General features: G+C 75.8%; 56 protein-coding genes (2 of these 56 cut by a window edge). 13 read left to right on the forward strand and 43 right to left on the reverse strand.

All coding sequences use genetic code 11. The features are described from left to right. The 8 genes from WCD58_RS17635 to menD all read right to left on the reverse strand — a co-directional run. Positions 1–52 carry the start of a DUF3592 domain-containing protein gene (locus WCD58_RS17635; RefSeq protein ID WP_337704359.1) on the reverse strand. It extends 590 nt beyond the left edge of the window, so only the first 52 of its 642 coding nucleotides appear in the window; it begins with the start codon at positions 50–52; the stop codon falls past the left edge of the window. A 23-nt stretch (positions 53–75) separates the two neighbouring features. Beyond that, a complete protein-coding gene (gene mnhG / locus WCD58_RS17640) occupies positions 76–519 on the reverse strand; it encodes a monovalent cation/H(+) antiporter subunit G (protein WP_337704360.1) in 444 nt (147 codons plus the stop codon). After that, entirely contained in the window at positions 516–800 is a 285-nt protein-coding gene (locus tag WCD58_RS17645) for a monovalent cation/H+ antiporter complex subunit F (protein WP_337704361.1), read from the reverse strand. Before WCD58_RS17645 ends, mnhG begins: the two co-directional genes overlap by 4 nt. After that, positions 797–1,381, reverse strand: coding sequence for a Na+/H+ antiporter subunit E (locus WCD58_RS17650; RefSeq protein ID WP_337704362.1), 585 nt, complete (start codon positions 1,379–1,381; stop codon positions 797–799). Before WCD58_RS17650 ends, WCD58_RS17645 begins: the two co-directional genes overlap by 4 nt. Then, a complete protein-coding gene (locus WCD58_RS17655) occupies positions 1,378–3,210 on the reverse strand; it encodes a Na+/H+ antiporter subunit D (protein ID WP_337704363.1) in 1,833 nt (610 codons plus the stop codon). Before WCD58_RS17655 ends, WCD58_RS17650 begins: the two co-directional genes overlap by 4 nt. Further along, positions 3,207–3,710, reverse strand: a complete 504-nt coding sequence (locus WCD58_RS17660; RefSeq protein WP_337704364.1) for a Na(+)/H(+) antiporter subunit C — start codon at positions 3,708–3,710, stop codon at positions 3,207–3,209. Before WCD58_RS17660 ends, WCD58_RS17655 begins: the two co-directional genes overlap by 4 nt. Then, positions 3,707–6,559: a Na+/H+ antiporter subunit A gene (locus WCD58_RS17665; protein WP_337704365.1), complete on the reverse strand. Its 2,853-nt coding sequence runs from the start codon at positions 6,557–6,559 to the stop codon at positions 3,707–3,709. Before WCD58_RS17665 ends, WCD58_RS17660 begins: the two co-directional genes overlap by 4 nt. A 144-nt stretch (positions 6,560–6,703) precedes the next feature. Next, the gene (gene menD, locus WCD58_RS17670) at positions 6,704–8,431 is read right to left on the reverse strand and encodes a 2-succinyl-5-enolpyruvyl-6-hydroxy-3-cyclohexene-1-carboxylic-acid synthase (protein WP_337704366.1); all 1,728 of its coding nucleotides are present in this window, start codon (positions 8,429–8,431) and stop codon (positions 6,704–6,706) included. Between the two features lie 283 nt (positions 8,432–8,714). Between menD and WCD58_RS17675 the strand changes: the two genes are divergently transcribed. The 3 genes from WCD58_RS17675 to WCD58_RS17685 all read left to right on the forward strand — a co-directional run bounded on the left by WCD58_RS17675 (position 8,715) and on the right by WCD58_RS17685 (position 12,428). Next, positions 8,715–9,992 (forward strand): efflux RND transporter periplasmic adaptor subunit, encoded by a 1,278-nt coding sequence (locus WCD58_RS17675; protein ID WP_337704367.1) that lies wholly within the window; start codon positions 8,715–8,717, stop codon positions 9,990–9,992. A 5-nt stretch (positions 9,993–9,997) separates the two neighbouring features. Continuing rightward, positions 9,998–10,756: an HlyD family secretion protein gene (locus WCD58_RS17680; RefSeq protein ID WP_337704368.1), complete on the forward strand. Its 759-nt coding sequence runs from the start codon at positions 9,998–10,000 to the stop codon at positions 10,754–10,756. A gap of 61 nt (positions 10,757–10,817) precedes the next feature. After that, on the forward strand, positions 10,818–12,428 hold the full coding sequence (locus tag WCD58_RS17685) for a DHA2 family efflux MFS transporter permease subunit (RefSeq protein ID WP_337704369.1): 1,611 nt from the start codon (positions 10,818–10,820) through the stop codon (positions 12,426–12,428). Here WCD58_RS17685 and WCD58_RS17690 read toward each other — a convergent pair whose 3' ends face one another. Together WCD58_RS17690 and WCD58_RS17695 are read right to left on the reverse strand one after the other, a co-directional pair. Beyond that, the gene (locus WCD58_RS17690) at positions 12,429–14,366 is read right to left on the reverse strand and encodes a sigma-70 family RNA polymerase sigma factor (protein WP_337704370.1); all 1,938 of its coding nucleotides are present in this window, start codon (positions 14,364–14,366) and stop codon (positions 12,429–12,431) included. It lies immediately after the preceding gene. Further along, the gene (locus WCD58_RS17695; protein ID WP_337704371.1) at positions 14,363–14,686 is read right to left on the reverse strand and encodes a YciI family protein; all 324 of its coding nucleotides are present in this window, start codon (positions 14,684–14,686) and stop codon (positions 14,363–14,365) included. The genes WCD58_RS17690 and WCD58_RS17695 overlap by 4 nt, the downstream gene beginning before the upstream one ends. A 144-nt stretch (positions 14,687–14,830) precedes the next feature. On the opposite strand from WCD58_RS17695, the gene WCD58_RS17700 reads away from it, so the two are divergent. The 3 genes from WCD58_RS17700 (at position 14,831) to WCD58_RS17710 (ending at position 17,909) form a co-directional block, all read left to right on the forward strand. Then, positions 14,831–15,475, forward strand: a complete 645-nt coding sequence (locus WCD58_RS17700) for a DUF998 domain-containing protein (RefSeq protein WP_337704372.1) — start codon at positions 14,831–14,833, stop codon at positions 15,473–15,475. Positions 15,476–15,746: 271 nt separating this feature from the next. Then, entirely contained in the window at positions 15,747–17,012 is a 1,266-nt protein-coding gene (locus WCD58_RS17705) for a DUF8814 domain-containing protein (protein ID WP_337704373.1), read from the forward strand. A 24-nt stretch (positions 17,013–17,036) separates the two neighbouring features. Then, positions 17,037–17,909, forward strand: a complete 873-nt coding sequence (locus WCD58_RS17710; RefSeq protein ID WP_337704374.1) for a 1,4-dihydroxy-2-naphthoate polyprenyltransferase — start codon at positions 17,037–17,039, stop codon at positions 17,907–17,909. Positions 17,910–17,986: 77 nt separating this feature from the next. Here WCD58_RS17710 and WCD58_RS17715 read toward each other — a convergent pair whose 3' ends face one another. After that, entirely contained in the window at positions 17,987–18,331 is a 345-nt protein-coding gene (locus tag WCD58_RS17715) for a DUF4229 domain-containing protein (RefSeq protein ID WP_337704375.1), read from the reverse strand. A gap of 230 nt (positions 18,332–18,561) precedes the next feature. Between WCD58_RS17715 and WCD58_RS17720 the strand changes: the two genes are divergently transcribed. Beyond that, positions 18,562–18,765: a BldC family transcriptional regulator gene (locus WCD58_RS17720; protein WP_337704376.1), complete on the forward strand. Its 204-nt coding sequence runs from the start codon at positions 18,562–18,564 to the stop codon at positions 18,763–18,765. A 251-nt stretch (positions 18,766–19,016) separates the two neighbouring features. Then, positions 19,017–19,277, forward strand: a complete 261-nt coding sequence (locus WCD58_RS17725) for a hypothetical protein (RefSeq protein WP_337704377.1) — start codon at positions 19,017–19,019, stop codon at positions 19,275–19,277. A 16-nt stretch (positions 19,278–19,293) separates the two neighbouring features. Here WCD58_RS17725 and WCD58_RS17730 read toward each other — a convergent pair whose 3' ends face one another. The 20 genes from WCD58_RS17730 to WCD58_RS33680 form a co-directional block, all read right to left on the reverse strand. Continuing rightward, positions 19,294–20,658, reverse strand: a complete 1,365-nt coding sequence (locus WCD58_RS17730; protein WP_337704378.1) for a MinD/ParA family ATP-binding protein — start codon at positions 20,656–20,658, stop codon at positions 19,294–19,296. 80 nt (positions 20,659–20,738) lie between these two features. After that, entirely contained in the window at positions 20,739–21,755 is a 1,017-nt protein-coding gene (ccsB, locus tag WCD58_RS17735; protein ID WP_337704379.1) for a c-type cytochrome biogenesis protein CcsB, read from the reverse strand. Beyond that, positions 21,745–23,472 (reverse strand): cytochrome c biogenesis protein ResB, encoded by a 1,728-nt coding sequence (resB, locus tag WCD58_RS17740; protein ID WP_337704380.1) that lies wholly within the window; start codon positions 23,470–23,472, stop codon positions 21,745–21,747. Before resB ends, ccsB begins: the two co-directional genes overlap by 11 nt. Positions 23,473–23,504: 32 nt before the next feature. After that, positions 23,505–24,344: a cytochrome c biogenesis CcdA family protein gene (locus tag WCD58_RS17745; protein WP_337704381.1), complete on the reverse strand. Its 840-nt coding sequence runs from the start codon at positions 24,342–24,344 to the stop codon at positions 23,505–23,507. A gap of 543 nt (positions 24,345–24,887) precedes the next feature. After that, entirely contained in the window at positions 24,888–25,286 is a 399-nt protein-coding gene (locus tag WCD58_RS17750; protein WP_337704382.1) for a zinc ribbon domain-containing protein, read from the reverse strand. 65 nt (positions 25,287–25,351) lie between these two features. Further along, the gene (locus WCD58_RS17755; RefSeq protein ID WP_337704383.1) at positions 25,352–25,927 is read right to left on the reverse strand and encodes a TlpA family protein disulfide reductase; all 576 of its coding nucleotides are present in this window, start codon (positions 25,925–25,927) and stop codon (positions 25,352–25,354) included. 1 nt (position 25,928) lies between these two features. Further along, positions 25,929–26,555 (reverse strand): histidine phosphatase family protein, encoded by a 627-nt coding sequence (locus WCD58_RS17760; RefSeq protein ID WP_337704596.1) that lies wholly within the window; start codon positions 26,553–26,555, stop codon positions 25,929–25,931. A 2-nt stretch (positions 26,556–26,557) separates the two neighbouring features. Continuing rightward, a complete protein-coding gene (hemL, locus tag WCD58_RS17765; RefSeq protein WP_337704597.1) occupies positions 26,558–27,874 on the reverse strand; it encodes a glutamate-1-semialdehyde 2,1-aminomutase in 1,317 nt (438 codons plus the stop codon). Between the two features lie 60 nt (positions 27,875–27,934). Next, positions 27,935–29,944 carry a serine/threonine-protein kinase gene (locus WCD58_RS17770; protein ID WP_337704384.1) on the reverse strand — a complete coding sequence of 670 codons (2,010 nt, stop codon included), beginning with the start codon at positions 29,942–29,944 and terminating at the stop codon, positions 27,935–27,937. A gap of 79 nt (positions 29,945–30,023) precedes the next feature. Continuing rightward, on the reverse strand, positions 30,024–30,368 hold the full coding sequence (locus tag WCD58_RS17775) for a hypothetical protein (RefSeq protein ID WP_337704385.1): 345 nt from the start codon (positions 30,366–30,368) through the stop codon (positions 30,024–30,026). Further along, a complete protein-coding gene (gene mce1N / locus WCD58_RS17780; RefSeq protein ID WP_337704386.1) occupies positions 30,365–30,817 on the reverse strand; it encodes a transport-regulating membrane protein Mce1N in 453 nt (150 codons plus the stop codon). Before mce1N ends, WCD58_RS17775 begins: the two co-directional genes overlap by 4 nt. Then, positions 30,814–31,254, reverse strand: coding sequence for a hypothetical protein (locus WCD58_RS17785; protein WP_337704387.1), 441 nt, complete (start codon positions 31,252–31,254; stop codon positions 30,814–30,816). Before WCD58_RS17785 ends, mce1N begins: the two co-directional genes overlap by 4 nt. Next, on the reverse strand, positions 31,251–32,225 hold the full coding sequence (gene hemB / locus WCD58_RS17790) for a porphobilinogen synthase (RefSeq protein ID WP_337704388.1): 975 nt from the start codon (positions 32,223–32,225) through the stop codon (positions 31,251–31,253). The genes WCD58_RS17785 and hemB overlap by 4 nt, the downstream gene beginning before the upstream one ends. 35 nt (positions 32,226–32,260) lie before the next feature. Continuing rightward, positions 32,261–33,907 carry a uroporphyrinogen-III synthase gene (locus tag WCD58_RS17795; protein WP_337704389.1) on the reverse strand — a complete coding sequence of 549 codons (1,647 nt, stop codon included), beginning with the start codon at positions 33,905–33,907 and terminating at the stop codon, positions 32,261–32,263. Between the two features lie 23 nt (positions 33,908–33,930). Then, entirely contained in the window at positions 33,931–34,950 is a 1,020-nt protein-coding gene (gene hemC, locus WCD58_RS17800) for a hydroxymethylbilane synthase (protein ID WP_337704390.1), read from the reverse strand. Then, positions 34,947–36,341, reverse strand: a complete 1,395-nt coding sequence (locus WCD58_RS17805; RefSeq protein WP_337704391.1) for a glutamyl-tRNA reductase — start codon at positions 36,339–36,341, stop codon at positions 34,947–34,949. Before WCD58_RS17805 ends, hemC begins: the two co-directional genes overlap by 4 nt. Next, positions 36,338–37,183 carry a redox-sensing transcriptional repressor Rex gene (locus WCD58_RS17810; protein WP_337704392.1) on the reverse strand — a complete coding sequence of 282 codons (846 nt, stop codon included), beginning with the start codon at positions 37,181–37,183 and terminating at the stop codon, positions 36,338–36,340. Before WCD58_RS17810 ends, WCD58_RS17805 begins: the two co-directional genes overlap by 4 nt. A gap of 378 nt (positions 37,184–37,561) precedes the next feature. Next, positions 37,562–38,209: a ferritin-like domain-containing protein gene (locus tag WCD58_RS17815; protein WP_337704393.1), complete on the reverse strand. Its 648-nt coding sequence runs from the start codon at positions 38,207–38,209 to the stop codon at positions 37,562–37,564. Further along, entirely contained in the window at positions 38,206–38,793 is a 588-nt protein-coding gene (locus tag WCD58_RS17820; RefSeq protein ID WP_337704394.1) for a hypothetical protein, read from the reverse strand. Before WCD58_RS17820 ends, WCD58_RS17815 begins: the two co-directional genes overlap by 4 nt. Beyond that, positions 38,790–39,152 carry a glutaredoxin family protein gene (locus tag WCD58_RS33680; protein ID WP_373696239.1) on the reverse strand — a complete coding sequence of 121 codons (363 nt, stop codon included), beginning with the start codon at positions 39,150–39,152 and terminating at the stop codon, positions 38,790–38,792. The genes WCD58_RS17820 and WCD58_RS33680 overlap by 4 nt, the downstream gene beginning before the upstream one ends. A gap of 827 nt (positions 39,153–39,979) precedes the next feature. Between WCD58_RS33680 and WCD58_RS17830 the strand changes: the two genes are divergently transcribed. From WCD58_RS17830 to WCD58_RS17840, 3 genes are all read left to right on the forward strand, one after another. After that, positions 39,980–40,684 (forward strand): sigma-70 family RNA polymerase sigma factor, encoded by a 705-nt coding sequence (locus tag WCD58_RS17830; RefSeq protein ID WP_373696246.1) that lies wholly within the window; start codon positions 39,980–39,982, stop codon positions 40,682–40,684. Between the two features lie 124 nt (positions 40,685–40,808). Beyond that, on the forward strand, positions 40,809–42,119 hold the full coding sequence (locus WCD58_RS17835; RefSeq protein WP_337704395.1) for a DUF5667 domain-containing protein: 1,311 nt from the start codon (positions 40,809–40,811) through the stop codon (positions 42,117–42,119). A 157-nt stretch (positions 42,120–42,276) separates the two neighbouring features. Further along, entirely contained in the window at positions 42,277–43,392 is a 1,116-nt protein-coding gene (locus WCD58_RS17840) for an HAD family hydrolase (protein ID WP_337704396.1), read from the forward strand. A gap of 283 nt (positions 43,393–43,675) precedes the next feature. Here WCD58_RS17840 and WCD58_RS17845 read toward each other — a convergent pair whose 3' ends face one another. The 12 genes from WCD58_RS17845 to WCD58_RS17900 form a co-directional block, all read right to left on the reverse strand. Further along, positions 43,676–45,652 (reverse strand): hypothetical protein, encoded by a 1,977-nt coding sequence (locus WCD58_RS17845; RefSeq protein WP_337704397.1) that lies wholly within the window; start codon positions 45,650–45,652, stop codon positions 43,676–43,678. 459 nt (positions 45,653–46,111) lie between these two features. Next, positions 46,112–47,176, reverse strand: a complete 1,065-nt coding sequence (locus WCD58_RS17850) for a lysophospholipid acyltransferase family protein (RefSeq protein WP_337704398.1) — start codon at positions 47,174–47,176, stop codon at positions 46,112–46,114. Positions 47,177–47,232: 56 nt separating this feature from the next. Continuing rightward, positions 47,233–48,285 (reverse strand): NAD-dependent epimerase/dehydratase family protein, encoded by a 1,053-nt coding sequence (locus tag WCD58_RS17855; RefSeq protein ID WP_337704399.1) that lies wholly within the window; start codon positions 48,283–48,285, stop codon positions 47,233–47,235. A gap of 66 nt (positions 48,286–48,351) precedes the next feature. Continuing rightward, positions 48,352–48,453: a 30S ribosomal protein bS22 gene (locus WCD58_RS17860; protein WP_010241351.1), complete on the reverse strand. Its 102-nt coding sequence runs from the start codon at positions 48,451–48,453 to the stop codon at positions 48,352–48,354. A 127-nt stretch (positions 48,454–48,580) separates the two neighbouring features. Then, on the reverse strand, positions 48,581–48,754 hold the full coding sequence (locus WCD58_RS17865; protein WP_274234950.1) for a helix-turn-helix domain-containing protein: 174 nt from the start codon (positions 48,752–48,754) through the stop codon (positions 48,581–48,583). Between the two features lie 295 nt (positions 48,755–49,049). Further along, a complete protein-coding gene (proC, locus tag WCD58_RS17870) occupies positions 49,050–49,901 on the reverse strand; it encodes a pyrroline-5-carboxylate reductase (RefSeq protein WP_337704400.1) in 852 nt (283 codons plus the stop codon). A gap of 22 nt (positions 49,902–49,923) precedes the next feature. Next, positions 49,924–50,676, reverse strand: a complete 753-nt coding sequence (locus tag WCD58_RS17875; protein WP_337704402.1) for a sugar phosphate isomerase/epimerase family protein — start codon at positions 50,674–50,676, stop codon at positions 49,924–49,926. A 75-nt stretch (positions 50,677–50,751) separates the two neighbouring features. Further along, entirely contained in the window at positions 50,752–51,996 is a 1,245-nt protein-coding gene (locus tag WCD58_RS17880) for an Rv0497 family membrane protein (protein ID WP_337704403.1), read from the reverse strand. A gap of 5 nt (positions 51,997–52,001) precedes the next feature. After that, positions 52,002–52,994: a Ppx/GppA phosphatase family protein gene (locus tag WCD58_RS17885; protein WP_337704404.1), complete on the reverse strand. Its 993-nt coding sequence runs from the start codon at positions 52,992–52,994 to the stop codon at positions 52,002–52,004. Between the two features lie 23 nt (positions 52,995–53,017). Then, positions 53,018–53,737, reverse strand: a complete 720-nt coding sequence (locus WCD58_RS17890; protein WP_337704405.1) for a response regulator — start codon at positions 53,735–53,737, stop codon at positions 53,018–53,020. Continuing rightward, positions 53,734–54,999, reverse strand: a complete 1,266-nt coding sequence (locus WCD58_RS17895) for a sensor histidine kinase (RefSeq protein ID WP_337704406.1) — start codon at positions 54,997–54,999, stop codon at positions 53,734–53,736. The genes WCD58_RS17890 and WCD58_RS17895 overlap by 4 nt, the downstream gene beginning before the upstream one ends. A gap of 115 nt (positions 55,000–55,114) precedes the next feature. Beyond that, positions 55,115–55,885, reverse strand: a complete 771-nt coding sequence (locus WCD58_RS17900; protein ID WP_337704407.1) for a phosphoglyceromutase — start codon at positions 55,883–55,885, stop codon at positions 55,115–55,117. 167 nt (positions 55,886–56,052) lie between these two features. Between WCD58_RS17900 and WCD58_RS17905 the strand changes: the two genes are divergently transcribed. Then, a complete protein-coding gene (locus WCD58_RS17905; RefSeq protein ID WP_337704408.1) occupies positions 56,053–56,409 on the forward strand; it encodes a hypothetical protein in 357 nt (118 codons plus the stop codon). 6 nt (positions 56,410–56,415) lie between these two features. After that, on the forward strand, positions 56,416–57,101 hold the 5' portion of the coding sequence (locus tag WCD58_RS17910) for a cupin domain-containing protein (protein WP_337704409.1). 592 nt of this gene lie beyond the right edge of the window; 686 of the gene's 1,278 nt are visible here — the first part of the coding sequence; its start codon is at positions 56,416–56,418; its stop codon lies beyond the right edge, outside the window.

Genomic DNA, 57,101 nt, shown 5'->3' on the forward strand with positions numbered 1-57,101 from the left:
ACGGCGCGACCCGCGCACGGGCCCGCCGCACGAGCTCGCGCAACCAGGTCACCGCGCCGATTCTAGGGACGCCCCTCACGACCCCTCCGTCCGCCCGCTCGGGGCGTCCGAGGGCAGGTCGGGGCCCTCCGGCTCGGGGCGGTCCGGGCCGGGGTCGGCGAGGTCCGGGGAGTCCCGGAGCTCGTCGACATGGAGCAGGTCGCGGCGCACCCCGTCGCCGCGGTGCGCGAGCCGGCCCACCACGTGCGCGGTGACCGGCGCGGTGACGAGCTGGAACGCCCCGACGAGCACGAGCATCCACACGTCGACGCTGTCGCGCAGGTGCAGCGCACCGCCGATCACCACGAGCAGCAGTCCCACGACCTGGGGCTTCGTGGCCGCGTGCATCCGGCTGAGCACGTCGGGCAGGGACAGCAGGCCGACCGAGGCGACGAGGGTCAGCAGCACCCCGAGCACGATCGACACCGTGCCGACGGCGTCGAGCGTGATCGCGAGGCCGTCCTCGCTGCCGGCGCTCACCGGTCGGTCCCCCGCCGCACGAACCGCGCGACCGTCGTCGAGCCGAGGAAGCCGACGAGGCTGATCGCCACCACCACGGGCACGAGCGCGGAGTTGCCGGTGAGCGCGGCGTAGGCGACCAGCCCGCAGAGGAACTCGGCGACCAGGACGTCGAGCGCGACGAGCCGGTCGAGCCCCGACGGCCCGCGCAGCAGCCGCACCACGACGAGCACCGCGGAGAGCCCGAGCAGGACGAGGGAGACGACGAGGACGCCGTCGAGCAGGGCGGGCAGGCCGGTCACGATCCCTCCTCCGCGGCTCGCGCGGCGGGGGCCGCGGGACGGCCCAGCGCGGCGACGAGGTCCGCCTCGAGCCGCGCGACCTGGGCCCGGAACGCCGCGACCGCCGCGTCGTCGTCGGCGCCGAGCACGTGCGCGTAGATCGTGCGCCGCTCGGGGCGGGCCTCGATCACCACGCTGCCCGGCACCAGCGAGAGCATCTCGACGATCATCGCCATGACGAACTCCGACGACGACGCGAGCTGCACCGCCACCACGGAGCTGCGGATCGGTCGGCCCGGGAGCACCGACTGCAGCGACTGCCACGCCACCTGCAGGCTCGAGACCACGATGTCGACGACGAACCGGCCGACCAGCCGCAGCGCCGCGCCGGGGTGCAGCCACCCGCGCCCGGGGGCCGCCGGCAGCGGGAACACCGCGAGCACCACGAGGGCCACCACGAGCCCGCCGAGCACGTTCGCCCACGAGAACGTGCCCCACAGCAGGACCCACACCAGCACGAGCCACACGACGGGCACGGCGCGGCGCAGCACGCCGGCGGTGTCGGGCGGGGTCGGGCGCGGCGCGCCGTCGGGGCCGCTCATCGCGCGACCCGGTCGTCCACGGTCTGGGCGAAGACGGCCTGCACGTAGGGGGTGCGGGCGACGAGGTCGTCGGCGGCCTGGTCGGCGACCGCGTACAGCGGGCCCGCGGCGAACGTCAGCACCAGCCCGAGCGCGACGAGCGCCCCGGTCGCGCCGGCCATCACCCGCGGCAGGCGCGAGGACACGTGGTCGTTCGGGTCGCCGAGGAACCGGCCGGTGAACACCGGGGCGCCCTCGGTCGGGGTCAGCCGGGCCACCGGCCAGTCGACCTCGGCGCCGGAGTTGGTCTCCTGGCGCGCGATGCCCCGCGCCGTCCCGGGCCGCACGCCGGTGAGCGTCCCCGAGCGCGGCGCCGGCACCCCGGCCAGGCCGCCCCCGGCGGACACGGTCGCGTGCTCGCGCACCTCGCCGACCTCGTGCGCGTCGCCGTCGGACTCCTCGTCCTCGTCCTCCACGTCGCGGTCCGACACGTCGGGGACGGGGATCTGGTCGGCCGGGCGCCAGAACGCCAGCACCCACACCTTCGTCACCGCGTACAGCGTGAGCAGGCTCGTCAGCACCGAGACGACGACGAGGGTCCACGCCAGCGCCGAGCCGTCGGCGACGCCGGCCTGCACGAGCCCCAGCTTGCCGATGAACCCCGACAGCGGCGGGATGCCGCCGAGGTTGATCGCGGGCACGAACCACAGGATCGCGAGCAGCGGCGACGCCTTCATCAGCCCGCCGAGCCGGGTGACCGACGTCGACCCCCCGACGCCCTCGATCAGCCCGACGACGCAGAACAGCGTGGCCTGCACGGTGATGTGGTGGACGACGTAGAACACCGCGCCGGCGACGCCGAGCGGTGTCGCGAGCGCCAGCCCGAAGATCATGTAGCCGATGTGGCTGACCAGGGTGAACGACAGGACACGTTTGATGTCGGCCTGCGCGATGGCACCGAGCGCGCCGACGATCATGGTCAGCCCGGCGGCCACGAGCAGGATCGTGTGGGTCACGTCGGAGCCGGGGAAGAGCAGCGTCTCGGTCCGGATGATCGAGTAGACGCCGACCTTGGTGAGCAGGCCGGCGAACACCGCGGTCACCGGCGCCGCGGCGGTCGGGTAGCTGTCGGGCAGCCAGGCCGACAGCGGGAACACCGCCGCCTTGATGCCGAACGCGGTGAGCAGCACGAGGTGGATCGCCAGCGCCGTGCCGCCCGGGACCTGCTCCATGCGCGTCGAGATCTGGGCGAGGTTCAGCGTCCCCACCGCGGCGTAGACCAGGGCGATGCCGACCAGGAAGATCAACGAGGACACCACGTTGACGACCATGTAGACGACGCCGGCGCGCACCCGCGAGCGGCTGCCGCCGAGGGTCAGCAGCACGTAGCTCGCCATCAGGAGGACCTCGAACCCCACGTAGAGGTTGAACAGGTCCCCCGAGAGGAAGGCGTTGGCCACGCCCGCGGCGAGCACCAGGTAGGTCGGGTGGAAGATCGTGATCGGGGTGGCCTCGTCGCGGTCGTAGACACCCTGGCCGATCGCGTAGACGAGCACCGCGAGCGTCACCGACATCGACGTCAACAGCATCAGCGCCGACAGCGGGTCGACGACCAGCGTGATGCCCAGCGGCACCGGCCACGACCCGACGGTGACGACGATCGGCCCGGTCTGCACCGCCGCGACGAGCAGGAACGCCGCGATGACCACCACGGCCGCGAGCACCGCGACGCTGATGGCGCGCTGCAGCGTCGGTCGCCGCGAGAGCACCAGCGTGAGGCCCGCCCCGAGCAGCGGCAGCAGCGCGGGCAGCGGGATCAGGGTCGCGAGCAGGCTGGACCCGGGGTTCACCGCGGCACCTCCCCGTGCCCGGAGCCGCTGCCCGCGGTGGCGGGCGCCGGGTCGGGCACCGACTCGGTGTCGTCGGGGTCGGTGTCCGAGGTGTTCTCGCACCCGGTGGTGTCGAGCTCCTCCTCGTCCTCCTGCTCGCCGCGCGCGAGGCGGCGCCGGATCGAGCGGTCCTCGACGTCCTCGGTGAGGTCGTCCTCGCGCTCGAGGGTCCAGGCGCGGTGGATGAGCGAGAGCAGGAACGCCGTGACGCCGAGCGTGATGACGATCGCGGTCAGCACGAGCGCCTGCACCAGCGCGTCGCTCATCGCCTCCTCGGGGAAGCTGCCGACCAGCGGCGGGTCGCCGGCGCGCCCGCCGGCCACGACGACGAGCACGTTGGTGGCGTTGCCGAGCACGAGGATGCCGAGCAGCACGCGGGTCAGGCTGCGCTCGAGGATCAGGTAGACGCCCGCGGTGTAGAGCACCCCGACGAGCGCGAGCAGGACGATGGGCGAGGTCACGAGGGGACCTCCTCACGTCGGAGGGCGGAGGTCCGGCGCCGGTCGAGCTCGGCGCCGAGGCTGCGCAGGACGTCGAGCACGAGCCCGACGACGATGAGGTAGACGCCGACGTCGAAGATCAGCGACGTCACGAACTTGACGGTGCCGAGCACCGGGACGTCGAACTCCAGCACGGCGGTCTGCAGGACCTCGCCGCCGAGGAGCAGGGCGCCGACACCGGTGCCGCCCGCACACAACAGGCCGAGCCCGAGCAGCAGGCCCGCGTCGACGGGCACCGCCTCCCCGAGCTCGTAGCGCCCGCCCGCGACGTACCGCACGACGAGCGCGAGGCCCGCCACGAGGCCGCCGGCGAACCCGCCGCCCGGCGCGTTGTGGCCGGCGAACAGGAAGTACAGCGAGACGACCATCATCGTCGGGAAGACGAGGCGGGTGATCACCTCGAGGAGCAGGACGCGGTCGCCGTCGCCGCTGCGGGCCGAGCGCAGCCAGCCCCCGGCGCGCGTCGACGGCGTGACCGCCGGCTGGGCGTCGGCCCGGGGCGGCGCGCCGGAGCGGCGCGAGAGGAAGACGAGGCTCGCGACCCCGGTGGCGGCGGCGACGATGACCGAGAGCTCGCCCATCGTGTCCCAGGCGCGGATGTCGACCAGGGTCACGTTGACGACGTTCTGGCCCTCGCCGAAGTCGTAGGCCTGCGCGGGGTAGGCCGCCGACACCGGCGGGGCACGGCGCGCGGCGAGCGCGACCGCGCCGAGCCCGGTCATGAGCAGCCCGACGGGCACCGCCACGAGCAGGCGGCGCACCCGCTGGCGCCCGGTGTTCCGGTCGGCGATGTCCCGGGGCAGCGTGCGCAGCACGAGCACGACGACGACGAGCGTGGCCGTCTCGACCAGCGCCTGGGTCAGCGCGACGTCGGGCGCCCCGGCCAGCGCGAAGATCAGGGCGATCGCGTAGCCGAGCCCGCCGACCACGAGCACCGCGCCGAGCCGGCGCCGCACGCGCGTGGCGGTGATCGCGCAGGCGGCGCCGATGACCGCCGCGAGCAGCTGGAACGGGGAGTCGACGAGGCGGTCGACGCGCACCTCGCCGAGGTCGGCGGCCAGGAGCAGCGCGAGCCCCGGGCCCAGCACGAGCACCGCGAAGACGGTCGTGAGGATCCAGGGCAGCGAGCCGCGCTGGGTGAGCGCCGTGACCCGCAGCGAGGTGTTCTCCAGCGCGTGCACCACGCCGCGCCAGGTGATCTCGGCGCGCACCCGGGCGAGCGGGTGGCGAGCGGTGAGCCGCGCGCTGACCGGCGGCAGGCCCACGAGGAAGCCGAGGACGACGGCGAGCACCGAGAGCCCGAGCGCCATCCCGATCGACGGGATCACGGTCAGCTCGAGCAGCGCGGGGTAGCTCGCCGGCAGCGTGTCGGCGTAGGCGACGAGCAGCGGGGCGAGCCCGGCCACGCCGAGACCCGCCACGAGGCCGCCGACGCCCAGCACCACCGGCGAGGCGGCGAAGAGCGGGCCCGGCGCCTGCCAGGCGACCTCGTCGACCCCCGGCTTGCGCCAGAACGCGCCCCACACGAACCGCGTGCTGTAGGCGACGGTGAGCACCGACCCCAGCACCACCAGCGCGAGCAGCGGCACGGCGGCGGGGCCGTAGGCGTCGTGCAGGAAGGCCTCGAAGGCGCCCTCCTTGGTGACGAAGCCCAGCAGCGGCGGGAGCCCGGCCATCGACGCGGCGCCGAGGATCCCCGCGGTGGCCAGCACCGGCGCGCGCCGGCCGAGCCCCGACAGCTCGCGCAGGTCCCGCGTCCCGGCGCGGCGGTCGATCACGCCGACCACGAGGAACAGGCAGGCCTTGAACATCGCGTGCCCGACCACCAGGCCCGCCGCGGCCAGGGCGGCGTCCCGGGTGCCGGCCCCGGCGAGCAGCACCATGAACCCGAGCTGGGAGACGGTGCCGTGCGCCAGCACCAGCTTGAGGTCGTGCTGGCGCAGCGCCTGGATGCCGCCGAGCAGCATCGTGGTGACCGCGAGGGCGGCGACGAGCGGGCGCCACGGCTCGACGTCGGCGAGCCCGGGCGCGAGGCGCATGACGAGGTAGACGCCGGCCTTCACCATGGCCGCGGCGTGCAGGTAGGCGCTGACCGGCGTCGGCGCGGCCATCGCCGAGGGCAGCCAGAAGTGGAACGGGACGAGCGCGGACTTGGTGATCGCGCCCACCAGCACGCACACCACGCCGGCCCCGATCGCGGCCGAGGTGGGGGCGCCGGCGGCGAAGTAGGTGACCAGGTCGGACACGCGCGTCGTCGCGGCGGCCTGGGAGAGGATCACGAGCCCGACGAGCATCGTCAGCCCGCCCGCCGCGGTGACGACGAGCGCCTGCACCGCCGCGGCACGGCTCGCCCGCTTGTGGGCGTCGTGGCCGACGAGCAGGAACGAGAAGACGGTCGTGAGCTCCCAGCACACGTAGAGCACGAAGACGTCGTCGGACCAGACGAGCGCGAGCATCGCGCCGGCGAAGGCCGTCAGCACCCCGGCGAAGCGCCCGAGCCCGCGCGCCCCGGCGCCGAAGTAGCGCGTGCAGTAGACGAGCACGAGCGCGCCGACACCGGTGACGAGCAGGGAGAACGTGGCGGCGAGCGCGTCGAGGCGCAGCGCCAGGGAGACGCCCAGCGACGGGATCCACGGGACGACCTCGGTGGGCACCTGCCCGGCGAGGACGTCGGGGAGTCGGACGAGGATCCACGCGAACGCCGCGGCCGGCACCAGCGCCAGGACGGCGAACGCCCGGCGGTCGAGGACCCGCACGAGCGCGGGCGCGGCCAGCGCCGCCACCGCGTGCGCCACGACCAGCACCAGCACGCCCGCCGCGCTCCCTTCGTCGATCCGTCCCGTCTGCGCCCCGGTCGCCCCCGGGGCGGCGCCATCCTTCCTGATCCCCCGTGGTGACCGCGTGCGGAGACGACAGGGTCACTCCTCGGGTTCACCCGGGGATCACACGGACGGCTACTCGGCCGTGCCCAGCGCCTCGCGGACGGCCGCGGCGGTCTGCTCCCCCGCCGCGCGGCGGGTGGTGCGGTCGATCTCCACCTCGACCACCCGGGTGCCCGGACGACCCGTCGGCGCCAGGGCGTCGGAGAGCTCGTCGGGCGTGGCGCGCCGGTGGGGCACGTGGTGGGCGGCGCAGAGCGAGGCGAGGTCGGTGCCGTGCGGCGTGCCGAACACGCGCTCGAACGCCGCGGCGTAGCGCGGGGCGCCCTGCTCGAGGGTGGTGAAGATGCCGCCGCCGTCGTCGTTGGCGACGACGACGGTCAGCTCGCCCTGCGGCTCGTCGGGCCCGACGAGCAGGCCGTTCGTGTCGTGCAGGAACGTGAGGTCGCCGAGCAGCGCGTACGTGGGCCCGCGGTGGCCGAGCGCGACGCCGACGGCCAGCGAGACGCCGCCGTCGATGCCGGAGACGCCGCGCGCCGAGTGCAGGGTGACGTCGGCGCGCGGGGTGGCGGCCAGCGCGACGTCGCGGATCGGGGCGGACGAGCCGACCACGAGGTGCGCCCCCGACGGGAGCGCGGCGACGGTGGCGGCGGCGAGCGCGGGGCCGCCCGCCCCCGGGTCCTCGCCGATCACCGCAGCGGCCCGGTCGGACGCCTCGCCCCATGCGCGGGCGAAGGTGAGGTCGGGCTTCCAGTCGTCCGGGTCGGGCAGCGCGCCGACCGCGGAGACGGCGCCGGCGACGTCGGTCCAGCCCGGGCGCGGCCGCCGGCCGGTCGGGGCGACCGCGGGCACGGCCAGCACCTCGATCCCCGGGTCGGCGAGCAGCCGCGACACCGAGCGGTGCAGGGTCGGGCGGCCCAGGACCACGACCTGCTCGGGGCGCAGGTCGTCACGCAGGCCGTCGAGCGCGGCGGGCAGCACCCAGGTGCCCGCGTGCAGCGCGCGGCCGCCGGCCGGGTCCGACCACAGCGGCGACGTCGGTTCGGCGAGCACCGGCACCCCGTCGGGCAGGCGGGTCCCGGCGGGCACCGTGTCGCCGCCGAACCCCGCGACGACCAGCGTGCGGGCGCCGGCGCGCAGCGGCAGGGGGGCGAGCACGGACGACGGCGGCGCGGCGATCGTGCGCGTCCACGGCGCCGCGTCGGCGCGGCCGGCGAGCGCGGGGTCGGGCTCGCCGGGGGCGTCGTCGGCGGGGTCGAGCAGCGGCTCGCGCAGCGGGACGTTGAGCTGGACCGGACCCGGGTCGCCGCCGCTGGTGCCGGCCGCGCGGTCGAGCGCGCGGGCCACGACCGCGCGCCAGGTGCGCGCGGCGCCGTGCCGGTCCTCGGCGAGCGGCATGACGATCGAGGCCCGGGCGGCCTCGCCGAACAGGCCCGCCTGGTCGATCGTCTGGTTCGCCCCGCTGTCCACGAGCTCGACCGGGCGGTCGGCGCTGACCACGAGCATCCCGACCCCGGCCCGCGAGGCCTCGAGGACCGCCGGGTGCAGGTTCGCGACGGCCGTCCCGGAGGTCACGACGACGGGGACGACGCGCCCGGTGACCGTGCCCAGGCCCACCGCGAGGAAGCCCGCGCCGCGCTCGTCGACGCGGACGTGCAGGCGCAGGCGGCCGTCACGGTCGGCGGCGTCGAGGGCGACGAGCAGCGGGGCGTTGCGGGAGCCCGGGCACGCGACCGCGTCGGTCACCCCGGCCCGCACCCACTCGTCGACGACGACGTGGGCCTGCGCGGTCGAGGGGAACACGCACTCCACGGTAGGGGCGCCGACGGCCCGGCACCCGACGACCGGGGGGTGATCCCGGCCCCTGATCAGCTCGCAAACCGGTCACTAGCACCCAGAGTGACAGCTATGCCGCCGAACGAGTGGGCGGAACGGGCGTCGTCCGCTGCTCCGCTCGGTCGGCACGGCATGCTCCGTTAGAATTGTTCCCCCGTCCGTGTCATGCTGCGCGATAGTTGTATGTACCAACCAGCAGGGGGATGCGGTGCCGGTCAGACGTTCTCCAGGCCGCGCGGTCGGGCTCGGCGTGCTGGGCCTCACCGCCGCGGGCGTCCTCCTCGCCGGGTGCGGGGCCTCGCCGCAGGCCGCCCCGCGCACCGCGGCGGTCGAGCGCGGGTCGGTGAGCACCTCGGTCTCGGCCGTCGGGTCGGTGTCGGCGGGCCAGACGAACGTCGGCTTCCCGCAGGGCGGGCAGCTGACGTCGGTGAAGGTCGACGTCGGCGACCGCGTCACGCGCGGCCAGGTCCTCGCCACGCTCGACGACTTCGCCGCCCGCCAGGCCCTGCGGCAGGCCCAGGCCCAGCTGGACTCGGCGGAGGCCAACCTCGAGCAGGCCGAGGACTCGACGTCGGTCGGCGGCGCCGAGGCCGCGCTCGACCAGGCCCAGCGCATCCTGGACGCCACCGAGCGCGTGGCGAACCAGCCCGCCGCCGCCCCGGCGGCCGGCGCGCAGGCGGCGTCCGCGGGCGGCGCCGGGTCGGCCGCCGGGCAGCTCCAGGTCGAGCAGGCGCGCCAGGGCGTCGTGCAGGCGCAGAACAGCCTCGACGCCGCCGAGGCGCAGCGCCCGCACACGCTCGACGCCGCGCAGGCCGCGGTCGACGGCGCCCGCGCCGGGGTCCGCACTGCCCGCCAGAACCTGACCAACACCACGCTGAAGGCGCCCGCCGACGGCGTCGTCACCGCCCTCAACGGCGCCGTCGGGGAGTTCGTCGCGGCGAGCTCGGGCACGACCGCGCAGGCACCGGGCGGGGACGCCGCCATCCCGGGCGCCCCCGCGGCGAGCGCCGCCACGGGCGCGGCGGGGGCGGCGGCCGGCGCGACCCCGGCCCGTCCCGGCGGCGCGCAGTTCCTCGTCCTCGACGACGCCTCCGCGCTGCAGGTGGTCGTGCCGTTCCAGGAGGCGGACGCGGCCGCGATCGCCGTCGGCCAGCGCGTCGACGTCACCGTGGACGCGATCCCCGACGCCACGCTGGCCGGCACCGTGCAGGCCGTCGCGCCGGCGGGCGCGGCGATCTCGAACGTCGTCAACTACTACGTCACGGTCGCGCTGACCGGCGGCGACCTCCGCCTGCGCGAGGGGCAGACGGCGCGGGCGTCGGTGGTGACCGGGCAGGTCGACGGGTCGCTCACCGTCCCCAACACCGCCGTGCGCCGGCAGGGCGGCTCGACGTCGGTCGTCGTCGTCGAACCGGGCGGGCGCCAGCAGACGACGCGCTTCGCCGCCGGGCTCGTCGGCACCGACCGCACCCAGGTCCTCGGCGGCCTCCAGGACCACCAGCAGGTCCTCGTCACCGGAGGGAGGTGAGCCCCGTGCCGGACGAGTCCGACGGACACGACGACCCCAGCACCGGGCCGGTCGCGACCGCCGCTCCCGCGGAGGAGCCGTCCACGCGACGGCGGCCCCTCAAGCGCTCCACGCGGATCGCGCTGATCGTCATCGCGGTCGTCGCCGTGCTCGCCGTCATCGCGTTCGCCGTGAGCTACGTCGTGGTCTCGAGCCGCTACGTCTCCACCGACAACGCGCAGATCGACGGCACGCAGATCCCGATCGTCGCCCCCGCCGCGGGGACCCTCGTGGGCTGGTCGGCGACGCAGGGCACCGTGCTGCGCCGCGACGAGCCCGTCGGCCGCGTGCAGCTCCAGGGCGCCTACGTGCAGCCGCAGCTGACCATCCGCGCGCCCGCCGCCGGGACCGTCGCCGTGGACGACACCACCGACGGCGCGTTCGTCACCGCGGGCACCCAGCTCGCGATCGCCTACGACATGTCCGACCTGACCGTCACCGCCCGCGTGGACGAGACCGACATCGACCAGGTGCGCGTCGGCGCGCCCGTCGACATCAGCGTGGACGCCTACCCCGACGTCGCGCTCACCGGGTCGGTCCGCGAGATCCAGAACGGCGCCTCGGGCGTCTTCTCCCCGCTGCCGCAGGCGAACAGCTCCGGGAACTTCCAGAAGGTCACCCAGGTGATCCCTGTGAAGATCAGCATCGACGACCCCCGCGGCCTCGACCTGATCCCCGGCATGAACGTCACCGCGGACATCAGCAGGGACGGGGCGCGGCCTTGACCAGGCCTTTTGCTTCTCTTGACGGTCGTCTCGCGCCCGGTCGGGGTGCGAGAATCCGCCGATGACCACCGAGGCGCCCGCTGAGCAGCAGGCGCCGCCCGCCGCCGCGCGTGCGCCCGCGGCGCCCCCGCCGGCGGCCGCACCCGCACCGCCGCCGCCCGCGTCCTCCGGGCCCTGGGTGGTGTCGCTGATCGTCCTGGTCGTCGGCATGTTCATGTCGGTGCTGGACGTCAGCATCGTCAACGTCGCGATCCCCGCGATGCAGAAGGACTTCGGCGCGACCACCGAGGACATCCAGTGGGTCGCGACGTCCTACTCGCTCGCGCTCGGCGTGATCGTCCCGGCCAGCGCGTGGCTCGGGGAGAAGATCGGCCTCAACCGGGCCTACATCCTGTCGCTGATCGGGTTCGCCGCCGGCTCCGCGCTCTGCGGGCTGGCGTGGGACCTCAACAGCATGATCGCGTTCCGGATCCTGCAGGCGATCCCGGGCGGGGTGATCCCGGTGGTCGCGCTGTCGATGGTCTACCGGATCGTGCCGCGCGAGCGGATCGGCGCGGCCATGGGGATGTACGGCCTGGGGATCATCGTCGCCCCGGCGGTCGGGCCGACCCTCGGCGGCTACCTCGTCGAGTACGTCGACTGGCGGCTGATCTTCTTCATCAACGTCCCGATCGGCGTGGTGGGCGCGATCGCGGCGGTGGCGCTGCTGCCCGGGTTCGCGGGCGGCAAGGCCAGGAGGTTCGATCTGCCGGGCTTCCTCGCGATCGCCGCCGGCCTGTTCTCGCTGCTCCTGGCGCTCTCGGAGGGCGAGACCTGGGGCTGGACGAGCTACCCGGTGCTCATCCTGCTGACCTTCGGGACGCTGTGCCTGGCGCTGTTCGTGGTGATCGAGCTCGAGGTCGACCACCCGCTGCTCGACGTCCGGGTCTTCCGCTTCTGGCCGTTCACCAACTCGCTGATCCTCATCGCGATCATCTCGATCGGCCTGTTCGGCGTGCTCTTCTACATCCCGGTCTACCTGCAGCAGTTCCAGGGCATGGGCGCGTTCGACTCCGGGATCCTGCTGCTGCCGCAGGCCGCGGTCATGGCGGTGATGATGCCGCTCGCCGGGCGGATCTACGACCGCTTCGGGGCCCGGTGGCCCGCGGTCATCGGGCTGTCCGTGATGGCGCTCGGCACCTGGATGCTGCGCGACGTCACGCTCGAGACCTCGCACACCCACCTGCAGTGGCTGCTCGCCTTCCGCGCCGGTGGGATCGGCCTGGCGATGATGCCGATCATGACCAACGGCCTCTCCGCCGTCCCGCCCGCCAACACCAGCGGCGCGAGCGCCTTCAACAACCTCGTCCAGCGGACGTCGTCGGCGATGGGGCTCGCCGCCATGACCGCCCTCATGACCGGCCAGCGGGCCCAGGGCATGAGCGACATGGGCGGGCTGATGGGGGCGCAGGGTCCGCACACGACGGGCGCCGGGACGTCCCCGGACGCCACCGCGGCGCTCCTGCAGAACTACTCGCTGGACCAGGCCGCCACCGGGCTGGTCTTCACCACCGCGTTCGACGACCTCATGCTCATCACCGCCGGCCTGAGCGCCGTGGCGGTGCTGTTCGCCCTGATGCTCGGCAGCAAGAAGCCGGCGGGCGCCGGCGAGCGGGTCGTCGCCGAGGCCTGATCAGCCCAGGCGCCCGAGGGTGACCTGCGCGGTGTGCTTGCAGAGGTACTCGGCGCGCTCGTAGGACAGGCGCATGCGGCCGGTGTCGGGGCAGCGGTCGGCGGCCGCCGCGGTGCGGGCGGGGCCGGGGCGGCGGTCGGCGAGGAACACGGGCCCGCGGGTGCGCCCGGCGAGCAGCTCGTCCAGCAGACGGGCGGTGCGCGAGCGCCAGGTGACCGCGCGGTCGTGGGTGCTGCGGTCGTCGCGGTCGAGGTCGGTGACGTCGAGGGCGAGCACCGCGCGCACCGGGGCCCCGGACTCGTGCAGCAGCGACCACAGCGCGCGCTCGCGCACCGGGACCGCCGGGTCGTCGCAGAGCGCCGCCACGCGGTCCGGGTCGACGGGCGGTGCCGGGGACGTCGTCGTCGCCCGGCGGGCGAGGTCCGCGGCGAGCTCGGGGCGCTGGACGAACGCCGCGAACGACCGGGCGGCGGCGCGGTGGCGGTTCCACGTGGCGGGCGCGGCCGCGCCCCAGGAGGTCGTGAGCACCCGGGCGACGTCGGCGGCGCTGAGCGCGGCGAGCGGGGTCGTGCCGCCGAGCCCGCGCAGCAGGCGCCGCAGCGTCTGGCCGTAGGCCCGGCGCGCGGGGGCGTCGAGGCCGGTCAGGAACGCCGCGGCGACGTCCTTGAGGGTGGGCCCCTCCGGTGGCGCCTCCAGGTCGGCGGCCCGCGCGTCGAGGTAGGCGCGCTCGGCGGCGTTGCGCGTCAGGGCCGCGGCGCGGGCGTACTCCCGGCGCGCCTCCTCGTGGCGGCCGAGCCGGGCGAGCAGGTCGGCCCGCACGCCGGGCACGAGGTGGTAGTCGCGCAGCCGGGGGTCGTCGCGCAGCGCCTCGACGAGCGCGAGCCCCTCGGCGGGCCCGCGGGCGCGCGCCACCGCCACGGCCCGGTTCAGCGCGACGACCGGCGTGGGCAGCAGCGCGGCGAGCCGGTCGTAGAGCGCGGCGATGGCGGCCCAGTCGGTGTCCTCCGGGCGCCGCGCCTGGGCGTGGCAGACGGCGATGGCGGCCTGCAGGACGTAGGGGCCGGCGGTGCCCCCGAGGTCGCGGGCGCGCAGCATCGCGGTGAACCCGCGGCGTACGTGGACCGGGTCCCAGCGGCCGCGGTCCTGCTCGTGCAGCGGGATCGGTTCGCCCGACGGCCCGGTGCGCGCCGCGGTGCGCGAGGCCTGCAGCTCCATCAGCGCGAGCAGCCCGTGCACCTCGGGCTCGGAGGGGGCGAGCGCGGCGAGGCGGTGACCGAGCCGCAGGGCCTGGCCGGCGAGGTCGGGGCGCAGGAGGTCGTCGCCCGAGGTCGCGGCGTAGCCCTCGTTGAACACGAGGTAGACCACCTCGAGCACCGACGACAGGCGCGCGGCCAGCTCGTCGCGGCCGGGCAGCGCGAGCTCGGCGCCCTCCGCGGCGAGCGCGCGTTTCGCCTCGGCGATCCGGCGGGCGATCGTGGCCTCGTCGACGAGGAACGCCCGCGCGATCTCCTCGGCGGACAGCCCGCCGAGCAGCCGCAGGGTCAGCGCGAGGCGCTGCTCGGTCGGCAGCACCGGGTGGCACGACAGGAACATCAGCCGCAGGACGTCGGCGGCGTCGTCGCCCGCGTCCTCGGCCGGGGCGTCCTCGTCGTGCGCCAGCGCCTCGTGGGCGCGCCCGGCCCGGGCGGCGCGGCGCAGGTGGTCGACGGCGCGGCGCTTGGCGACCGACGTCAGCCAGGCGCCGGGGTTGTCGGGCACGCCGGCGGCCGGCCACTGCTCCAGGGCCGCGACCAGCGCGTCCTGCGCGAGCTCCTCGGCCAGGCCAACGTCGTGGACCATCCGCGTGAGAGCGGCGACGATCGTCGCGGACTCGAGCTTCCAGACCGCGTCGACCCGCGCGGGCAGGTCGGCCCCGCCGCCCCCACGCGGGGAGGTCACGGACCCATCACCCGGTGCAGGATGCTGTCGCCGTCACCGACGATCCGGCGGAAGCGCCGCGACACCTCGAGCGCCTCCTCGTGCGAGGACACCTCGACGAGCGCGAAGCCGAGGATCTCCTCCTTGGCCTCGACGAAGGGGCCGTCGGTCACCGTGATCTCGTCGCCGTGCGAGGTCATCTTCACGCCGCCGGGCTCGAGGCCCCCGGTCGCGATGAGGATGCCGGCGGCGGTCATCTCCTCGATGAACGCGCCCATCTCGGCGAACAGGGCCTCGTCGGGCCGGCGGCTGTTCTGCCCGGTGGTCATCAGGTAGCGCATCTCGATCTCCTCGGTCGTCGTGGCTGGTGCTGACGGCTCCACGTCGATCGGACCGATACGACAGGGAACGGTGCGCGTTCCCTGTCATATCAGCTCGGACGACGTCCCGGCGAGAGTCCGACCACCGCCGAGGAGGCACCCGAGATGAGCACGATCACCGCCACCCCCACCCGCACCACCGCCACCCGCCTCGGTCTCCTGGCCCTCGGGCTCGCCGGCTGGAGCGTCGTGTCGATCGCCCAGGCCGCCACCCGCGAGGGGTTCGACATCCTGGTCCACCCGCTGAGCCAGCTGTCCACCGGCGACCTCGGGTGGCTGCAGATCACGAACTTCGTCGTCGCGGGCCTCCTGGTGGTCGTCGGGGCCGGCGGGCTGCGGACCGCGCTGCGCGGCACTCCCGGCGGGGTCTGGGTGCCGCGCCTCGTCGCCGCCGCCGGCGTGGGGCTCGCGGCCGCCGGCGTCCTCGTCATGGACCCGGGCAACGGCTTCCCCGTCGGGGCGCCGACGGGCGTGACGACGATGTCCTGGCACGCCCTCGGCCACATGGTCGCCGGGACGCTCTCCTTCACGACGCTGATCGCCGCGTGCCTCGTGCTCGGCCGCCACTTCACCCGCGGCGGGCGCCGCGACCTGGCCGTCGTCTCGCGGACCGCCGGCCTGGCGCTGGTGGTCGGCTGGGGCTGGGCGATGACCGGCGGTGTCGCCGGCACGCTGACCCTCGCGGTCGGCGCCGTCGCCGCCATGGTCTGGATCGCGGTGGTCGCGCTCCGCCTGCGCCGCGGCGTCTGATCCCCGCGCGACGCGACCCCCGGGTGCTCACCCACAGGAGCCCCGGGGGTCTCGCTCGTCTGCACCACGCACGCGCCGCCGTCGAGCCGCCGCGCCGAACGGGTGGCGAAACGCTCGACCGGATGACGAGCCATCGAGTGGATCTCGCGCGCGCCTCGTCATCCTCGCGCCCGGTCGCGCCGTTCCATGAGGCGTGCGCACCGATCAGACCCGAACCGCCGCCTCGCCGGGCCGGGTCGGGGCGCCGCGGAGACGACGGACCGGACTCGTCGTGGCCGCCGGCGTCCTGACGACGGCCCTGACCCTCACCGTGACCGCACCCCTCGCCGCGGCCGACCCCGTCCCACCCGCCGGCCCCGGCACCTCCGAGCCGGTGCCGCGCGACGGCGCGGTCGGGGCCGACGCGGAGGGCCCGCAGCGCTGGGCCCCGCCGCTGGCCGGCATGACGACCGGTGTCGAGATCACCGAGGGCACCGCGCGGCTGAGCACCGCCCGCGACGGCACCGAGACCGGGCCGGCCGCGCTGCGCGGCGCCGAGCGCCAGGGCCTGCTCGACCTCGGCTCCCACCAGTTCGCGACGCCGGTGAACCGGATCGAGGCGCCCACCACCGGCGACGTCCCGCCCGGCACGCAGGTCGCCGTGGACGTCCGCGGGCAGGGCCCCGACGGGCAGTGGACGGAGTGGATCCCGGCCGCACCCGGGGCGCCGGCGATCCTCCCCGAGCCCACCCGCACCGTGGCCGCGCGACTCGCGCTCATCGCCCCGGCCGGCGGGACGGGCCCGGTGGTGCGCAGCCTCGAGGTCCGCGCCGACCAGGTGCCGACCGACGCCCGCACCATCGCCCCGCGCGCCAGCTACCGGGTGTTCGCCACCCGCGAGGGCCTCGTCGGCGGCACCACCGCCAACGGGCACAAGATCGTCGCCAACGACCAGTTCGCCGCCCTCCCCTCGCGGCGGGCGCTCTCGCCCAACGGCAAGGGCGACTACAGCGTGCGCGTCTGCACCGACGCCGGCCGCTGCGCCACCGTCCCGATCTGGGACGTCGGCCCGTGGAACACCAAGGACGACTACTGGAACCCGCCGGACCAGCGTGAGCAGTGGAAGGACCTGCCGCAGGGCCGCCCGCAGGCCCAGGCCGCGTACGAGAACAAGCACAACGGCGGGCGCGACGGGTTCGGCCGCCAGGTCAAGAACCCGGCCGGCATCGACCTCGCCGACGGCACGTTCTACGGCCTCGGGCTCAACGAGAACGCGTTCGTCACCGTCGACTACCTGTGGACCGCCCGCTCCGCGGCGCTGGGGCGCGCCATCACGGGCGGCGCGGGGCCGGTCGTCGAGCGCGCCGGCGCGAACGCGACGGCTGCGGACAGCGGGGTGGTCGGCGACGGCGCCCAGGTCGAGGTCCAGTGCCAGGTCGCCGGCAGCACCGAGCAGGGCAGCCAGGGCACGAGCAACCTGTGGCTGCGCACCCGCCCGGACCGCTACGTCCCGGCGGCGTGGATCCAGGGCGCGCCGCCCGTGCCTCCCTGCACGTAGCGGGGGCCACTAGGCTCGCCGTTCGTGGCGACCGTCGCGCAATGGGTGGAGGGTGCCCGGCCCCGCACGCTGCCGACGGCGATCGCGCCGGTGCTCGCGGGTTCCGGGGCGGCCGCGGGCGTCGTCGGGTTCGACCCGGTGGCGGCGGTGCTGGCGCTGATCGTCTCGGTGTCGCTCGTGATCGGCGTCAACTACGCCAACGACTACTCCGACGGCGTGCGCGGCACCGACGACGACCGCGTCGGCCCGTTGCGCCTCGTCGGCTCGGGGGTGGCGCAGCCGTACAAGGTGCGCCAGGCGGCGTTCCTGTGCCTGGGGCTGGGTGCCGTCGCGGGGATCGCGCTCTCGCTCTACAGCGGGCACTGGTGGCTGATCGTCGTCGGCGCGGTGTGCCTGCTGGGCGCGTGGTTCTACACCGGCGGCTCGCGCCCCTACGGCTACCGCGGGCTCGGCGAGGTCGCGGTGTTCGTGTTCTTCGGCCCCGTCGCCGTGCTCGGCACCGAGTTCACCCAGACGGGTCGCGCGAGCGGTCTCGGCATCGGCGCGTCGGTCGGCGTCGGGCTCCTCGCGTGCGCGGTGCTCGTCGCCAACAACCTGCGCGACATCCCGTCCGACCTCGACACGGGCAAGCGCACGCTCGCCGTCGTCCTCGGCGACCGCGACACCCGCGTGCTCTACGCCGCCCTCGTCGTGGTGCCGCTCGGCATGACGCTCGTGCTGAGCCTGCGCGCCTGGGGCGCGCTCGCGGGCCTGCTCGCGCTCCTCCTGCTCGGCCCCGGCCTGCGGCGGGTGCTCGCCGGCTCGACGGGCCCGCAGCTCATCCCCGTGCTGCGCGACACCGCGCTGGGCCTGCTGGTGTGGTCGGCGGCGACGGCGCTGGGCCTGGCGCTGACGTAGACCCGAGAGGCACGCCGCGCAGGCCTGCGCGGCGCGGGCGCTGCCGACCGTGCCCCTCGCCGCGGATGGCGACCCCTTTACGCGGCGGGCGGGCCGCCGTCCGCGTCGACGTCCCCGCGCAGTTCCGCCCGCAGGCGCTCGCGGCGTTCGCGGCGGGAGGCCGTCGCCGCCTCCACCTCGGCGTTCAGGCGGGTGCGCAGGCTGCGGAAGAGCACGAGCGAGAGCGGCAGGGCCACGACGATCGCGATGAGCAGCGCCACGAGCAGCGGGAGGCCGACGGCCACGAGGGCACCCGCGATCACGGCAACGACCAGCAGCCGCGCGCCGACGTAGAGCACGACGGCGAGGGCCACGCCGCCCGGTGTCCCGGTCGCGGGCGCCGGGGTCGTGGTGGTGTCCCCGGCGGTCTCGTTGCTGCGCACACCCCCAGGGTAGGCACCGTCGCGCCGGCCCGTGCGGGGTCGTGCCAGGCGCCCACAACGTCCTGTTTCGCCCTTTATGGTCCCTTTACCTGGATACAAGCGTTCGAGTACGTACGGGGTCCGGTGTCACGATTCGCTGCGTTACGTCCGCTCCGCCTGCCGGCGGCCCCTCGGCCGCCGCGGACGGTGCGGGCCAGGTTTGTGTGAGGGATAGGGAAGGTGGAGTGAACATGACCATCACTCACGAGGCCAACGAGCGGCTCATGACCCCGGGCGAGGTCGCCGCGATGTTCCGCGTCGACCCCAAGACCGTGACCCGTTGGGCGTCCGCCGGCCGCATCGGCTCCATCCGCACGCCGGGCGGGCACCGCCGCTTCCGCGAGTCCGAGGTCCGCACGCTGCTCGACGGCCTCACCAGTGAGGCGCACCACTAGTCGATGCCGGGTGACCGGCGGCCGTCCGGCCGCCGGTCACCGACGGTTCTCCGGACGCTGCGCGCTACGCCGTCCGGGGAGCTCTCCGGCACCCCCCGTGACGGCGTCATCCGCTCGTCCCGAGCACCCGACCGTCACGCGACCGCTACCTCCCGCACGCCACGCGGACTTTCCTTCCGACCGGTAGCGTGGGCGATGCCCGGTCCGCGGATCCCGCAGACCGGAGACGTCGAGATGCTGGAGGCGTCCGAGTGATCCCGTTCCTCGTGGCCGTGCTGGTCCTGGTCGTCGTGGGGACGTTGCTGTGGAAGGTGATGGCCGCCCAGGCGGCGCAGGCCGGCCACGACGGCGGCCCCGGTGGCATGGTCGAGGACGCCCCCACGGGCCCCACCCGGCAGCAGGCTCCGCGGCGCCCCCAGCGCCCCCGCCGCCCGGTGGCCCCGGACGACGACCCCGAGTTCCTCCGCTCGCTCGACGAGAAGATCCAGCGCGAGGACCCGCCCTCCGCCTAGCGCTTCCCGGCGCCTCTCACCGCGGCAGGACCGGGCGGCGTACGCGCGACCCGGCGCGCCCGAAGTCGTCGGCCACCGTGGCGGCGAGCTCCAGCAGCGCGGCACGGGTGCGCGACGCGAGCTTGTCCAGCTCGATCTCCGCGCCCTCCTCGAGGTGCGGGTCGAACGGCAGGCGCACCACGGCGCGGCAGCGGGCCGCGAAGTGGTCGGAGACGCGGTCGAGGTCGACGTTGCCGGAGCTGCGCCGCACGTAGTTGATGACGGCCACCGAACGCGACACGAGGTCGCGGTAGCCGTGCGCGTCGAGCCAGTCGAGCGTCGCCGAGGCGCTGCGGGCCCCGTCGATCGACGCCGACGAGACGATCAGCAGCGAATCCGCGACGTCGAGGACGCCCTTCATCGCCGAGTGCATGAGACCGGTGCCGCAGTCGGTGAGCACGACGTTGTAGAAGTGCTCGAGCAGCGTGACCGTGCGCCGGTAGTCGACCTCGCTGAACGCCTCGGACACCGCCGGGTCCTGCTCGCTCGCGAGGATCTCCAGGCGTGACGGGCCCTGCGAGGTGTAGGCGCGCACGTCGGAGTAGCGCCGCACGCGGTTGGCGTCGCGCAGCAGGTGGCGCACGGTGGCCGTGGTCTCGAGCGGGATCTTCTGGCTGAGCGTGCCCCGGTCCGGGTTGGCGTCGACGGCGATCACGCGGTCGCCGCGCAGGGACGCGAACGTCGAGCCGAGCGTCGTGGTCATCGTGGTCTTGCCGACGCCGCCCTTGAGGCTCAGCATCGCGATCTTGTAGCAGCCGTGGAGCGGCTGGTTGACCCGCGCGATCAGCTCGCGGCGGGCGGCGTCACCGAGGCTCTCACCGGGGTTGATCAGCCCGCCGGAGCCGACGAAGAGCGCGCGCCGCCAGCCCGTCTGCGGTGGGCGCTTGCTCGGCCGCAGGAGCTGGGCGGACGACAGGTCGTAGCTGGCGGGCCCGTTCGGGCCGGCCGGGGGGACGCCCGCGCCGCGACCCGGGGTGGTGAAGCGGCCCGAGACGGGTGCGCGGTCGGCCGGTGCCGCGCCCGCGGGCGGCCCGGGCACCCGGCCCGTCGGGGCGGCGCCGACGCGCGGGTCGAAGCCGGGGTGCCGGGGCTGGGCGGCGTCGCCGCGGGCGGCCTCGGCGGTGTCGACGCGGCGGGTGGTGTCCGGGGAGTCCGGCGGGCTCGCCACGCCGGGCGGCTCGGCCGCGCCGGCCGGCGGTGCGGGGTCGGCCTGCCCCGCGGCACCCGAGGGCTCGGACGCACCGGGGGCGGGGTCGCGCGACGGACCGCCCTGCGCGGCCGGGCTGCGCGGAGCCGCGTCCCCCGCCTCACGCTCGGCGCCGGTGTCGTCCCCGGAATCCATCCCCACGGTCCTCCCTCGTCGCTGGCGCGCGACGCACCGTATCCCGTCGGGAGATCCTCCGGCGATCCGAACTGGATCAGTCAGCCGACGCCGGCGTACGAGTGCAGCCCGGTGACGACCAGGTTGATGAAGAACAGGTTGAAGACCATGACGGCGAACCCGACGACGTTGATCGTCGCGGCGCGGGGGCCCCGCCAGCCGGCGGTCGAGCGGGCGTGCAGGTAGCAGGCGTAGACGATCCAGGCGATGAACGCCGTCGTCTCCTTGGGGTCCCAGCCCCAGTACCGGCCCCACGCCGCCTCGGCCCAGATCGCGCCGGTGATCACCGCGAACGTCCAGATCGGGAAGGCGATCGCGGTGGCGCGGTAGGCGACGCGGTCGAGGACGTCGGCGGAGGGCAGGCGCGAGGTCCAGGTCAGCTTCGACGGGTCGTTCTCGTGCACCCGGCGCAGCAGGTAGAGCACGCTCGCGACGCCGGCGAGCAGCAGGATGCCCGAGGCGATCACGGCGGCGGAGACGTGGATCGCGAGCCAGTACGAGCGCAGCGCGGGCACCACCGGCGCGGTCTGCGTGTAGAGCACCGTGCCGGCGAGGAACATCAGGATGACCACGGGCAGCAGCACGAACGCGCCGAGCCGGCGCAGCTCGGGCCGGCGGCGCAGCACCACGAGCCAGGCCACCACCGCGACCAGGCAGATCGCCGCGGTGAACTCGTACATGTTGCCCCACGGCACGCGCTGGGCGGCGAACCCGCGGACCACGAGCATCGCGAGGTGCAGGGCGGCGCCGAGGACGGTCAGCGAGACGCCGGTGCGGCCGAAGCGCTCGGCCCTGCTGCGCGGGCGGCGGGCCGGCGGCTCGGCGTCACGGGCGTCGAGGTCCGCGGCGACCGCCGCCCCCTCGCCCGAGAGCCCGGCCTCCTCGGCGCGGGCGGTCCCGACGGCCACCGGCACGCGGGCCTGCTCCTCGTCCTCCGACCCCGTCCGCCGCAGCAGCGCGTGCTCCACGGCGTGCATGATCATGGCGAACACGTAGATCGCGAGCGCGGAGTTGAACAGCAGGTCGCCGAACTGGCCCAGCTCTGCGTCAACGACCATCGTCGTCCTCCCGTTCGTCCTGCTCGTCGTGCTCGTCGGTGTCGGCCGGGGGTTCCGCCGGGACGTCCGGGTCCGGGCGCTCCCGCCCCGTCTCGCCGGCGTCGGGGTGGGGCGGGGCCAGCTCCGCGGCGATCCGCCCGAACTCCTCGCCGTAGCCCGCCCGGTCGGTCCGGGCGAGCCCACCGAGGCTCACCACCGTACGACCTCCTGTCGTAGACGGCTGGGCGGGGCCCGCGCGCACCCAGAACCGGCGCCGCCGCACGGTCAGCGAGAGGGTCAGGCCCCCGAGCAGGGCGATCGCCGCGATGAGCACGGCGGTCTGCGCGGGGTCGTGCGACACCTGCAGGGACACCCAGTTCTCGACGCCGTCGAAGCGGATGCGGGTGCCGTCGTCGAGGGCGATCTCGCCGCCCGGCTTGACGTTCTCGCGGGCCACGCGGACCAGCCGGCCCTGCTCGACCATGGTCTGGTCGATCTCGAAGATCGACTGGGCGCGGCCCGAGTCGAGGCCGAGGTCGCCGCGCATAACGTCGATCGCGGCCTCGGGGTCGTTCAGTGCCGGGAACGTCGAGGTGACGAGCCCGCCGCCGGACGAGGTGGGCGCGAACAGCCCGGTGATCGCGAGCTGGGACCGGCGGCGCTGCGACTCGTCGGTGATCCCCGGCGGGTCGATCTTGGTGGCGCCCTCGGAGAGCAGCGTGGCCTGGTCGACGGGGCGCCACTGGATCAGCCCGACGCGCTGCTCACCGTTCGGGAACGTCACCGTGAACCGCGGGGCGTAGCCGTGCCCGAGCAGGTAGACCCGCTCGCCGTCGACGCGCAGCGGGTCGTTGACGGCGAGGTCGTGCGGCTGCCAGCTCTGGTCGCCGCGCTCGACGGCGTCGGTGTCCTGGTAGCGGACGCTCGCGTCGAACGAGTCGGGCTGGCCGTCGGGGCGGAAGGTGGCCCGGAAGTCGTCGACGATCATGCAGAAGGGGTCGAGCCCGGTGCCGTCGACCTGCAGGCCGGGGCGGAAGGAGTCGTAGGCGTAGATGCCGGAGTTGCAGAACTCGTTGCCGTCGGCCATGACGATGACCTGGCCCTCGTAGCCGAAGAGCTTGCCCGCGGCGATCCCGCCGAGCAGCGCGACGAGGCTGAGGTGGAACACCAGGTTGCCGACCTCGCGCAGCGCGCCCTTCTCCGCGGAAAGCGTGCGCACGCCGCCCGGCTCGGAGCGCACCGCGACCTTCCAGCCGCGCAGGCGCCGGCGCGCGGACTCGACGACGGCGTCGGGGTCGTCGTCGGACGTGCTCCGCGCGTGGTGGGGCAGGCGGGCGAGGTTGCGCGGCACCGAGACCGGCTCGGCGCGCAGGCCCCTGACGTGCTCGAACGACCGCGGCACCAGGCAGCCGATGAGCGAGACGAACAGCAGCAGGTAGATCGCCGCGAACCACGGGGTCGCGAAGACGTCGAAGAGCCCGAGGTCGTCGAAGAACGGACCGAGGGTGGGGTTCTGGGTGAGGTAGTCGTCGACGGCGTTGGGGCTCGGCGTGCGCTGGGGCAGCAGCGCGCCGGGCAGCGACGCGACCGCGAGCAGGAACAGCAGGATCAGCGCCGTGCGCATGCTGGTCAGCCCGCGCCAGGTGTTGCGGGCGAGCGCGAGCGCCTGCCGCAGGCGGCTCGGGCGCGACGGCGGCGGGCCGGCGTCGCCGGGTGGCGCCTGCAGCGTGGAGGTCATCTTCTGGGGCCTACAGGGGGCTTGGAGGGGGCTCAGAGGGGGGTGGTGAAGCCGGCGACGGGGCCGCGCAGCAGGGCGACGATCTCGGCCCAGAGGCCGGTGGCGAGCAGCAGCCCGACGACGACGAGCGCGACGCCGCCGACGACCTGGATGCGGCGGCTGTTGGTCCGCAGCCAGGCCTGGGCCCGGACCGCGCGGCCGGCGCCGAGGGCGATGAGCACGAACGGCACGCCCAGCCCGAGGCAGTAGGCGAGCAGCAGGACGAAGCCCCGGACCCCGGCCGACCCGGCGTCGGTGCCGCTGGCAAGGGCGACGACCCCGGCGAGCGTCGGCCCGAGGCACGGCGTCCACCCGAGCCCGAAGGTCGCGCCGAGCAGCGGGGCGCCGACGAGGCCGGTGCGCGGCACCCAGTGCGGGCGGGTGTCGCGCTGCAATGCGGGGACGAGGCCGAGGAAGACCAGGCCCATGGCGACGGTGACGACGCCCCCGACGCGCTGCAGGAGCGCCTCGTTGGCGAGCAGCGCGTCGGCGAGCCACACGACCGACCCGAGGCCGAGCACGAACACCACGGTGAAACCGAGGACGAACAGCCCCGCGGCCCCGGCGACGCGGAAGCGCCGGAGCCTGCGTCGGGTCGCGGTCGCGACGGGGAGCTCGCCGGTGACCGCCGCGCGGCGCTCGGCCTCCTGGGCGCGGACCTCGTCCTCGGTGACGGCCGGGGCGTCGGCGCCGACGAGCCCGGCCAGGTAGGCGAGGTAGCCCGGCACCAGCGGCACCACGCAGGGCGACGCGAAGCTGACCACTCCCGCCGCCACCGACAGCAGCACGGCGAGCAGGACGGGGCCGGACGTGGCCACCTCGGTCAGGTTCATGGCGGGTCCAGGGTAGGACCCACGGGTCGGGCGCGCGTGAGCACGGGGACCGATCTCCGACGATGTGTCGTAGAAGACCCGGCGTCGGAAGATCACGGGCGTCCTCGTGCACCCCAGCGGCGCCGTCGCGGGGATGACGTCGCTCCTGATCTCCGGACGCCGCACGGTAATTCGCTCGCGCGCTCCAGGACGGCGTCCTAGCGTGCCCGCCGTGGACATCGACTCCTGAGGACGCCGGGACCCCGCGTCCCGCGTCCGACCCCGCTGCCCCTTCACGCCGCCCGGCGCGGTGCCTTCGCACCCCGGGTGTCGCGGCGGCGTCCCGTCCGCATCCCCAGGAGGTCCCCTATGCGCACCACCGATCCCACACCCCCGCCGGCCAACCGCGCCCAGCGCCGCGCCGCCGCCAGAGGCCGGTCGGCCGGGACGGGCGGTCAGCCCGCGGCGCCCCGGCAGGCAGGCACGAGGGAGCAGACGAAGCCCGTGCGGACCCGCACGGACTTCGCCGCGCGCCGCAGCGGCTGAGCGCGCCGCGCGGGACGGTCAGTGCTGCGAGGCGTGACCGTTCCCGTTGGCGCCGCCCTGCTGTGGCGCCGTCCAGGGCGCGGTGCCGGGCATCCCCGGCGCCGCGCCCTGGTGCGGAGAGGCCGGGTAGGGCTGGTACGGCTGGTACTGCCCCGGCATCGGCGGCGGGCCCGCGGGCGGCGCGGCCGGACCCTGCGCGAGCTGCTCGGCCTGCGCCTCGTCGACCCACATCAGGAATCCGCACGCCGTGCACTGCGTGGCGTGGCGGACCCGGACCGGGAAGAGCGGGATGAAGAACAGCGTGAACTTCGTGACCGCCTTGATGATCGCGTTCGCGGCGGGTCGGTGACAGTTCGCGCAGGTCAGCACGACCAACGCGAGCTGCGTGACGGTGCGGCGGGTGCCGAAGACGATCAATGCCTACCCCCGGGGAGCGTTCCTGTCGCCGAGCTAATCAGATCGGGCGGCCGGGTGGCACCGGGTCAGCTGGAGGGGGCCGGCTCCGCCGCGATCCGATCGACCACGGGCTGGAGGTCCTCGGCGAGGATCGCGGTGAGGAAGACCGCCGCCACGCGGTGCTGGCGGTCGAGCACGATCGTCGACGGCACCGCGTTGCGCGGGTAGCCGCGCAGCGCGAGCAGGGAGCGTCCCGGCGGGTCGTAGATCGACGGGTAGACCACGCCGCGGTCGCGCACGAAGTCGGCGGCGGCGTCGCGCTGGTCGCGCACGTCGATCCCGAGGAACTGCACCCCGCGCGGCGCGGAGGCCGACGCGACCTGGTCGAGCGCGTCCGCCTCGCCCCGGCACGGGCCGCACCACGAGCCCCACACGTTGAGCACGACCACCTGGCCGCGCCAGTCGTCGGTGGAGATGGTCCGGCCCTGCTCGAGCAGGCTCTCGCCGCTGATCGGGGTCAGCGAGCCACGACTCTCGGGCGGGTCGTAGACGACGGTGGTGCGCCCGCCGGTGCCGTTGAAGACGAACTCGCCCTCGGACGCCCCCGACGAGCACCCCGCCACCAGCAGCAGGCCCGCCAGCGCGAGCAGCAGCGCGCGCACCTCAGGCCCCGGTCGCCGTCGGGTCGGAGGTGCCGCCGGGCTCGGCGTAGGCGATGTCGACGAGGCTCTCGTCGTCGAAGACGAAGCTCGTCACCGAACCCAGCGAGCACTGCCGGTGCGTGGGGTTGTGCCACAGCCGCTGGCCGGCCAGGAAGCGCCGCAGCGTCCAGATCGGCAGCTGGTGCGAGACGCACACGGCCTCGTGGCCGGCGGCCGCCGCGCGCGCCCGGTGGGCCGCGCCGAGCATGCGGTGGGCGATCTCGAGGTACGGCTCGCCCCACGACGGGCGGAACGGGTTGCGCAGCAGCGGCCAGAACTCGGGCTGGCGCAGCGCCCCGTCGCCGACCGAGACGTGCTTGCCCTCGAACGCGTTCGCGGCCTCGATGAGCCGGTCCTCGGTGACGGGCTCCAGCCCGAGCGCGGCGGCCACCGGCTCCGCGGTCTCCTGCGCGCGCTGCATCGGCGAGACGAACAGCGCGGTGACGTCGGCGCCGGCGAGGTGCAGCGCGACCCGCTTGGCCTGCTCGCGGCCGGTGTCCGAGAGCCCGTAGCCGGGCAGGCGCCCGTAGAGGATCTTCTCGGGGTTGTGCACCTCGCCGTGGCGCACCAGGTGGACGGTGGTCCGGATCGTCACGGAGCCTCCGCCGTCGCCGCCGCGCGCGCCGCGTGGGGCAGCGCCTCGGCGATCACCGAGAACGCCTCGTCGTCCATCGCCGCGGACACGAAGCACGCCTCGAACACGCTCGGCGGCCAGTACACGCCGCGGTCGAGCAGCGCGTGGAAGAACGGCGGGAAGCGCCAGGTCTCGGCGGCGCGCATGTCCTCGTAGTCCCGCCCGACGCCCTCGGCGAAGCGCACCGAGACCAGCGAGCCGGCCCGCTGCATGGTGTGGACGACGCCGGCCTCGGCGAGCGCGTCGGATACGAGCCGGTGCAGACGGTCGGCGTTCGCGTCGAGCGCGGTGTAGACCTCGGGCGTCGCGTGGCGCAGCGTCGTCAGGCCCGCGGCCGTCGCGACGGGGTTCCCGGCCAGCGTGCCCGCCTGGTAGACCGGCCCGGCCGGCGCGAGGTGGGCCATCACGTCCGCGCGGCCCCCGAACGCCGCCGCGGGCAGGCCGCCGGACATGACCTTGCCGAAGCAGTAGAGGTCGCCGGCCACGCCCTCGAGGCCGTACCAGCCGGCGGCCGAGACGCGGAAGCCCGTCATCACCTCGTCGATCACCAGCAGCGCGCCGTGGGCCTGGCAGAGTCGCTTGAGGCCGGCGTTGAAGCCGTCGTCGGGGGCGACCGCGCCCATGTTGCCGGCGGCCGCCTCGGTGATCACGCACGCGATCTCCGGGCCGCGCTCGGCGAAGACCTGGGCGACGGCGTCGAGGTCGTTGTAGGGCAGCACGACGGTGTCGGTCGCCTGGGCCCCGGTGACGCCCGGGGTGGACGGCAGCCCGAACGTCGCGACCCCGGAGCCCGCCTCGGCGAGCAGCGCGTCGACGTGACCGTGGTAGCAGCCGGCGAACTTGACCACGACGCTGCGGCCGGTGAACCCGCGCGCGAGGCGCACCGCGCTCATCGTCGCCTCGGTGCCGGAGTTGACCAGGCGCACCTGCTCGACGGGCTCCACACGCCGGACGATCTCCTCGGCGAGCTCGACCTCGCCGGTGCTCGGCGTGCCGAACGACAGGCCGCGGGTCGCGGCCTCGCGCACGGCCTCGACGACGGCCGGGTGCGCGTGCCCGAGGATCATCGGCCCCCAGGAGCTGACCAGGTCGACGTAGCGGTTCCCGTCGGCGTCGGTGAGGTACGGCCCGGCGCCGGACACCATGAACCGCGGCGTGCCGCCGACCGACCGGAACGCGCGGACCGGGGAGTTCACCCCGCCCGGGACCACCTGCTCGGCGCGCGCGAAGAGGTCGGCGCTGTGGCCGACGCTCGACGTGCCGGAGCCCGTCATCGCTGTACTGGTCACGGACGCCAGTGTCCCAGCAGGCGGGTGACGTCGCCGTGCCCGGGATCAGGTCGGCAGGCTCTCCCCCGGCGGCGGCCGCAGGCCGGCGACCGTGCGGTCGACGACGTCGCAGTCGGGCCCGACGACCTCGGCGGCGTACGGCGCCGCGTCGTAGCCCAGCAGCGCGCGGCAGGTGCCGCCGTCCTCGGCCCGCAGGTAGGGGCCCTGGCGCGGCCCGGCGGGGGCGTTCCAGGAGGTCACCGTCTCCCCGGTCCGCGAGCCGCGGGCGTTCACCTCGGTGGCCACGTCGACCGCGCCGTTCCACCGCGTCCACGTCACCGAGGTGCCCTCGGTCCCGCCGCAGCCGTACGCCTGGACCGGCACGATCCCCGAGGTGCCCGCCGCCGGCGTCGCCGGCCGGCAGCCGGGACCGACAGCCCCCGGGAGCACCCGCTCGACGGCCCGCAGCTGGTCGCCGCTGGGCAGGCCGGCGGTGCCGAAGGCCGCGGTCACGTCCGCGCACCGGTCGGCCGGGGCGTAGAGCTGCACGTTCACGGCGAACCCGGTGTAGGCCGCGAGGCTCGTGCACGAGCCGGCGCTGACGGTCTGCCAGTACGGGCCCTGGGGCACGGTCCCGAACTGCCACTCGCGCTCCCCGGTCACCGACGGCGAGCCGGTGTAGGAGGCGACCCGTTCCGTGGCGTCGGCCGCGGTGTTCCAGCGGGCGTACGCGATCGCCACGTCGCCGGGGCCCGCGCACTGCAGCGCCTCGATCGGCTGCGCGCCGCTGGTGCTGATCCGGTACGCCGTCAGGTCGCCGGGCGCGCACCCGCCCGACACCGTCTGCGGGAACATCTGCGCCAGCGACGCCGGGGGGCCGACGGCGACCGCCGCCGGCCCCGACGACCCGCCGCCGCCCGCCACCAGCACCACCGTGACGATCAGCGCGGCGACGAGGACGAGGACGCCCGCGACCACCGCGATCGTGCGCCCGGGGCGCCGGGAGGGCGGGGCGGCGGGCTGTCCGGGCTGTCCGGGCGAGCTGGGCGCGCCCCACCCGTTCCAGGTCCCCGGCGGGGCGCCCGGCGGCGACCAGCCCCCGGACGCGCCGTGCGGCCCGCTGTCCCAGCGCACCTGCCCGGCCGGCGCGTAGGGCGCCGGCTGCGGGGGCGGGTACCCCGCGGGCCCCACCCACGTCTCGCGGTGGTGCTCCGGCCCGCCGGCCGGCGCGGCGGGCACCGGCCCGCTCCCCTCGAGGGCGGCGCGGGCGGCGTCGGCGAGCAGGCCGGCCTCCGCGTACCGGTCGGCGGGGCGCTTGGCCAGGCCGCGCAGGAGGACGGCGTCCAGCGCCGGCGGCAGCCCGGGGCGTCGCGACGACGGCGGGGCGGGCGGCACGGCCATGTGCTGGTGGAGCATCGCGGGCATGTCGCCGTCGAACGGCGGGCGCCCGACGAGGCACTCGTAGAGCACGACGGCGAGCGCGTAGACGTCGGCGCGGCGGTCGACGGCGGCGCCCTCGAACTGCTCGGGCGCCATGTAGGCCAGCGTCCCCAGCGTGGTCCCGGTCCCGGTGAGGTTGCGCCCGCGCGTCCCCGAGCTCGCGAGCCGGACGATCCCGAAGTCGACGAGGTGCACGAAGTCCGGCCCGCGCCCCGAGCTCACGAGCACGTTGCCGGGCTTGACGTCGCGGTGCACGAGGTCGTGGGCGTGGGCGTCGTCGAGCGCGTCGGCGACCTGCTCGACGATCCCCACCGCGCGGCCCGGGTCGAGCGGGCCCTCCTCGGCGAGCACGCGGGCGAGGTCGCGGCCCTCGACGATGCGCATGTCGAGGAAGAGCCGCCCGTCGATCACCCCGAAGTCGTGGATCGGGATGACGTGCGGCGACGACAGGCGGGCGGCGGTGCGGCACTCGCGCTCGAAGCGCTCGCGGATCTCCGGGTCGTCGGCGAGGTCCGGCGTCAGGCGCTTGAGGGCGACCTCCCGGTCGCGACGCGTGTCGTAGGCGCGGTACACCTCGCCCATCCCGCCCCGCCCGAGACGCCCCTCCAGCCGGTAGGGCCCGAAGGTGTCCGTCATCCGCCCTCCCCGGGTCGGGCGGACGGTCGTCGTCCCGGCGCCCGGACGGAGGATAGAGGGACCGGGCAGCCTCAGTCGATCACGACGTGCGGTCGGATCCCGGCGTCAGCGAGACGGCCGCCGGGTCGGGCTCCCCGGACGGGGGAGGCGCCTCGGCGCTCTCCGTGGGCGGCTCCTCCGCGGCGGCGGCGGCGTCGTCGTCGTTCCGTCGTCGCGCCGGCCGGGCGGCGAGGCCCGCGAGCACCGCGGCGACGGCGGCCGCCGTCCCGGCGACGAGGTAGCCGCCGACCAGGTGCAGCTGGCGGATCGGGGTGACGAGCAGGCCGCCCGTCGTCTCGCGCACCTCGACCCCGGCGAGGAGCAGCACGACCGCCGCGACGGCGAGCACCCCCGCGACCACGACGAGCACCACCGGGCGCCTCACGACGCCGCCCGCGCGCGCAGCAGGTCCTCGAGCGCCGCGCGCAGCCCGGCACCGTCGCGCGCCCACGCCACCGCGCGGGTGCCGTCGGTGAGGCGCAGGACCACCGGCTGCAGCCGGCGCGGCACGACCGGCCCGTCGCCGAGCACCCGCAGGCCGTGGTGCTCCTCGTCCACCGGGCGCAGCGAGGTCACGTGCGACATCGGCAGGCTCGTGGTGCCCTGCTCGAGCGTCGTCCGGGTCAGGCGCACCCGCAGGTAGCGCCGCCGGGTGCGCACGAGCAGCAGCGTGTAGAGGAAGACCAGCAGGCCCACGCCGACCCACAGCGGCAGCGACGCCCCGCCGGGCGCGAGGCTCTCGAGCCCGATCCCCGCCGCGGCGAGCACCGGGCCGAACAGCAGCACCCAGGGCCGCGTGCCCGACTCCTCGAAGAGAACGTCGGGCTCGGTCATGCGGACCGGCCGAACCACGCCCGCGCCGCGGGCAGGTGCAGCAGCACCGCCCCGGCCGCGAACGCGACGAACCACACCCCGCCGACACCGAGGAACGTCACCTGCACCAGGCCGACGACCCCCAGCACGGCGCCGAGCACCGTGAGGCCGATCCACGCCGCGCGCGAGTGGTCGCGCAGCCGGCGCGCCCCCACGACCGTGCCGACGCCCGCCGCGGCGAGCACGATCATCGCGGCGACCACGGCGATCGGCTCAGTGGTGGGGTCGAGCGTGCCGAACACCAGGCCCACCGCGAAGAGCACGGCCGTCCCGACCATGAGGACGCCGAGCACCGTCCAGACCACGACCGCGGCCGTGACGATCCCCGGACGCCCCGGCTCCTCCTCGGGCGGGGTGACCGCGACGGGGTCGACGGGCGCACGGTCGGGCACGGTCACCGGTCCAGCCAGGCGGTGGCCTCGGTGGCCCAGTAGGTGAGGACGAGGTCGGCGCCGGCGCGGCGGATGCCCGTCAGCGACTCGAGGATCGTGCGCTCGCGGTCGAGCCACCCGCGCTCGACCGCTGCCGAGATCATCGCGTACTCCCCGGACACCTGGTACGCGGCGACCGGGACGTCGGCGCTGTCGGCGACCCGGCGCAGCACGTCGAGGTAGGCCATGGCCGGCTTGACCATCACCATGTCGGCGCCCTCGTCGAGGTCGAGCGCCGCCTCGCGGGCCGCCTCGCGGGCGTTGGCCGGGTCCTGCTGGTAGGTCCGCCGGTCGCCCTGGAGCTGGGAGTCGACGGCCTCGCGGAACGGCCCGTAGAAGGCGCTCGCGTACTTGGCGGAGTAGGCGAGGATCGCGGTGTCGCGGAACCCCGCCTCGTCGAGCGCAGCCCGGATGACGCCGACCTGGCCGTCCATCATCCCGCTGGGCGCGACGACGTGGGCGCCGGCGCGGGCCTGCGCGACCGCCATCTCGCCGTAGATCGGCAGCGTCGCGTCGTTGTCGACCGCGCCGTGCGCGTCGAGGACCCCGCAGTGCCCGTGGTCGGTGAACTCGTCGAGGCACGTGTCGGCCATGACCGGCAGCGCGTCGCCGACCTCGGCCCGGACGTCCGCGAGCGCGACGTTGAGGATCCCCTGCGGGTCGGTCGCCCCGGAGCCCACCGCGTCGCGCCGCGCGGGCACGCCGAACAGCATGATCCCGCCGACGCCCGCCGCCGCCGCCTCCGCGGCGGCCTTGCGCAGCGACTCGCGGGTGTGCTGGACGACCCCCGGCATCGACGTGATCGGCTTCGGCGCGTCGAGGCCCTCGGCCACGAACACCGGCAGGATCAGGTGCCGCGGACGCACGTCGGTCTCGGCGACGAGGCGGCGGATGCCGGGGTTCGCCCGGAGGCGGCGCGGACGATCGGTGGGAAACATGGGCCTTCGTCCTTCAGGAGCCTGTCGGCCCCAAATTAGCGCTTGCGGGCCTTCGTCTTGCGCGGCGGGGGCAGCGCGCCCTCGGCCCGCAGCTTGTTGGCGTGCGACGCGAGCGCCTCGACCAACGACGGGACGTCGGCGGTGTCCGGCTTGACGTCGACGCGCAGCCCGAACTCGACGGCCGTCTCCGCGGTCTTCGGGCCGATGCAGGCGACGATCGTGCGGGCGTGCGGCTTGCCCGCGATCCCGACGAGGTTGCGCACCGTCGACGACGACGTGAAGCAGACCGCGTCGAACCCGCCGGTCTTGATCGCCTCGCGCACCGGCGCGGGCGGCGGCGCCGCCCGCACCGTGCGGTACGCGGTGATGTCGTCGATCTCCCAGCCGCGCGCCTGGAGGCCCTCGGCGAGGGTCTCGGTGGCGATGTCGGCGCGTGGGAGCAGCACCCGGTCGACCGGGTCGAGCACGTCGTCGTGCGGCGGGAAGACGTCGAGCAGGCCCTCGGAGGACTGCTCGGTCTCCTCGGACGGCACGAGCTCGGGGTGGACGCCGAAGGCGCGCACGGTCTCGGCCGTCGCCTCGCCGACGCAGGCGATCTTCACGCCGGAGAACGCGCGGGCGTCGAGGCCGAACTCGCCGAACTTCTCCCACACGGCGCGCACGGCGTTGGCCGAGGTGAACACGACCCACTGGTAGCGGCCGTCGACGAGGCCCTTGACCGCGCGCTCCATCTGCGCCGGGCTGCGCGGGGGCTCGACCGCGATGGTCGGCACCTCCTCGGGCACCGCGCCGTGCACGCGCAGGCGGTCGCTCATGGCGCCGGCCTGGTCCTTGGTGCGCGGCACGAGCACGCGCCAGCCGTAGAGCGCGCGCGACTCCCACCAGGACAGCGTGGAGCGGTCGGTGACCGCGTCGCCGAGGGTGACGACCAGCGTGCCCTCGAGCTCGGCGCCGTCGGTGGCGAGCTTGTCGAGGCTCGTCTCCACGGTGCGCTGGCGCGAGCCGGTGCCGGCCGTGGTGACCAGGGCCGGGGTGCCGGGCTTCCAGCCGTTCTCCACGAGCTGCGCCGACGCGCCCGCGAGCTCCGCGGCGGTGGCCTGCAGCACCAGCGGGCCCGGCGCGACGGCCAGGGCGGCGTAGTCGACGGCCTCGCCGGCGGTGAGGTCGACCGAGGTGTGGGCCGGGCCGAGCGCGACGCCGGCGTAGGTCGGCACCGCGGTGTCGGCGGGCATGCCCGGCACGACGTCGAACGGCACGGCGGCCGCCGCGACGGCGCGGACCTCGGTGACGACGTCCGGGCGGACCAGCGGGTCGCCGATGACCAGGCGCACCACCGACTCGCCGCCCCGGGCCGCCCCGACCACCGTCTCGGCGAGCGTCGCGGGGTCGGCGGGGGCGGGGCCCTCGCCGGTGGAGGTCGGGTCGTCGGCCGCGAAGCCCGGCGCCACGACGGCGTCGGTGGCGGGGCCGCCGGCCGCGGGGTCGTCGCCGGCGTGCCCGACCGGGCGCACGGTCACCGAGGAGGGCAGCAGCGCGAGGACGTCCGCGGGCACGCCGCGATCGGCCACGACCAGCGTGGCGGCGGCGAGGGCGTCGCGGGCCCGGACGGTCAGCAGACCGGGGTCACCGGGCCCGCTGCCGACGAAGGCGACCCGGCCGGCGGTCGTCGAGGGTGCTGTCATGTCTTCCGATCCCATCGTGGTGTTCAGGAGGCGGGCGGGGGCTGGTCCTGCTGCGGTGTCTCCGACCCCGCGAGCCCCTTCGGCTCCGCCCCGTCGGCGAGCAGTTCCTCGGCCAGCTCCCGGCCGATCCGCTCGGCGTCCTCGGTCTCTCCGGTGGCGGAGCCGCGCACCAGCGCGCCCTCCGCCGTGGCGGCCACCGCGCGCAGCGACAGCCGTTCGACGACGTGTCCGTCGTCGTCGAGGTCCTCGACGACCTCGGCGAGCGCCCCGACGGGGGCGCCGCAGGGTGACCCCAGCCCGCCGAGCACGGCGCGCTCGGCGGAGACCGCCACCGCGACGGACTCGTCGTGCAGGGTCGAGCGCAGGAAGTGCTCGAGGGGAGCGTCCTCGGTCCGGCACTCGCAGGCGAGCGCCCCCTGCGCGGGGGCGGGCAGCACCTGCAGCGGATCGAGCACCTCGGTGGCCTCGCCGACACGGCCCAGGCGGGCGAGACCGGCGCGGGCGAGCACCACGGCGTCGAGCTCGCCGCGGGCCACCTTGCCGATCCGGGTGTCGACGTTGCCGCGGATCGGCACGAGCTCGAGCCCCAGCCCGAGCGCGGCGATCTGCGCGATGCGCCGCGGCGACCCGGTGCCGACCACGGCGCCCGGCGGCAGTTCGCCGAGCACCATGCCGTCGCGGGCCACGAGCGCGTCGCGGGGGTCCTCGCGCGCCGGGACGGCCGCGAGGGAGAGCCCCGGCACCGGGGCCGTGGGCAGATCCTTGAAGGAGTGCACCGCGACGTCGATCTCGCCGGCGAGCACGGCGTCGCGCAGGGCGGTCACGAACACGCCGACCCCGGTCTGCGCGATCGGGGTGCCCGCGGCCTGGCTGCGGTCGCCGTCGGTGGAGATCGTGACGACCTCGACGGTGGCGCCCGCCGCGGTGAGCGCGGAGGCGACGATGTCGGTCTGGGTGCGGGCGAGCAGGCTCGCGCGGGTCCCGATGCGGATCGTGCGGGCACCCTCGCCCGTCAGGGGCGCCACGTCGGCGGTGGCCGTCATCGCCGGCCCCGCCGGGTGTCGACCGACAGCGCCTGGTCCATGCCGTCGCCCGGCTCGACGCTCGCCGTGGTCTCGGCGAGCACCGCGGGCGTCTGCGGGTCGAGCTCGAACAGCTCGCGCAGCGCCTCGGCGTAGGTGTCGCCGCCCGGGGACTGGGCGAGGCGCTTGACCTGCACGGTCGGCGTGTGCAGCAGCTTGTCGACCACGCGGCGCACGGTCTGGGCGACCTCGTCGCGGGCGTGCTCGTCGAGGTCGGGCAGGCGCCCGTCGAGCCGGAGCAGCTCGGCGTCGACGACCTCGGCGGCCCGGCGGCGCAGCGCGGTGACGGTGGGCGTGACCTCGGCGGTGCGCTGGGCGGCGAAGTAGCCGCGCACCTCCTCGGCGACGACCCCGCGCGCCTCCTCGACGGCGCGCCCGGCGCTCGCGGAGCGCAGGCGCTCGCCCAGGGCGGCGAGGTCGACGACGGTGACGCCCGGGAGCGCGCCGACGCGGGGGTCGACGTCGCGGGGCAGCCCGAGGTCACAGATCACCAGCGGCGGGGCGGCGGCGTCGCGCATCGCCAGCGCGGCGCGGACCTCCTCCTCGCCGACGACCGTGCCGATCGCGCCCGTGCAGGCGACGACGACGTCGGCGGCGGCGATCTCGGCGCGCAGCGCGCGGGTGTCGGAGAGGCCGACCGCGCGGGCCGTCGCGCCCTCGGTGCGCAGGGCGACGGCGAGGCGCTCGGCGTTCTCCTCGGAGCGGTTGGCGAGCACGAGGTCGTCGACCCCCGCGCGGCGCAGGTGCGCGGTGGACAGCGCGCCCATCGACCCGGCGCCGACGACGAGCGCGCGGCGCCCGGCCAGCGCGCCCGGCCCACCGAGCGCGGCCTCCGCGTCGGCGAGGGCCTCGGAGACGACCGAGGCGCCGGCGGCGTCGATGCCGGTCTCGGCGTGGGCGCGCTTGCCGACGCGCAGCGCCTGCTGGGCGAGCTCGTGCAGCACGCGGCCGGCCGACCCGAGCTCGCGGGCCTCGCCGTAGGCGGCGCGGAGCTGGCCGAGGATCTGCGCCTCGCCGACGACCATCGAGTCGAGCCCGGCGGCCACGGAGAAGAGGTGCTCCACCGCCGAGCCGGCGTAGTGGACGTAGAGGTGGTCGGTGAGGTCGGAGACCTCGGCGTGGGCGTGGCGGGCGAGCACCGAGGACACCTCGGTGAGGCCGCCGTGGAAGGTTTCGACCACCGCGTAGATCTCGACGCGGTTGCACGTGGAGACGAGCATCGCCTCGGTGACGTGATCGCCGGTCAGCAGGTCGTCGAGGACCTTGCGGGTGTCGTCTCCGGACACGGCGACGCGCTCGAGCACCGGCACCTCGGCGGTGCGGTGCGAGACGCCGACCAGGAGCAGGCTCATCGGGAGACCGCCTCTCGCGGGGTCTGTCGCGGGGTGGCTGTGGGACCGGCGGCCGGGACGGTGCCGTGCCGCCGGGCGACGTGGAACGACAGCACCTGCATCTCCACCGCCAGGTCGACCTTGCGCACCTCGACCCCCGCCGGCACCGCCAGCACGGTGGGCGCGAAGTTGAGGATGCTGCGCACGCCCGCGGCCACGAGGTGGTCGCAGACGGTCTGGGCGGCGGACGCGGGCGTCGCGACCACGCCGATGGTGACGCCGCGCTCGGCGCACACGCGCGGGATGGTGTCGGCGTGCTCGACCTCGACGCCGTCGACGGTGGTGCCGACCAGCGCGGGGTCGACGTCGAAGAGCGCCGCGACGGGGAAGCCGCGCGCGGCGAAGCCGCCGTAGCCGGCGAGGGCGTGGCCGAGGTTGCCGACCCCGACCAGGGCGACCGCGTGCGGACGGGTCAGCCCCAGGGTGGCCTCGACCTCCGCGACCAGCCGGGACACGTCGTACCCGACCCCGCGCACCCCGGACGAGCCGATGAGCGAGAGGTCCTTGCGCAGCTTCGCCGAGTTCACCCCGGCGGCCGCCGCCAGCTCCTCGCTGGACACGGTGCCGCGGCCCTCGGCCAGCAGGGTGGTGAGCACGCGGAGGTAGACGGCCAGCCGGGCCACGGTCGCCTCCGGCACCGGGCGGGACGCGGTGTCCGTGTCCCCGTCGGAGCTCTCGGTGCTGTCGGAGCTCTCGGAGCCGTCGGGACCCTCGGGAACGTCGACCGGCGCCAGGTCGTCCCCGGGCGTCCGGGTCGTGGGCACCGGGCGGCGGGCAGGCCGGGTGCCACGATCGACCGTCACTTCCGGGCGCCTCCTGTCGTGCCTCGCTGCGTGCCGCGGTCCGCGACCGGCGGCCCGCGCCCGTCACGCGGATCCGCATCCGGCGGCCGGCACCTCACGGCGCCCGGACGCGTTCTCTTCTGGAGACAACGCTAGCGCTCGTGAACGCACGCACAAAATCGCCGCGACCCGCCCGGCCGCGGGGTGGACCGGGCCTCGACCGGACCGTGCCCACCCGCCGCACCGACGCGGATCGCGCCGTGTCGTGCAGGCGTCGTGCCGACCGGCGGAGACCTCCAGTCTGCCCGATCCGGGCGTGGAACGCCTGCTCCAGGCCCGTCGTGAGCGTCGCCACGCGGTGCCCGGCACCCCTCGTGCGCCGTCCGGTGGGAGCAGGTGTCAGACGGTGAGCGCGTCGGGACCCAACGCTCCGGCGGTGGGGTCGTCCGGTGCGGTGGGCGGCCGTCCCAGCAGGAAGTCCGCCGTCGCGCCGTGCATGGCAGCCACGGGGCCGACACCCGCCGCGAGGGTGACGGCCGCCGCGTCCGTGACCTCGCCCACCATCGCGGTGACCGTGGCCGCGACCGTGCCGGTGACGTCGGCGGCGAGCCCCAGGAGGTCGACCGGGGCCCGCGCGGCGTCGAGGCGGGCGCGCAGCGTGGGCTCGATCGTCAGCGGGGCGCCGTCGACCGCGGTCCGGCCGCCCGCGACGAGCAGCCGGTTCCACGCCTCGGCGTGTGCGACGTGCTGGGCCGCCGCGCCCGAGAGGTACGCCGCCACGACGGGGGGCACCGCGCCGTAGCGGCCCTGGCCTGCGCCGGCGGCGGCCTGGCCGAGCAGCTCCCCGGCGAGGGCGGACACCGCGGCGCCGAGCGCGACCAGCGCCGCCTCGCCCTCGTAGGTCGGGGGCGCGGAGCTCGTGGTGGTCGAGGGGGCGGGCGGGGCGCCGGACGGCGGGGCCGGTGCCGGGGCCTCGTTCGAGCACGCCGCCAGCGCCCCGGCGCCCGCGAGGGCACCGAGGCCGAGGAGGAAGTGACGCCGCTTCATCGCACCGCCCCCTCGGTGGCCGGCGACGCCTTCTCGGTCGGGAAGAGGACGTCGGGGAAGCCGACGGTCCCGGCCGACGGCGGGAGGGCCTGCAGGTCCGGCGGCGAGGCGACCAGCTCGGTCCGCCCCGTGGACAGCAGCGTCTGGAGGGTCAGCAGCAGGGCCTTGCGCCGGGCCGCGGCGGCGGCGTGCCCGGCCACGGTCCGGCGCACCTCGGGGGTCGAGAGCTCGACGACGTCGCTCACGAGCGTCTGGGCGAGGACGTCCTCGAGGGTCAGCGCGAGCCCGACGACGTCGCCGGGGCCGCGCACGGTCGGCAGCGCCTGCTCGACGACCGGCGCGTAGCGGGGGTCGGCGTTCGTCTGCGCCCGCCCGCCGGCCCGCCGCGTCGCGGTCGCGAGGTCCGTGCGGGCCCGGGCCAGCGCGTCGAGCGCGGCGGCGAGCAGGTCGCGCAGCGGCGCGGGCGCCGAGGGCCCGCCGCCGAACGGCAGCGCCTGCAGGGAGGAGTAGGTGTCGGCGGAGAGCACCACGAGCGACGACGCGGTCTGCAGGATCGGCACGTCGGCCGGCACCGGCGCGGTCACGGGGCCTCCCCCGCCAGGGCGCGGACGAGATCGTCGGGCTCGAGGCGCCACGACCCGACCTCCACGCCGTCGACCAGCGTGACCGGGATGCGGTCGCCGTACTCGGCGCGCCACTCGGGGTCGGTGCCCGGGGCGTCCACGTCGACCACCGTGTGCTCCTCGCCGGCGCGCCCGCAGATCTCCCGCACCACGCCCTCCATCCGGTCGCAGGTCCGGCAGTCGGCCCGCACGAGGACGACGACACGGACGCGCCCGTCATCCGATCCGGACACAGGGGTGGCGGTCGACCCGCCGGGACGACCGCCCGTCGCACCGCCCACCGACGTCGTCGCCCGCTCGTCGGACCGCTCGTCCGCCACCGGCTCGTCGCCTCCCTCCGGCACCGTGTCGGTGCACCGCCCGGCGGCAGTCTCGCACGGTCGTCAGGGCCCCACGCGGAGCCCCGGGATACCCCCGAACGGCCGCTCGTCGCACCGTCGGTGCAGGTCGGAGAGGGTCGCCCCGTCCGGGGGCGCGCCGGTGCGAGGGGGGATCTCGCCGCACGTATGCTCCCCCGGCAGCGCCCCCTCCACGGGGGGATCCGGGTCGAGAGGTCGATCGAGGGAGAGGGCATGTCCGACGCTGCCGGCCGTCACGGCCGGACGTGCGCGCGCGACTGCGGCCTCGCTGCGCCCCGTCCCCCGCGTCCCTCGGGCCCGCCCACGACACTGCCCGGAGCGCCGTGAGGCGCGCGGCACCGGACCCCGCCGACGAGCCCGGCGCCGGCCACGTGCCGGCGCGGGGCGGCAGGCGGCACGGCGGCAGCGGCACCGGCACCACCGGGCGGCCGCGGGGGGCGACCGGCACCGACACCCCGCCCGAGCCGGTGATCGACGCGCGCGCCAACGGCGCCACCCCGACCGCGCCCTTCTACCCGGCGCAGCGCCGGCGCGAGGACACCTGGCCGCCGCCGTCCGCGGAGCCCCCGAGCGGGCACACGAGCACGCCGCCGAACGGCCACACGCGCACCGGCCGGCCCCAGGGCGGGCGCCCCACGCCCCCCATGGGCGTCCCGCAGCCCGACCCGCAGGGCGACGCGGTGACCCCGGCGCCCCGCAGCAACGGCACCGGCCCGCTGCCCCCGGTGCCCCCGGACGTCCCGCCCCCGGCCGGCGCCGCCGACGTCGTGCCCACGGCCGCCGTGCCGATGCAGCCGCCGGGTGACCCGACCGCGACGCTCGCCGGCCCCGCGCCGCTGCCCGAGGACGCCGGGTCCGACGGGTCCGACGGGTCCGAGGACGCCGTCGACGACGAGCTCGCCGACGACCTGCCCGACGACCTCCCCGACGACGACGGCTCGACCGCCGAGGGGTGGGCGCTCGTCCGGGCCGCGCAGGCCGGCGACACCGACGCGTTCGGCCAGCTCTTCGACCGGTACCACGACACGGTCTTCCGGTTCGTGCTCTTCCGCCTCGGCGACCGGCCCGCCGCCGAGGACCTCACCCAGGAGACGTTCGTCCGCGCCTACCGCCGGATCACGTCGGTGAGCTACCAGGGCCGCGACATCGGTGCGTGGTTCGTCACCATCGCCCGCAACCTCGTGCTCGACCACGTGAAGTCCAGCCGCTACCGGCTCGAGAGCTCCACCGCCGAGGTCGCGGACGTCGCGCCCAGCACCTTCCGCGCCGGCCCCGAGTCGGAGGTCATCGCGGGCGCCACCCACGCCGAGCTGCTGCGATGCGTCGCGCGCCTGGGTGACGACCAGCAGGAATGCATCGCCCTGCGGTTCCTGCAGGGCCTCTCGGTGGCCGAGACCGCCGAGATCATGAACCGCAACGAGGGGGCCGTGAAGGCCCTCCAGCACCGTGCGGTGCGCCGCCTCGCTCAACTGTTGCCCGAGGGGCTGCGGTGAGTCACATCCATGTGGTTCGAACCGCACACCGCATCGTCGTAACCGGTCGCCTGTCCGTTCGTTTGCCCCTGCGACGAGCACGGCGCGTACGGACCGTGACGCGCGGACGATGAGGACGGACGGCATGTCGAGCGGGCACGACGGGGACGACGAGCGGTTCGCTCGCGTCGGGGAGCAGCGCGACGCCCCGGGGCGTCCGGCGCGTTCCGATCGTGCGGGGTCGCCCGTCGACCCCGAGCTCGCCCGCGACCTCGAGCTCACCGCCGCGCTGCGCGCCGCAGGCCGCGACGCGATCGGCCCGGACCGCGCGGCCAGCGCCCGCATGCGCGCCGCCGTCATGGCCGAGATCACCGGCGGCGCGCCCGCGACGGCGACCGTCCGGGAGAGCACGCGCGTCCTGCGCACCCCCGACTCCGGTCCGGCCGGCGGTCGGGGGGCCGGCCGGGCCGGTCGCCCCGACGGCGGCCGGCCGCGCACGGGCACCCGTCCCACGGACGGCCGCCCCGCCGGCCGCGCGTCCGGCAAGCCGCGGCGCTCCGCGTCACGGGTGATGTCCTCGTTCGTCACCGGGGCCTGCGCGATCCTGCTGCTCGGCGCCCTGACCGTGCTGCTCAGCCGTGGCGCGCTGCCCGGCGAGATGCTCTACGGCGTCAAGCGGGCCTCGGAGAACGCCGAGATCGGGCTGACCAGCGGCCAGGAGGCCAAGGGCCGGCGGCACCTCGACTTCGCGGCGATCCGCCTCGAGGAGGTCTCCGACCTCATCGCGCGCGACGCCACCACCGCCGCCGGCAGCGGCCCCGCCGCCGCGGGCCTCGGCCCCGACGAGGCCGCGCTCGTGCTCGAGAACCTGCGGGCCTTCGGCGAGCAGGCCCGGACCGGTTCGCGGATGATCCTGCCGCTCGCGTCGCAGCCGGCGGGCCCGCGCCCGGCCGAGCTCGCCGAGTGGGCCCGGACCCAGTCGGCCCGCCTCGACACGCTGAGCCCCTCGCTCGACACCGACGGGCGCGCCGCGGCCACCGACTCCCAGCAGATGCTCCAGCGCCTCGGCCAGCGCGCCACCGCGCTCAGCGGCCCGGTGCGCTGCGAGACCGGCTCGGTCACCGACGACCTGGGCCCCGTGCCGTCCCGCGAGTGCGACACCTCGCGCGAGCAGTCGACCGCGTCGCCGGAGCGCACCGAGGCCGCGAACACCAGCAGCCCGACCTCCACGACGACCACCACGACGACCACCTCGCGCACCCGCAGCTCCACCGAGGAGTCGGAGAGCCGCAGCCGCGACGCGGACGACGACAACGTGGTGGACGACCTCCTGCCCGGCGGTCAGCAGCAGCGCGAGTCGCCGGACCCGGTGCGCGTGCCGCTGCCGGTGCCGCTGCTGCCGCAGGTCGACGTCCCGCCGCTCCTCCCCGGCCTGCCCGGTCTGAGCCTCGGCTGACGCGCGGCCTCCCACCGCGCGGTGACGGCAGCCCGGTCCGTGGCACGCCCGCGGTCGGGGGTCCCGTCTAGGGTGAAACGAACACCGCCGGGTCGAGAGGTTCCGTCCCACACCCGGCGACGTGGTCCCGGGACGGACGCGACGGGAGGGTCCGGCGGTGGCAGGACGGCGCGAGCGCCGGTTGCAGGCGGAGCGGGAGGCGGCACGGCTCGCGGGTGAGGCGTCCGCGGAGGCCGCGCTGCGCGATCCCGCGCTGCAGGACCCGGCGCGGGGCGAGCCCACCGCGTCCGAGCTCCTCGAGACGGTGCCCGAGAGCGCCGGCCCGACCACCGACCCGTCCTCGCCCGTCGAGGAGACCGGTGTCGAGGGCGCGCCCGACGGCGAGCTCGCCGGCGGCGGTCCCGCGGCCGCGGCCGCCTCCGCCGACGCTCCGGACATCCACCGGGTCCCGCCGTCGACCCGGGTGCCGCCCGACCTCACGGCCGCCGCGTTCTTCGACGTCGACAACACGATGATGATGGGCGCGTCGATCTTCCACTTCGCCCGCGGTCTGGCGGCGCGGAACTTCTTCTCCGGCTCCGACCTGCGGGGCTTCGTCTGGCAGCAGCTCAAGTTCCGCCTCGGCGGGGAGGGCAGCCCGGACGACGTGCGCGCCCACCGCGAGCAGGCGCTGTCCTTCGTCGCCGGCCAGTCGGTCTCGGAGCTGGTCTCGCTCGGCGAGGAGATCTACGACGAGCTGATGGCCGACCGCATCTGGGAGGGCACGCGCGCGCTCGCCCAGATGCACCTCGACGCGGGCCAGCGCGTCTGGCTGGTCACCGCCACGCCGCTCGAGCTCGCCCGCATCATCGCGCGCCGCCTGGGGCTCACCGGCGCGCTCGGCACGGTGGCCGAGAGCGAGGACGGCGTGTTCACCGGGCGGCTCGTCGGCGAGCTGCTCCACGGCCCCGCCAAGGCCCACGCCGTCCGGGCCCTCGCCGCCCGCGAGGGGCTCGACCTGCGGCGCTGTGCGGCGTACTCGGACTCGGTCAACGACGCCCCGATGCTCTCGGTGGTCGGCACGGCCGTGGCCGTCAATCCCGACTCCGACCTGCGCGCGATGGCTCGGCGCCGCGGCTGGGAGATCCGCGACTTCCGGTCCGGGCGCAAGGCCGCCAAGATCGGCGTCCCCTCGGTGCTCGGCGCGGGCGCCGTCGCCGGCGCGGTCGTCGCGGGCGCGGCCTACCGCCGGCGCTCGACGGCCTCCCGACTGGCCGAGCGCCTGGTCGGCTGACATCGCGCGGCGCCGCGGCTGCTCGGCTCTCCGCGGCTGTGGGAGCGTCGGCTGGTCGCCGTCGTCGCGCCAGACCCGTCCGACGCAGCGCCCGCTCCGTCGGTGGGCGCAGCACCGCCGGAGCGGGCCGTATCGCCGACGTCCCGCCGGGAGCGCGGCGCCCTGAGCAAGGCGCCCTGAGTAGGCCGGGTCGCCGCGCGATCCCGGACCCGGACGCGCGCCGGCTTCGCCGCGCCGAGGCGCCTGCTGGGGCTCAGCAGGGCTTCGGCGTCGGCATCGTCGTTCAGAACGGCGGCTCGTCATCGTCTGCCGAGTCCTGTGTCGGCGCGGGCGGTGGCCGCGGCGGATCGGCGGGGTAGGGGTCGTTGGTCCACAGGGGTTCGTCGGTGGCGAATTCCTGGGGTGCGGTCCGGGAGCCGAGGCCGCCGCGGGCGGGGTCGGGGACGTCGGGGGCGACGGGCCGGCGGGGTCGGTCGTAGGTGTGGCCGGTGGGGCTGGTCCAGGTGAACGACCCGGGGGTGGGCTGTGCCAGGTGCCAGCCGCCTTCGTGCTTGAGGCGGTGGTCGTGGCGGCACACCGGGTCGAGGTTGTCCTCGAGGGTGACCCCTCCGGCCGTGACGGCCAGCGTGTGGTCGATGTCGGCGACCAGCGACGACGCCCCGCACGGCGGGAACACGCACGTGACGTCGCGCATCCGGGTCCAGCGGGCCAGCGCGGCGGACGGGAACCGGCGGCGCGCCTCCTCGGGCGAGGTCGGCGGGCCGGTCCACGCCGCGAACTGGGCGCGCAGGTCCTCCAGGACCGGCGCCCACGCGTCGGGCTCACGCAGCCGCCGCGTCAGCTCGGTCTTGCTGATGTGCAACTCGAGCACCGGACGTCCAGCGGGATGTGCTGGTTCGGGGGTGGTCCGGTACCCGTGTGGTCGGCGGCGGGTGATCAGCGCGGCCAGCAGGTGCCCGTCGTCGTCGGTGACCGCGACCCGCCACTCAGCGCCGCAGAGCTGGCGGGCGAACTGGCGCGCGAATGGTGCGTGCACGACCCCGTAGCCGGGCATCGTGCCGGGCTTCTCGTTGAACCCGAGCAGCGTGAGCAGCCCGACCCGCATCTCGATCCGCCCGCGCCGCGACCCGCGCGAGGAAGGGCTGGCGCCACCTGATCCCTCCGGCGCCGGTTCGTCGGGCGTCGGTTCGTCGGGCGTCGGTTCGCCGGGCGGCGGCTCGTCGGGCCTCGAGCGCTCGGGGGTGGGCTCGTCGGGTGCGGGCTCGTCGGGTGCGGGCTCGTCGGGTGCGGGCTCGTCGGGTGCGGGCTCGTCGGGTGCGGGCTCGTCGGGTGCGGGCTCGTCGGGTGCGGGTTCGTCGGGCTCGCGATCCCGCACGCTGGTGCCGCCGCCGGGGCCGGGGCCGTGGGCGCCGACATGGCGCGGTGTCACCCGTCCGCGGGGGTCGGCGGGGTCGGCGTGGGCCACGACGTGCGCGACCAGGGCGTCGTCGTCCCAGCCCTGCGGGCGGGGGCCGAGCAGCGCGAGGTAGACATCCGCGCGGATGGTGTCGATCAGCCCCGGGTGACCCGCCGCCTTCGCCCGGAACACCAGCGACTCGACGTGCGCGGCCGACAGCGCCCCGGCATCCAGGGGCAGGTCGAGCCCCGACAGGTTCAGCGTGCCCGACTCGGTGCGCCGCGCCCGCACCCGCCGCTGCCGGCGCGCGTTGTCGTAGAGTTTGGCCGCCCACTGCGGGTCCAGACTGGTGGCCAGCGCCTTGATGCGCTCGATCAATCCCGACAGCGTCAGCCGCGGCGCCTCGGGCAGCACCCGCACCACCACCTGGCGGGCGTGCTCGGCCGACAGCGACGAGGTCCAGGTGACACAGATCCGCACCCGGTCGGTATCGATCAACCCGGCGTCCCACGCCGCCCACAGCTCGGGGATCGCCGCGATCGCGGTGTCGGCCTGTCCCAGCAGCTTTGACACCCGGGTGCGGGACTCGCACAGCAGCACCCGCAACTCGTCGGTGCTGAACTCGCCGTAGCCCTCACTCCGCCCTCCCGGCCGGGCGGGGTCGGCCCGCGCCACCTCGCGGGCAGCGAGCGCGAACCGGGCCTCGTGATGCGACAGCTGGCGGCGCCACGCCGCCGCGAGGGTCACCGTGTCGTGCGGCGACACCGCCCGCGGGTCGATCTGCTCCAACAGGGCACCCAGCGCCGCGCCGGGAGGGGCGTCGGCGAGCCCCTCCGGCAGCGATGCGAACACCTGTTCGAACACGACCCCAGACTACCGCCGACCCCCGACACCGACGGGCTGATCCGCTGCACGGGGCCGCGAGCCAGCCGAGCTGTGGCAGCCGACGGTCGTCGGTATCGCCCACGACGTCGAGCCGGACGTCGTGGTGACGACGGCGCTCGGACGCGCCGGCGAAACCGAAGTGGGCGTTCGACCGTGATGGCCGAAGTGGGCGTTCGACCGTGATGGCCGAGCGGGCCGGGCCCCTTGAAGCGGGGCGGTGCGGCGGCGCTCGCTACCGTCGTCGAGGAACCAGCGACGCCGGGTCCCCGCATGATCGAGGGGCCTTTTCTGACGTTCAACGTCAGCGTGGCCGCCAGGCTGACAACACCCCGTGCGTCGCGACGCCCGGCGTGTCGCGTCACCGAGGATGTGGCGTTCCTGGCGTGGGACGCCGGCGATGCCGCATCGCTCGCACGGCGACGTGTCGCCCGCCCGCCGCTACCCCAGGAACGCGTTCCGGCGGCCCGCCAGCAGGCGGTAGAGGGTCTGCTGGATGTTCTCGCGCACCTGGTCGGTCAGGTTGAACACCAGCATCGGGTCGTCGGCCGCACCGGGCTCGTAGGCGTCGGTGGGGATCGGCTCGCCGAACTCGATGTACCACTTCGAGGGCAGCGGCACGAGGCCGAGCGGGCCCAGCAGCGGCCAGGTCGGGGTGATCGGGAAGTACGGCACGCCGAGCAGGCGGGCGATCGGGCCGAGGTCGCCGATCTTCGGGTAGATCTCCTCGGCGCCGACGATCGAGCACGGGATGATCGGCACGCCGCAGCGCAGCGCCGCCGAGACGAAGCCGCCGCGCCCGAAGCGCTGCAGCTTGTAGCGGTCGGCGAAGTTCTTCCCGATGCCCTTGAAGCCCTCGGGCCAGACGCCGACGAGCTCGCCGGACGACAGCAGGGCCTCGGCGTCCGCGTTGCAGGCCAGCGTGTGCCCCGCCTTGCGGGCGGCGGCGCCGACACCGGGCAGGCCGAACACGAGGTCGGCGGCGAGCATCCGCAGGTGGCGCGGCACGGGCAGGTCGTCGTGGGCCGCGACCGTGGTCATCAGGGCGTCGAGGGGCAGCGTGCCGGAGTGGTTGGCCACCAGCAGCGCGCCGCCGGAGACCGGCACGTTCTCGGTGCCGATGGTCTCCACGCGGAACCAGTGCTCGTAGAGCGGGCGCAGCAGCGGCATCACCACGTGCTCGGTGAGGTCGCGGTCGAAGCCGAAGTCGTCGACGGTGTAGCGGCCCGTCACGCGGCGCTGGAGGAACTCGCCGACCTCGGCGACGCGCGCCTCGAGATCGGTCGGCCCCTCGGCCGCCGGCAGGGTCGTCACCTCGGCGCCGGTCCCGGCCACGTCCACGGCCTCCACCTCGCCGGTGCTCCCCGGCTCCAGGCCGCGCGCGGCCGCGGTGCGCTCCTGCAGGGACCCGACACCCGGGCGGCTCGCCCGCCGCGGCGCGGGGCGCGAGCGGGGTCGGGGGCGTCCGCCGTCGGAGCGCAGCGGGATCACCCGGGCCTCGGGCATGACGTCACCTCTGGTGGAACGCGGGGCGGACGGACGGTCGGGGTCGAGCGGGCCGGTCACGTGCCGGAGGGCAGGGCACGGGCCACGGTGAGCGCGGCGTCCTGGGCCCGGCCCCAGGTCGCCGGGTCGATCACCGGACGCAGGTTGCGCCCGGCCACGAAGTCGTCGAACGCCTGGACCGTCGTCCAGCGCGGAGTGAAGCCGAACTCCTCCTGCAGCTTCGTCGTGTCGACGACACGGCCGAAGTTGAGCAGGCGCAGCTGCTCGGGCGAGAAGTCCACGAGCCGGGCCCGCCGCGTGAACCGTCCGACGAGCGGCACCGCGGGCTGCGGGATCGGCAGCGGCACCCGGCCCGCGCGGCGGATGGCCTGGGAGAGCATCAGCACCCCGGCCGCACCGACGTTGAACACGCCGGGCAGGTCCTGCGCGGCCGCCCGCTCCAGCACCGCGACCGCGTCCTCCTCGTGCAGCAGCTGCACCCGGGCGTCGTAGCCCATCACCACCGGGACCACCGGCAGCGAGAAGTACCGCACGAACGACGTGTCGATCCGCGGCCCGATGAGGTTGACGAACCGCAGCGTCGTCACCGGGATGTCGGGGCGCCGCCGCGAGAAGCTCCGGACGTAGCCCTCGATCTCGACGGCGTCCTTGGCGTAGCCGCCGGGCGGGATGGCCTTCGGCTCGGTGGTCTCGGTGAACGTCGCGGGGTCGCGTCGGCTCGCGCCGTAGACCGCGCTGGTGGACTTGACCACCAGGCGCCGCACCGTGTCGGAACGCTGGCAGGCCGCGAGCAGCTGCATCGTCCCGATGACGTTCATCTCCATCATCATCGAGCGGCCCCCGGCCTGCGCCGGGTTGCCCGAGAGCGATGCGTGGACGACGGTGTCGACCTTCGCCGTGGAGATGACCTTGCCGATCAGCGGGTTGCGGATGTCCACCCGCACGAACTCCGCGCGGCCCATCCGCCGCCGCATCTCACGCGACGGCGGCGTCGTGTCGACCCCGAGCACCCGCTCGATCGACGGGTCGGCGGCGAGCCGTGCCGCCAGGTGGCCGCCGAGGAAGCGGCTGACACCGGTGACGAGGACGACGGACGGCGCCTCCGACATGAGCTGGCATCTCCTGCGGTCTCGCGGACGGGCGGGCCCTTCCGGCGGGGAGCCGGGACCCCGGCCCTACTTGCCGAGCTTGCGACGCTGCACGCGGGTCTTGCGCAGCAGCTTACGGTGCTTCTTCTTCGACATCCGCTTGCGACGCTTCTTGATGACCGAACCCATAGGAAACCTCTCGTGAACCGCTCTTGATGTCAGCAGGCGACCGTCCGGTCGCAGACACACCACCGTACCGGCCGTCGCCGTGACGGCCGGTGTGGAGGGGTGCGGCGATCGTCTCGCCGCAGCCGGCCTATCCCGCGTCGAAGTAGGAGCCGCGCAGGTACTCGTGGACGGCGTCCTCGGGCACCCGGAAACTGCGGCCCACCCGGACCGCAGGCAGCTCCCCGTTGTGCACCAGCCGGTACACGGTCATCTTCGACACCCGCATGGCGGCGGCGACCTCGGCGACGGTCAGGAACTGCACCCTCGCCAGGTTGTCTCCGTCCGCCCGCCGCGGGCCGGGGCCCGTCGTGTTGTTGGGCATGGGTCTCACGCCTTTCGAGCACAGGCCGTGCCGCCGGGCTTCCCCTCCCGACGGTTCGACACGCCGTGCTGTGCGGGTGAGGGTAGCGGGACGCGTGTGACGTCTGGTTCGACCTCACCCGCTCGTGCGGCGGCCGTGCAGGATCGCGCGTCAAGCGTCCACGCCGTGACCGCCCGACACGATCTCGTCACGACGAACGGATCCCTCCCGTCCGCCCGTCGCGATCAGCCGGCGGTCACCCGTACTGCCGGCCGAGCGCCACCGAGCGGTCGCGGGCGGCGGTGACGGCGCGCGCGAGCGCGGCGCGCAGCCCGTCGGCCTCGAGCGACGAGAGCGCGGCCGCGGTGGTGCCGCCGGGCGACGTCACGGCCTCGCGCAGCAGACCCGGGTGCGGCGCCGCCCCCTCGCGGCCGTCGCTGCCCGGCGTGGTGAGCAGCCCGCCCGCGCCCTCGACGGTGGCGGTGACCAGCTCGGTCGCGACCGGGCGCGCCAGACCCAGCGTCACCCCGGCCTCGATCATCGCCTCGGCGAGCAGGAACACGTAGGCCGGCCCGGAGCCCGACAGCGCGGTCGCGAGGTCCTGCTGCGCCTCCGGGACGCGGACCGTGCGCCCGACGGCCGCGAGCAGCTCCTCGGCCGCGGCGAGCTCCGTCTCCCCGGCCGCGGACCCCGGCGAGAGCACGCACATCGCGCGCCCGACGAGCATCGGGGTGTTGGGCATGACCCGGACGACGGGGACGCCCTCCGGCAGCCGCGCCTCGATCGCCGCCGTGGGGATGCCCGCGGCCAGCGAGACGACGGTCGGGCGGTCCCGCTGCGCCAGGACGTCGCGGACCTGGTCGAGCGCGGTGAGCACGTCGCCCGGCTTGACGGCCACGACGAGCACGTCGGCGCGGCGCGCGGCCTCCGGCGCGTCGACGGCCGCGATCCCGTACCGGTCGGTGAGCTCGGCGGCCCGGGCGGCGACGGTCTCGACGACGAGGAGCGACCCGGGGTCGCGGCCGGCGGACACCAGCCCGCCCAGCAGGGCCTCGCCGATCTTCCCGCCGCCCAGGACGGCCACGGTGGTGGTCTCGGGGCTGCTCATGGGGCGATCCTGCCCCAGGGGCTCAGACCGGCGAGCGCGGCAGGTCGGTGCCCAGGTGCAGGCGCGCGAACAGCAGCGACTCGGCGAGCATGTCGAGCCGCTCGTTGCGGGAGCGCGCCCGCCGGGTGCTGATCTCGACGACGACCGTGCCGTCGAACCCCGCCGCCCCGAGGCGCCGGCACACCTCGGCGCACGGCTGCGTGCCGCGGCCGGGGACGAGGTGCTCGTCGCGGTCCAGGCCGGTGCCGTCGGCGAGGTGCAGGTGCACCAGGCGGTCACCCATGCGGTCGAGCAGGGCGAGGGCGTCGTCGGCCGCCGTGGCGGTGTGGGAGAGGTCGAGCGTGTACCACCGCGCGCCGGGCTTCGTCGGGTCGTGGCCCGGCGTGTAGCTCGACCACCGCAGCCGCCCGCGGCGCAGCGGGAACATGTTCTCCATCGCGATGCGCACGCCGTGGGCGCGCTCCAGCTCGTCGACCTGGCGCGCCAGCCCGAGCGCGTAGCGCCGCTGCCAGCGGAACGGCGGGTGCAGCACGACGGTGGGGGCGCCGAGGCTCGCGGCCAGCACGGCGCTGCGGCGCAGGCGTTCGGCGGGGTCGGGCGTCCACACCCGCTGGGTGATCGCGAGGCACGGCGCGTGCACCGCGAGCACCGGCATCCCGGTGCGCTCCGAGGCGCGGGCCACCGACGCGAGCCGCTGGCTGTCCGGGTCGGTCCAGACCATGAGCTCGACGCCGTCGTAGCCCAGCTCGGCGGCGATCTCGAACGCGGAGTCCATGTCCTCGGGGAACACGGACGCGGTCGACAGCGCGACGGGCGGACCCCCGCGAGGGGACGGGCGGGAGACCACGGATCAGCGGCTCAGCAGCACGATCGCGGCCGGGGACACCGTGACGACCAGCCCGACGACGACCGCCAGCACCGTGGTCTGCAGGTCGTCGGATCGCCGCAGCGCCCGCACCCCGAACACCAGCCCCGTGGTCGCGGCGGCGGCGAGCACGAGCGCGACGACGGGCTGCTCCTGCCACAGGTAGGAGAAGACCGTCCACAGCACGGCGCCGAGCAGCGCGCCCAGCACCAGCTGGACGATCATGACCGCCCAGTCGCGGGCCGAGCTGCGCGGGGGCTCCGGCTCCTCGTCGAGGTCGTCGTACCCGTCCTCGTCGACGTCGTCGGAGAAGCGCGTGCGGCCGGGCGCGCGCCCGAGGCCCGCGGGGACGTCGTCGCGCTCGTCGTCGAACCGGTCGTCGAGATCGTCGTCGTCGAGGTCGTCGTCGTGCAGATCGTCGTCGAGGTCGGGGCGGGCCATCGCCGACGCCGCGGTCGGCGGACCGGCGCGGTCGTCGTCGAGCGCACCCCCGCGCGGCGGCGGGGCGCCGAGGGGCGCCGGCGCGACCGCGGTCGACGGGCCGCCGTCGCCGGCCCGCGCGGCGGGCACACCGGGCGGGCGCGGGGGCTGCTGGGGCGGCGGGGGCTGCTGCGTCGGCTGCTGCGGGGGACGCGGCGGGGCGCCGAACGCCTGGGTGCCGGTGACCGGAGGCTGCTGGGCCTGCTGGGCCGGCTGGGGCGGCGGCCCGGGGGGCGGTCCCGGCGGCGGGCCGGGCGGGGGCGCGGGCGGGCCGGACGGCGCGGCGGGCGCGCCCGCCCACGGGTCGCGGGGCGGGTACTCGGTGCCCGCGTAGCCGTTGCGGACGGTGCCGTACCCGCCGCCGTACCCCTGGCCGTCGTAGGACGGGTTGCCGTAGCCCTGGCCGTCGTAGCCGCTGCCGTAGGAGTCGTAGCTCGTGCCGTACGGGTCCTGTCCCAGGTAGCCGCCGGTGTCGTAGCCGCCCGACCGGTACCCGCCGGTGTAGGCGTCGTGGCCGCCGGTGTCGTAGCCGCCGGAGTACGCGGTGTCGTAGCCGCCCGTGGACGAGGTGTCGTACCCACCGGTCGCCGGCGGCGCGGGCTCGGGCGCGCGGGGCGGCTCCTGCCCGGTGCCCTCGGCCGGCTCGTCGGAACGGCGACGCCGGGGCTGCTGGGACTCCGCGCTGTAGGCCGCCAACAGCTCGGCCACACTGCGCTGGGTGCCTGGTCGGGGCCCGTCGTCCCTGTTCACGACACCTACCGTGCCTCGTGCAGTGTCGGTCGTCCAGTCGCGAGGGGACCGTCGGTCGACAGCATCCCACCGCCCGGCTGGAGCTGGTCGAGACGACCGAGGATGATCCCTTCGCGCAGCGCCCAGGGGCAGACCTCGACCTCCTCCAGGCCCAACGCCGTCATCGCCTCGTGCGCGACGATCGCGCCGGCGACGAGCTGGTGGCTGCGGCTGGCGGACACGCCCTCGAGCTCCGCGAGGTCCGACGAGCTCATGCGGGAGATGAACGCCACGACCTGACGCAGGCCCGCCGCGCTCAGCCGCCGCCGCACCCGCGGTCCCGCGCTGCGCGGCGCGGCGCCCGTGAGGCGGGCCAGCGAGCGGAAGGTCTTGGAGGTGACCACCGCGCGGTCCGGCGGGCCCTCGCCGAGCAGCGTGTTCGCCGCGGGGGCCAGCACCTCGTGGGCGTACTCGGTGAGCGACTTGAGCTCGCTGCGCTGCGGCGGGTCGGTGGTGAACCAGTCGCGCGTGAGCCGGCCGGCCCCCAGCGGCACCGAGATCGCGTGCACCGGCGCCTCGTCGCGGCCGACCGCCATCTCCAGCGAGCCGCCGCCGATGTCGAGCACCAGCAGGTGGCCCGCGGACCAGCCCAGCCAGCGCCGCACGGCGAGGAACGTCAGCGCCGCCTCGTCCGGGCCCGAGAGGACCTGCAGGTCGACGCCCGCCTCCTCGCGCACGCGCTCGAGCACGGCGGGCGAGTTGGAGGCGTCGCGCACCGCGGACGTCGCGAACGCCAGCAGGTCCTCGCAGCCGAGGTCGATGGCCTGCGCCCGCGCGTCGGCCGTCGCCTCCACCAGCGCGTCGGCCCCCGCGTCCTCGAGCCGGCCCTCGGTGAGGTGCTCGGCGAGACGCAGCGCCGTCTTGGTGGAGTGGGTCGGCGTCGGGTGACCGCCGCGCTGGGCGTCGACCACCAGCAGGTGCACGGTGTTCGACCCCACGTCCAGCACCCCGAGTCGCACGGGCCGCAGTCTAACGGTGGCGCTCAGGCGTCCAGCTTGTAGCCCAGACCCCGCACCGTGACCAGGTGCCGCGGCGCCGACGGCTCGGGCTCGAGCTTCGCGCGCAGCCGCTTGACGTGGACGTCGAGGGTCTTGGTGTCGCCGACGTAGTCCGCGCCCCACACCCGGTCGATGAGCTGGGCCCGGGTGAGGACCCGGCCGACGTTGCGCAGGAGGTACTCGAGCAGGTCGAACTCCTTGAGCGGCAGCGGCACCTCGACGCTGCGGCCCTCGGCCTCGACGCTCACGACGTGGCGGTCGACGTCCATGCGGATCGGGCCGGCCTCGAGGAGCTGGCGCTCGCCCGCGACGCCGTTCGCCGCCCCGCTCTCGGGCTCGCCGTCCTGGCCGCGGCGCAGCACCGCCCGGACGCGGGCGATGAGCTCGCGGGCCGAGTAGGGCTTGGTGACGTAGTCGTCGGCGCCGAGCTCGAGCCCGACCACCTTGTCGATCTCCGCGTCGCGGGCCGTCACCATGATCACCGGCACGGACGAGCGCTGGCGCAGCGCCTTGCAGACGTCGGTGCCGCTCATGCCGGGGAGCATGAGGTCGAGCAGGACGATGTCGGCGCCGTGGCGCTCGAAGTCGTCGAGCGCCGCCGCGCCGGTGCCCGCGACCGAGGTCTCGAAGCCCTCCTTGCGCAGCAGGTAGGCCAGCGGGTCGGCGAAGGACTCCTCGTCCTCGACGATGAGCACGCGGGTCATGGGGAACCTCCGGTGGCGGACGGGGCCGGGTCCGGTCCGGACCCCGCCGTGGTGAGGGCCAGGTCGGCCTCGAGGTCGGCGTCGCCGTCGTCGGCGTCGTCGACGGGGGCCGCGGGCACCCGGAGCGTGAAGGTCGACCCCACGCCGGGCTGGCTCCACAGCCGGACCTCGCCGCCGTGGTTGGCGGCGACGTGCTTGACGATGGCGAGCCCGAGCCCCGTCCCGCCCGTGGCGCGCGAGCGCGCCGGGTCGACGCGGAAGAAGCGCTCGAACACGCGCTGCTGGTGCTCGGGGGCGATGCCGATGCCGCGGTCGGTCACCGAGATCTCGATGCGGTCGCCCTGCCGGCGCCGGCGCACCGACACCGACGCCCCCTCGGGCGAGTACGCGACGGCGTTCTCGAGCAGGTTGGACAGCGCGGTGACCAGCAGCGTGCGGTCGCCCGCGACCTCGAGCCCGCTCGGCGCGTCGAGCAGGAAGCGCTCGCGCGGGTCCGGGGCCTCCTCGGTGCCCGCGGCGCTCGCGGCCTCGGCGGGCACCCGCACCCGCTTGAGCGCCTCGGTGAGCACCTCGTCGACGTCGACCCGGACGAGCTCGGGCAGCCGGTCGGCGCCCTGCAGCCGGGACAGCGCGATGAGCTCGGTGACCAGGGCGCCGAGGCGGTGGGACTCGTTGAGGATGCGCGTGGCGAAGTGGGCGACCTCGTCGGGGTCGTCGGCGTCGAGCACGGCCTCGGCGAGCACGGCGAGCGCCCCGACCGGCGTCTTGAGCTCGTGGCCGACGTTGGCGACGAAGTCGCGCCGCACGGCCTCCAGCCGGACCGCCGCCGAGGTGTCGGTGGCGTCGACGACGACGAAGCCGTCCCCCAGCGGGCGGACCTGCGCGACGATCGTCTGCGGCGTCGAGCCGGGCGGATAGGTGGCGGGCGACAGGTCGACCTCGGCGGGCTCGCCGCCGGCCACGACGCGCTCGACCGCCGCGGCGATCCGCGGGTCGGGGCGGGCGTCGACCACCGCGCCGAGCGACTCCGCCCGCTCGTTGGCGAGCACGACGTCGCCGAAGCGGTTGACCACGGCGATGCCCGACTGGGAGCGGCGCACCAGCCGCGCCAGGAGCTCGGCCACCGTCGGGCCGCGCACGCCGCGGGCGCGCTGGCGCACCGGTTCGTCACGCCGCCGGCGGGCGACGGCGGCCCCGGCGACGGCGCCGATCGCCGCGGCCAGGAGGGCCACGACGACGGCCACCAGCACGGGGACGGTCACATCTGCCGATGGTAGGGCCGTCGCGACCCCGACCGTGCGCTCCTCGTGAGCTGTCCAACGCGTCCGGGCGACAGGGTTGGCCTGCCGTTCGGCCGCCGTTCATCTGGGAGGGCTGCTACCGGCCCTGATTCGCCACCGCCGCGATCGCGTCCTGCGCCGCGTCCGGGTCGAGGTAGGTCCCGCCCGGGTTGGTCGGGCGCAGGTCGCCGTCGGGGGTGGTCTCGAGGTCGTAGCGCAGCGGGATCCCGGTCGGGATGTTGAGCCCGGCGATCGTCGCGTCGTCGACGCCGTCGAGGTGCTTGACCACCGCACGTAGCGAGTTCCCGTGCGCGGCGACGAGCACGGTGTGCCCCGCGCGCAGGTCCGGCACGACCGCGGACTGCCAGTAGGGCAGCAGGCGCTCGAGGACGTCGGCGAGGCACTCGGTGCGCGGCAGCGCATCGCCGAGGTCGGCGTAGCGGGGGTCGCCGGTCTGCGCATAAGGGTCGTCGGGGTCGATCGGTGGCGGCGGGGTGTCGTAGGAGCGACGCCAGATCTGGAACTGCTCCTCGCCGTACTCCTCCATCGTCTGCTTCTTGTCCTTGCCCTGGAGGGCGCCGTAGTGCCGCTCGTTCAGGCGCCAGTCACGCCGCACCGGGATCCAGCCGCGGTCGGCGACGTCGAGGGCCAGGTTCGCGGTGTTGATGGCCCGGCGCAGCAGCGAGGTGTGCACCAGGTCGGGCAGGAGGCCGGCCTCGGCGAGCAGCTCCCCACCGCGGCGGGCCTCCTGCTCGCCCTTCGGCGAGAGCGCGACGTCCACCCACCCGGTGAACAGGTTCTTCTCGTTCCAGTCGCTCTGGCCGTGGCGCAGGAGGACGAGCGTGCCGACGGTTCCCTCCGAGGTCATGGCGAGAGACGATGCCAGCGGCTCGCCGACGACACCACGCCACCGGGGTCACCCGCGCGTGAGATCACCCCCGGCCGGGTACGGCCTGCGTCGTCGGAGCAGCGTGCTCGCGACCCACCACCGGCCCGAGTTTCCCCCGGGTCGACCCGACTCCTCAGGAGACCGACGTGAACGACGACGACATCACCCACGGCCCGGCCGACGGCGGAGCTGCCGGCGGCGGCTCGGACGGCGGCGCCGACGGCGGCGCGGACCACGGCGCGGGCCACGGCCCGGCCGACGGCGGCGCGGCGGGCGGCGGTGCCGACGGTGGCGCGGACGGCGGCGCCGACGGCGGTGCGGACGGCAGCGCCGACCACGGTGCCGGCCACGGCCCGGCCGACGGCGGCGCGGCGGGCGGCGGTGCCGACGGTGGCGCGGACGGCGGCGCGGACGGCGGCGCCGACGGCGGTGCCGGCCACGGCCCGGCCGACGGCGGCGCCCGCGGTGGCGGCTCCGACGGCGGCGCCGACGGCGGGGCCTGAGGCCTCGTGACGACCGAGTCGTTCGCCGGGCGGTCCCCGGACCGCCCGGCGCTGCGGCGCCTCGTCGCCGGGGACCTCGACGAGTTCGCCGCGGCCGCCTGGGGCCGTGAGGCCCGCCTGTCGCGGGCCGCGGACCTGGCCAAGCACGCCGACGCCGACGACCCGCCGGCGTTCGGCGACCTCTTCGACCTCGGCGCCGTCGACGAGCTGCTCTCGCGGCGCGGGCTGCGCACGCCGTTCCTGCGGATCGCCAAGCAGGGCACCGTGGTGGACTCGCGGCAGTTCACCGGCGAGGGCGGGGTCGGCGCCGAGGTGTCCGACCAGATCCACGACGACCGCGTCGCGGCGCTGTTCGCCGACGGCCACACCGTCGTCCTGCAGGGCGTGCACCGCACCTGGGCCCCGGTCGCCGACCTCGTCACCGCGCTCGCCACCGAGCTCGGGCACCCCGCCCAGACCAACGCCTACGTCACGCCGGCGTCGTCGCAGGGCTTCTCGGCCCACTACGACGTCCACGACGTCTTCGTGCTGCAGGTCGCGGGCACCAAGCGCTGGCACGTCCACGCGCCCGTGCACCCCGACCCGCTGCGCTCCCAGCCCTGGAACGACCACGCCGACGCCGTGGCCGCCCGGGCCGGCGAGGACCCCCTCATCGACGAGGTCCTCGAGCCCGGCGACGCGCTGTACCTCCC

It is taken from the genome of Actinomycetospora flava, assembly GCF_037400335.1.
GTDB lineage: Bacteria > Actinomycetota > Actinomycetes > Mycobacteriales > Pseudonocardiaceae > Actinomycetospora > Actinomycetospora flava.

What these genes read in the sequence shown, in the direction of transcription:
- WCD58_RS17650 (WP_337704362.1), bottom strand. Translation starts at nt 1,381, where the DNA reads ATGAGCGGCCCCGACGGCGCGCCGCGCCCGACCCCGCCCGACACCGCC.
- WCD58_RS17685 (WP_337704369.1), top strand. Translation starts at nt 10,818, where the DNA reads ATGACCACCGAGGCGCCCGCTGAGCAGCAGGCGCCGCCCGCCGCCGCG.
- WCD58_RS17695 (WP_337704371.1), bottom strand. Translation starts at nt 14,686, where the DNA reads ATGCGCTACCTGATGACCACCGGGCAGAACAGCCGCCGGCCCGACGAG.
- WCD58_RS17700 (WP_337704372.1), top strand. Translation starts at nt 14,831, where the DNA reads ATGAGCACGATCACCGCCACCCCCACCCGCACCACCGCCACCCGCCTC.
- WCD58_RS17720 (WP_337704376.1), top strand. Translation starts at nt 18,562, where the DNA reads ATGACCATCACTCACGAGGCCAACGAGCGGCTCATGACCCCGGGCGAG.
- WCD58_RS17730 (WP_337704378.1), bottom strand. Translation starts at nt 20,658, where the DNA reads ATGGATTCCGGGGACGACACCGGCGCCGAGCGTGAGGCGGGGGACGCG.
- ccsB (WP_337704379.1), bottom strand. Translation starts at nt 21,755, where the DNA reads ATGGTCGTTGACGCAGAGCTGGGCCAGTTCGGCGACCTGCTGTTCAAC.
- resB (WP_337704380.1), bottom strand. Translation starts at nt 23,472, where the DNA reads ATGACCTCCACGCTGCAGGCGCCACCCGGCGACGCCGGCCCGCCGCCG.
- WCD58_RS17745 (WP_337704381.1), bottom strand. Translation starts at nt 24,344, where the DNA reads ATGAACCTGACCGAGGTGGCCACGTCCGGCCCCGTCCTGCTCGCCGTG.
- hemL (WP_337704597.1), bottom strand. Translation starts at nt 27,874, where the DNA reads ATGACGGGCTCCGGCACGTCGAGCGTCGGCCACAGCGCCGACCTCTTC.
- WCD58_RS17770 (WP_337704384.1), bottom strand. Translation starts at nt 29,944, where the DNA reads ATGACGGACACCTTCGGGCCCTACCGGCTGGAGGGGCGTCTCGGGCGG.
- mce1N (WP_337704386.1), bottom strand. Translation starts at nt 30,817, where the DNA reads ATGACCGAGCCCGACGTTCTCTTCGAGGAGTCGGGCACGCGGCCCTGG.
- hemB (WP_337704388.1), bottom strand. Translation starts at nt 32,225, where the DNA reads ATGTTTCCCACCGATCGTCCGCGCCGCCTCCGGGCGAACCCCGGCATC.
- WCD58_RS17795 (WP_337704389.1), bottom strand. Translation starts at nt 33,907, where the DNA reads ATGACAGCACCCTCGACGACCGCCGGCCGGGTCGCCTTCGTCGGCAGC.
- hemC (WP_337704390.1), bottom strand. Translation starts at nt 34,950, where the DNA reads ATGACGGCCACCGCCGACGTGGCGCCCCTGACGGGCGAGGGTGCCCGC.
- WCD58_RS17805 (WP_337704391.1), bottom strand. Translation starts at nt 36,341, where the DNA reads ATGAGCCTGCTCCTGGTCGGCGTCTCGCACCGCACCGCCGAGGTGCCG.
- WCD58_RS17815 (WP_337704393.1), bottom strand. Translation starts at nt 38,209, where the DNA reads ATGAAGCGGCGTCACTTCCTCCTCGGCCTCGGTGCCCTCGCGGGCGCC.
- WCD58_RS17830 (WP_373696246.1), top strand. Translation starts at nt 39,980, where the DNA reads ATGCAGCCGCCGGGTGACCCGACCGCGACGCTCGCCGGCCCCGCGCCG.
- WCD58_RS17835 (WP_337704395.1), top strand. Translation starts at nt 40,809, where the DNA reads ATGTCGAGCGGGCACGACGGGGACGACGAGCGGTTCGCTCGCGTCGGG.
- WCD58_RS17850 (WP_337704398.1), bottom strand. Translation starts at nt 47,176, where the DNA reads ATGCCCGAGGCCCGGGTGATCCCGCTGCGCTCCGACGGCGGACGCCCC.
- WCD58_RS17855 (WP_337704399.1), bottom strand. Translation starts at nt 48,285, where the DNA reads ATGTCGGAGGCGCCGTCCGTCGTCCTCGTCACCGGTGTCAGCCGCTTC.
- WCD58_RS17860 (WP_010241351.1), bottom strand. Translation starts at nt 48,453, where the DNA reads ATGGGTTCGGTCATCAAGAAGCGTCGCAAGCGGATGTCGAAGAAGAAG.
- proC (WP_337704400.1), bottom strand. Translation starts at nt 49,901, where the DNA reads ATGAGCAGCCCCGAGACCACCACCGTGGCCGTCCTGGGCGGCGGGAAG.
- WCD58_RS17875 (WP_337704402.1), bottom strand. Translation starts at nt 50,676, where the DNA reads ATGGACTCCGCGTTCGAGATCGCCGCCGAGCTGGGCTACGACGGCGTC.
- WCD58_RS17890 (WP_337704405.1), bottom strand. Translation starts at nt 53,737, where the DNA reads ATGACCCGCGTGCTCATCGTCGAGGACGAGGAGTCCTTCGCCGACCCG.
- WCD58_RS17900 (WP_337704407.1), bottom strand. Translation starts at nt 55,885, where the DNA reads ATGACCTCGGAGGGAACCGTCGGCACGCTCGTCCTCCTGCGCCACGGC.